General features: G+C 71.7%; 52 protein-coding genes (1 of these 52 only partly in view). 28 read left to right on the forward strand and 24 right to left on the reverse strand.

Annotated elements, in window-relative coordinates; translation table 11 throughout:
- Positions 1-43 precede the first annotated feature (43 nt).
- The 4 genes from ACFQ7Q_RS15315 to ACFQ7Q_RS15330 form a co-directional block, all read right to left on the reverse strand.
- A complete protein-coding gene (locus ACFQ7Q_RS15315; RefSeq protein WP_383554550.1) occupies positions 44-415 on the reverse strand; it encodes a peptidase inhibitor family I36 protein in 372 nt (123 codons plus the stop codon).
- Positions 415-1,113, reverse strand: a complete 699-nt coding sequence (locus ACFQ7Q_RS15320; RefSeq protein WP_383554553.1) for a hypothetical protein — start codon at positions 1,111-1,113, stop codon at positions 415-417. Before ACFQ7Q_RS15320 ends, ACFQ7Q_RS15315 begins: the two co-directional genes overlap by 1 nt.
- 387 nt (positions 1,114-1,500) lie before the next feature.
- A complete protein-coding gene (locus ACFQ7Q_RS15325) occupies positions 1,501-2,277 on the reverse strand; it encodes a polysaccharide deacetylase family protein (protein WP_383554556.1) in 777 nt (258 codons plus the stop codon).
- Between the two features lie 251 nt (positions 2,278-2,528).
- Entirely contained in the window at positions 2,529-2,939 is a 411-nt protein-coding gene (locus tag ACFQ7Q_RS15330) for a hypothetical protein (RefSeq protein WP_383554559.1), read from the reverse strand.
- Between the two features lie 157 nt (positions 2,940-3,096).
- On the opposite strand from ACFQ7Q_RS15330, the gene ACFQ7Q_RS15335 reads away from it, so the two are divergent.
- Positions 3,097-3,624: a DUF6328 family protein gene (locus ACFQ7Q_RS15335; protein ID WP_383554561.1), complete on the forward strand. Its 528-nt coding sequence runs from the start codon at positions 3,097-3,099 to the stop codon at positions 3,622-3,624.
- A 9-nt stretch (positions 3,625-3,633) separates the two neighbouring features.
- Here ACFQ7Q_RS15335 and ACFQ7Q_RS15340 read toward each other — a convergent pair whose 3' ends face one another.
- Both ACFQ7Q_RS15340 and ACFQ7Q_RS15345 read right to left on the reverse strand, forming a co-directional pair.
- Positions 3,634-5,181, reverse strand: coding sequence for an ATP-dependent DNA ligase (locus tag ACFQ7Q_RS15340; RefSeq protein ID WP_383554563.1), 1,548 nt, complete (start codon positions 5,179-5,181; stop codon positions 3,634-3,636).
- 100 nt (positions 5,182-5,281) lie between these two features.
- Positions 5,282-5,779 (reverse strand): MarR family winged helix-turn-helix transcriptional regulator, encoded by a 498-nt coding sequence (locus tag ACFQ7Q_RS15345; RefSeq protein WP_383554566.1) that lies wholly within the window; start codon positions 5,777-5,779, stop codon positions 5,282-5,284.
- A gap of 161 nt (positions 5,780-5,940) precedes the next feature.
- On the opposite strand from ACFQ7Q_RS15345, the gene ACFQ7Q_RS15350 reads away from it, so the two are divergent.
- On the forward strand, positions 5,941-7,551 hold the full coding sequence (locus ACFQ7Q_RS15350; protein WP_383554568.1) for a DHA2 family efflux MFS transporter permease subunit: 1,611 nt from the start codon (positions 5,941-5,943) through the stop codon (positions 7,549-7,551).
- Here ACFQ7Q_RS15350 and ACFQ7Q_RS15355 read toward each other — a convergent pair.
- Together ACFQ7Q_RS15355 and ACFQ7Q_RS15360 are read right to left on the reverse strand one after the other, a co-directional pair.
- Positions 7,487-8,518 carry a DUF6397 family protein gene (locus ACFQ7Q_RS15355; protein ID WP_383554570.1) on the reverse strand — a complete coding sequence of 344 codons (1,032 nt, stop codon included), beginning with the start codon at positions 8,516-8,518 and terminating at the stop codon, positions 7,487-7,489. The two genes, ACFQ7Q_RS15350 and ACFQ7Q_RS15355, sit on opposite strands and share 65 nt — an antisense overlap.
- Positions 8,519-8,648: 130 nt before the next feature.
- Entirely contained in the window at positions 8,649-9,062 is a 414-nt protein-coding gene (locus ACFQ7Q_RS15360; protein ID WP_383554573.1) for a roadblock/LC7 domain-containing protein, read from the reverse strand.
- A 138-nt stretch (positions 9,063-9,200) separates the two neighbouring features.
- Here ACFQ7Q_RS15360 and ACFQ7Q_RS15365 point away from each other — a divergent pair, with 138 nt between their 5' ends.
- Positions 9,201-9,626, forward strand: coding sequence for a PPOX class F420-dependent oxidoreductase (locus ACFQ7Q_RS15365; RefSeq protein WP_383554576.1), 426 nt, complete (start codon positions 9,201-9,203; stop codon positions 9,624-9,626).
- Positions 9,627-9,654: 28 nt separating this feature from the next.
- Here the strand turns inward: ACFQ7Q_RS15365 and ACFQ7Q_RS15370 are convergent, their stop codons facing one another.
- From ACFQ7Q_RS15370 to ACFQ7Q_RS15390, 5 genes are all read right to left on the reverse strand, one after another.
- Positions 9,655-10,275 (reverse strand): ATP/GTP-binding protein, encoded by a 621-nt coding sequence (locus ACFQ7Q_RS15370; protein WP_383554579.1) that lies wholly within the window; start codon positions 10,273-10,275, stop codon positions 9,655-9,657.
- Positions 10,256-10,672 (reverse strand): DUF742 domain-containing protein, encoded by a 417-nt coding sequence (locus tag ACFQ7Q_RS15375; protein ID WP_383554582.1) that lies wholly within the window; start codon positions 10,670-10,672, stop codon positions 10,256-10,258. The genes ACFQ7Q_RS15370 and ACFQ7Q_RS15375 overlap by 20 nt, the downstream gene beginning before the upstream one ends.
- Positions 10,673-10,685: 13 nt before the next feature.
- Complete coding sequence (locus tag ACFQ7Q_RS15380; protein WP_383554585.1) at positions 10,686-11,120, reverse strand: roadblock/LC7 domain-containing protein; 435 nt, start codon at positions 11,118-11,120, stop codon at positions 10,686-10,688.
- A complete protein-coding gene (locus tag ACFQ7Q_RS15385) occupies positions 11,117-14,029 on the reverse strand; it encodes a nitrate- and nitrite sensing domain-containing protein (RefSeq protein WP_383554588.1) in 2,913 nt (970 codons plus the stop codon). Before ACFQ7Q_RS15385 ends, ACFQ7Q_RS15380 begins: the two co-directional genes overlap by 4 nt.
- Positions 14,030-14,276: 247 nt before the next feature.
- Positions 14,277-15,167, reverse strand: coding sequence for an MHYT domain-containing protein (locus tag ACFQ7Q_RS15390; protein ID WP_383554591.1), 891 nt, complete (start codon positions 15,165-15,167; stop codon positions 14,277-14,279).
- 151 nt (positions 15,168-15,318) lie between these two features.
- Here ACFQ7Q_RS15390 and ACFQ7Q_RS15395 point away from each other — a divergent pair, with 151 nt between their 5' ends.
- The 4 genes from ACFQ7Q_RS15395 to ACFQ7Q_RS15410 all read left to right on the forward strand — a co-directional run bounded on the left by ACFQ7Q_RS15395 (position 15,319) and on the right by ACFQ7Q_RS15410 (position 18,903).
- A complete protein-coding gene (locus tag ACFQ7Q_RS15395) occupies positions 15,319-15,915 on the forward strand; it encodes a class I SAM-dependent methyltransferase (protein WP_383554593.1) in 597 nt (198 codons plus the stop codon).
- Positions 15,916-16,016: 101 nt separating this feature from the next.
- Positions 16,017-16,331, forward strand: a complete 315-nt coding sequence (locus tag ACFQ7Q_RS15400) for a hypothetical protein (protein ID WP_383554596.1) — start codon at positions 16,017-16,019, stop codon at positions 16,329-16,331.
- A gap of 99 nt (positions 16,332-16,430) precedes the next feature.
- The gene (locus ACFQ7Q_RS15405; RefSeq protein ID WP_383554599.1) at positions 16,431-17,390 is read left to right on the forward strand and encodes a hypothetical protein; all 960 of its coding nucleotides are present in this window, start codon (positions 16,431-16,433) and stop codon (positions 17,388-17,390) included.
- A gap of 133 nt (positions 17,391-17,523) precedes the next feature.
- Complete coding sequence (locus tag ACFQ7Q_RS15410; RefSeq protein ID WP_383554602.1) at positions 17,524-18,903, forward strand: tannase/feruloyl esterase family alpha/beta hydrolase; 1,380 nt, start codon at positions 17,524-17,526, stop codon at positions 18,901-18,903.
- A gap of 33 nt (positions 18,904-18,936) precedes the next feature.
- Here the strand turns inward: ACFQ7Q_RS15410 and ACFQ7Q_RS15415 are convergent, their stop codons facing one another.
- From ACFQ7Q_RS15415 to ACFQ7Q_RS15425, 3 genes are all read right to left on the reverse strand, one after another.
- Entirely contained in the window at positions 18,937-19,482 is a 546-nt protein-coding gene (locus tag ACFQ7Q_RS15415; RefSeq protein WP_383554604.1) for an MOSC domain-containing protein, read from the reverse strand.
- 138 nt (positions 19,483-19,620) lie between these two features.
- Complete coding sequence (locus ACFQ7Q_RS15420) at positions 19,621-19,803, reverse strand: hypothetical protein (RefSeq protein WP_383166141.1); 183 nt, start codon at positions 19,801-19,803, stop codon at positions 19,621-19,623.
- 16 nt (positions 19,804-19,819) lie between these two features.
- Positions 19,820-20,917 carry a fatty acid desaturase family protein gene (locus ACFQ7Q_RS15425; protein ID WP_383554607.1) on the reverse strand — a complete coding sequence of 366 codons (1,098 nt, stop codon included), beginning with the start codon at positions 20,915-20,917 and terminating at the stop codon, positions 19,820-19,822.
- A 276-nt stretch (positions 20,918-21,193) separates the two neighbouring features.
- Between ACFQ7Q_RS15425 and ACFQ7Q_RS15430 the strand changes: the two genes are divergently transcribed.
- Both ACFQ7Q_RS15430 and ACFQ7Q_RS15435 read left to right on the forward strand, forming a co-directional pair.
- A complete protein-coding gene (locus ACFQ7Q_RS15430; protein ID WP_383554609.1) occupies positions 21,194-24,085 on the forward strand; it encodes a DEAD/DEAH box helicase in 2,892 nt (963 codons plus the stop codon).
- Positions 24,082-25,374, forward strand: coding sequence for an SWF or SNF family helicase (locus ACFQ7Q_RS15435; protein WP_383554612.1), 1,293 nt, complete (start codon positions 24,082-24,084; stop codon positions 25,372-25,374). The genes ACFQ7Q_RS15430 and ACFQ7Q_RS15435 overlap by 4 nt, the downstream gene beginning before the upstream one ends.
- Positions 25,375-25,402: 28 nt before the next feature.
- Here ACFQ7Q_RS15435 and ACFQ7Q_RS15440 read toward each other — a convergent pair whose 3' ends face one another.
- Together ACFQ7Q_RS15440 and ACFQ7Q_RS15445 are read right to left on the reverse strand one after the other, a co-directional pair.
- Entirely contained in the window at positions 25,403-26,014 is a 612-nt protein-coding gene (locus ACFQ7Q_RS15440) for a hypothetical protein (RefSeq protein ID WP_383554615.1), read from the reverse strand.
- A gap of 122 nt (positions 26,015-26,136) precedes the next feature.
- Positions 26,137-26,991: a bifunctional 5,10-methylenetetrahydrofolate dehydrogenase/5,10-methenyltetrahydrofolate cyclohydrolase gene (locus tag ACFQ7Q_RS15445; RefSeq protein WP_383554618.1), complete on the reverse strand. Its 855-nt coding sequence runs from the start codon at positions 26,989-26,991 to the stop codon at positions 26,137-26,139.
- Between the two features lie 228 nt (positions 26,992-27,219).
- Between ACFQ7Q_RS15445 and ACFQ7Q_RS15450 the strand changes: the two genes are divergently transcribed.
- On the forward strand, positions 27,220-28,563 hold the full coding sequence (locus tag ACFQ7Q_RS15450; protein WP_383554725.1) for a GAF domain-containing protein: 1,344 nt from the start codon (positions 27,220-27,222) through the stop codon (positions 28,561-28,563).
- Between the two features lie 45 nt (positions 28,564-28,608).
- Entirely contained in the window at positions 28,609-30,132 is a 1,524-nt protein-coding gene (locus tag ACFQ7Q_RS15455) for an aldehyde dehydrogenase family protein (RefSeq protein WP_383554620.1), read from the forward strand.
- Positions 30,133-30,471: 339 nt separating this feature from the next.
- On the opposite strand, the gene ACFQ7Q_RS15460 is transcribed toward ACFQ7Q_RS15455, so the two are convergent.
- Both ACFQ7Q_RS15460 and ACFQ7Q_RS15465 read right to left on the reverse strand, forming a co-directional pair.
- Positions 30,472-31,362, reverse strand: a complete 891-nt coding sequence (locus ACFQ7Q_RS15460) for an RNA polymerase sigma-70 factor (RefSeq protein ID WP_383554623.1) — start codon at positions 31,360-31,362, stop codon at positions 30,472-30,474.
- A gap of 71 nt (positions 31,363-31,433) precedes the next feature.
- Positions 31,434-32,612, reverse strand: coding sequence for an NAD(P)/FAD-dependent oxidoreductase (locus ACFQ7Q_RS15465; protein ID WP_383554626.1), 1,179 nt, complete (start codon positions 32,610-32,612; stop codon positions 31,434-31,436).
- A 259-nt stretch (positions 32,613-32,871) separates the two neighbouring features.
- Here ACFQ7Q_RS15465 and ACFQ7Q_RS15470 point away from each other — a divergent pair, with 259 nt between their 5' ends.
- A complete protein-coding gene (locus tag ACFQ7Q_RS15470; protein WP_383554628.1) occupies positions 32,872-33,246 on the forward strand; it encodes a hypothetical protein in 375 nt (124 codons plus the stop codon).
- A gap of 844 nt (positions 33,247-34,090) precedes the next feature.
- Positions 34,091-34,798 (forward strand): response regulator transcription factor, encoded by a 708-nt coding sequence (locus ACFQ7Q_RS15475; RefSeq protein WP_383554631.1) that lies wholly within the window; start codon positions 34,091-34,093, stop codon positions 34,796-34,798.
- An 8-nt stretch (positions 34,799-34,806) separates the two neighbouring features.
- On the opposite strand, the gene ACFQ7Q_RS15480 is transcribed toward ACFQ7Q_RS15475, so the two are convergent.
- Positions 34,807-35,538 carry a CAP domain-containing protein gene (locus tag ACFQ7Q_RS15480; RefSeq protein WP_383554634.1) on the reverse strand — a complete coding sequence of 244 codons (732 nt, stop codon included), beginning with the start codon at positions 35,536-35,538 and terminating at the stop codon, positions 34,807-34,809.
- 392 nt (positions 35,539-35,930) lie between these two features.
- Positions 35,931-36,248 (reverse strand): hypothetical protein, encoded by a 318-nt coding sequence (locus ACFQ7Q_RS15485; protein ID WP_383554637.1) that lies wholly within the window; start codon positions 36,246-36,248, stop codon positions 35,931-35,933.
- Here ACFQ7Q_RS15485 and ACFQ7Q_RS15490 point away from each other — a divergent pair.
- The 6 genes from ACFQ7Q_RS15490 (at position 36,241) to ACFQ7Q_RS15515 (ending at position 41,249) form a co-directional block, all read left to right on the forward strand.
- Positions 36,241-36,462 carry a hypothetical protein gene (locus tag ACFQ7Q_RS15490; protein ID WP_383554640.1) on the forward strand — a complete coding sequence of 74 codons (222 nt, stop codon included), beginning with the start codon at positions 36,241-36,243 and terminating at the stop codon, positions 36,460-36,462. The genes ACFQ7Q_RS15485 and ACFQ7Q_RS15490 overlap by 8 nt on opposite strands.
- Before the next feature lie 261 nt (positions 36,463-36,723).
- Positions 36,724-37,509, forward strand: coding sequence for a thioredoxin family protein (locus ACFQ7Q_RS15495; protein ID WP_383554642.1), 786 nt, complete (start codon positions 36,724-36,726; stop codon positions 37,507-37,509).
- Positions 37,509-38,108, forward strand: a complete 600-nt coding sequence (locus tag ACFQ7Q_RS15500) for a TlpA family protein disulfide reductase (RefSeq protein ID WP_383554644.1) — start codon at positions 37,509-37,511, stop codon at positions 38,106-38,108. Before ACFQ7Q_RS15495 ends, ACFQ7Q_RS15500 begins: the two co-directional genes overlap by 1 nt.
- Positions 38,105-38,887, forward strand: a complete 783-nt coding sequence (locus tag ACFQ7Q_RS15505) for a cytochrome c biogenesis CcdA family protein (protein ID WP_383554646.1) — start codon at positions 38,105-38,107, stop codon at positions 38,885-38,887. The genes ACFQ7Q_RS15500 and ACFQ7Q_RS15505 overlap by 4 nt, the downstream gene beginning before the upstream one ends.
- Positions 38,888-39,053: 166 nt before the next feature.
- The gene (locus ACFQ7Q_RS15510; RefSeq protein WP_383554648.1) at positions 39,054-39,632 is read left to right on the forward strand and encodes a protein-disulfide reductase DsbD domain-containing protein; all 579 of its coding nucleotides are present in this window, start codon (positions 39,054-39,056) and stop codon (positions 39,630-39,632) included.
- 204 nt (positions 39,633-39,836) lie between these two features.
- Complete coding sequence (locus tag ACFQ7Q_RS15515) at positions 39,837-41,249, forward strand: ATP-binding protein (RefSeq protein WP_383554650.1); 1,413 nt, start codon at positions 39,837-39,839, stop codon at positions 41,247-41,249.
- 378 nt (positions 41,250-41,627) lie between these two features.
- On the opposite strand, the gene ACFQ7Q_RS15520 is transcribed toward ACFQ7Q_RS15515, so the two are convergent.
- On the reverse strand, positions 41,628-43,706 hold the full coding sequence (locus ACFQ7Q_RS15520; protein ID WP_383554653.1) for a SpoIIE family protein phosphatase: 2,079 nt from the start codon (positions 43,704-43,706) through the stop codon (positions 41,628-41,630).
- Positions 43,707-43,951: 245 nt separating this feature from the next.
- Between ACFQ7Q_RS15520 and ACFQ7Q_RS15525 the strand changes: the two genes are divergently transcribed.
- Both ACFQ7Q_RS15525 and ACFQ7Q_RS15530 read left to right on the forward strand, forming a co-directional pair.
- Positions 43,952-45,196: a PP2C family protein-serine/threonine phosphatase gene (locus tag ACFQ7Q_RS15525; RefSeq protein WP_383554655.1), complete on the forward strand. Its 1,245-nt coding sequence runs from the start codon at positions 43,952-43,954 to the stop codon at positions 45,194-45,196.
- A gap of 144 nt (positions 45,197-45,340) precedes the next feature.
- Complete coding sequence (locus ACFQ7Q_RS15530) at positions 45,341-45,715, forward strand: FKBP-type peptidyl-prolyl cis-trans isomerase (protein ID WP_383554657.1); 375 nt, start codon at positions 45,341-45,343, stop codon at positions 45,713-45,715.
- Between the two features lie 160 nt (positions 45,716-45,875).
- Here the strand turns inward: ACFQ7Q_RS15530 and ACFQ7Q_RS15535 are convergent, their stop codons facing one another.
- A complete protein-coding gene (locus tag ACFQ7Q_RS15535) occupies positions 45,876-46,289 on the reverse strand; it encodes a VOC family protein (protein ID WP_383554659.1) in 414 nt (137 codons plus the stop codon).
- 292 nt (positions 46,290-46,581) lie between these two features.
- Here ACFQ7Q_RS15535 and puuE point away from each other — a divergent pair, with 292 nt between their 5' ends.
- The 7 genes from puuE to ACFQ7Q_RS15570 form a co-directional block, all read left to right on the forward strand.
- On the forward strand, positions 46,582-47,490 hold the full coding sequence (gene puuE, locus ACFQ7Q_RS15540) for an allantoinase PuuE (RefSeq protein ID WP_383554662.1): 909 nt from the start codon (positions 46,582-46,584) through the stop codon (positions 47,488-47,490).
- A gap of 446 nt (positions 47,491-47,936) precedes the next feature.
- Complete coding sequence (locus tag ACFQ7Q_RS15545; protein ID WP_383554665.1) at positions 47,937-49,466, forward strand: gluconokinase, GntK/IdnK-type; 1,530 nt, start codon at positions 47,937-47,939, stop codon at positions 49,464-49,466.
- 32 nt (positions 49,467-49,498) lie between these two features.
- Complete coding sequence (locus ACFQ7Q_RS15550) at positions 49,499-50,419, forward strand: cyclase family protein (RefSeq protein ID WP_383554668.1); 921 nt, start codon at positions 49,499-49,501, stop codon at positions 50,417-50,419.
- A gap of 145 nt (positions 50,420-50,564) precedes the next feature.
- Positions 50,565-52,145: a GMC oxidoreductase gene (locus ACFQ7Q_RS15555; protein WP_383554670.1), complete on the forward strand. Its 1,581-nt coding sequence runs from the start codon at positions 50,565-50,567 to the stop codon at positions 52,143-52,145.
- Positions 52,146-52,309: 164 nt separating this feature from the next.
- Positions 52,310-53,152, forward strand: a complete 843-nt coding sequence (locus ACFQ7Q_RS15560; protein WP_383554673.1) for an SDR family oxidoreductase — start codon at positions 52,310-52,312, stop codon at positions 53,150-53,152.
- 36 nt (positions 53,153-53,188) lie between these two features.
- The gene (locus tag ACFQ7Q_RS15565) at positions 53,189-54,664 is read left to right on the forward strand and encodes a cytochrome ubiquinol oxidase subunit I (RefSeq protein ID WP_383554676.1); all 1,476 of its coding nucleotides are present in this window, start codon (positions 53,189-53,191) and stop codon (positions 54,662-54,664) included.
- Positions 54,661-55,506, forward strand: partial view of a cytochrome d ubiquinol oxidase subunit II gene (locus tag ACFQ7Q_RS15570; protein WP_383554678.1) — the 5' portion only. The gene runs 213 nt beyond the window's last position; the window shows 846 of its 1,059 coding nt (coding positions 1-846); its start codon is at positions 54,661-54,663; its stop codon lies beyond the right edge, outside the window. The genes ACFQ7Q_RS15565 and ACFQ7Q_RS15570 overlap by 4 nt, the downstream gene beginning before the upstream one ends.

A 55,506-nucleotide genomic window follows, 5' to 3' on the forward strand; every position in this document is an offset into this window, starting at 1 on the left:
GCACCGTCGACGGTGCGGGGCCGGCCGGGCGACCGGGCTCGGTTCAGCAGCTCATCGCCCAGGTGTGGGAGTCCCCGCGGTCGTTGGCGACACCGTTGTAGCCGACCTCCTGGCCGGGCGCCAGGCAGATCGTCATCGAGCCGCCCTGGTGGGCGCTCTCGTACACCTTGACGTGGTCCTTGACTCCCGGTCCGGAGATGCCGTGGTTGGCCCAGGAGGAGTCGGTGTCGGCGATCCAGCTCTCCCACCAGCCGTCGTCGCCGCTCCAGTTGGCACGCTGGCCGCCGAAGTTGGCCTCCTGCCAGGTACAGAACTCTCCGCTCGGACATTCGGCCGCCTGGACCGGCGCGGTCAGGGCGAGTCCGCCCGCGAGGGCGAGCATTGCCGCGGCGGCGGTGGTCAGAATGCGCTTCATCAGGTGTCGGTGCCTTTCCCTGTGGTGGTGCCCGCGGACAGTTCGGCTGCCCGCTGCAGCGCGCGTTCGCGCAACTGCCGGTAGGTGGTGAGCTGATCGGCGCGCAGGACGCGCACCGCCGCCAGCTCGGCGGGTTCCAGCCGGGCGCGTACGTCCGCGAGTCCGCTCTCGTGGTCGCACCGGGCGACGACGGCGGCGTCCGGACGCCCGGGGCGCGGGGCGCCGGTCGGGGCGGCGCACCGGTTCCACCGCTCCAGTGCGGCCCGGTGGGCGGGGTCGTCCTTGATGCGTGCCTGGGCCTCGGCGCGCAGGTTGCCGACGGTCACCTGGGCGCGGAACCAGCGAGTCTGATCGCCGTAGAGGGTCTGTCGGGCGCCGGCCAGACAGCCGTCGGTGTGGGCGGTGACGGTGTGGCCGGTGGCGAGTGTGAGGGACAGCTCGCGGGGGCCGGCGCCGAAGAGGGCCGCCTGGAGGCGGCGGTCGGCCTCGGGTGTGCGCGGCCTGGCGGCGAGGGTGAGTCCCCTGGCGTCGAGGCAGCGGTCGACGAGGGTGCGCTCGACGGTCCTGAGGAGCTCGTCCTGTGCCCGGGGCGTCGGCGGGACGGTCGGTCCGGGCGCGGTGGCGCCACAGCCCGTGAGGATCAGCGCGGCGACCGCGGTCCCGACCGTACGGCGGATGTGCGCGGCCCTGCGGAGCATGGCGATCCCCCTCGCGAAGTTCCTGGTCAGCGGGGAGTCGTGGTGATCATCCCGGCCCGGAACGATCACTGCCCGAGGGGAAGCGGGCCATGCGGGAGGTCACCCGAAGGGGTCCAACGCGCCGGAGTGTGCGCCGCTCGGGAGCCGCCCGCGCCTGCGGGAGGGCCCGAGGAATCCGAGAACGACACAGCCCCGGTTGGACGGGGGATTCCAACCGGGGCCGTTTGCCGTGACACGAAGAGCGGTCACCTCAAGGGGGGACTTGGGGACCGGACCTCTTCACTGTCACATATGCATGAACGATAAATCTTCATGCGGTGTTCCTCGGTGTCCGAGGTGACCGCTGTGAGACACCTCACCCCGTTTTCGCCGACCTCTTGTCTCGCCCTACGGACGGTAGACCTCGCCGGGCTCGGCCTTGCCCGGCGCCAGCAGCTGCGGCACGGTCACGAAGGTGAAGCCGCGCTTCTGCAGTTCGTCGATGATCCCGGGGACGGCGGGGACGGTGCCGTCGTAGATGTCGTGCAGCAGGATGATCCCGTCGCCGTCGGCGGCGTCGAGTATGCGCTGCCGTATGAGCGCGGAATCGGTCGTGGAGTAGTCCTTGGCCGTGGCGCTCCACAGGATCTGCGCGAGACCGAGCTCGCGGCTCACATCGGACACCGTGCCGTCGGTGCGCCCCTGCGGAGGCCGCATCAGGGTGGGCTTGCGACCGGTGATCTTCTCGATCGCGTCCTGGGTGCGGGAGAGCTCGTCGCGCACCTCATCGGCCTCCAGGTCGGTCAGGATGCGGTGCGTCCAGGTGTGGTTGGCGACCTCGTGCCCCTCGTCGGCGATGCGCTTGACCACCTCGGGATAGCGGTCCACATGCTTCTTGCCGAGCAGGAAGAAGGTGGCCGGGACCTGCTTCTCCTTGAGGATGTCGAGAAGGCGCGGCGTGTCCTTTCCGGGGCCGGCGTCGAAGGTCAGCGCGATGCACTTCGCCTTGGCGCAGTCGACCGCAGCGCTCGCGCCCGGCTTGTCGTCCGAGCCGGCGGCCTCGCCCCTGGCGTCACCCGGGGTGATCGGGTCGACCCCGCATCCACTGAGCCCCAGCATCAGAGAGGCCGCCGCCAGAAGGGCGACGGCCGGTCCCCGGCGTTTCCCCGGTTCGGTTCGGAACATGCTGCTGCAACCCACTTCCCCGTCGACGACTCAGAAAAGCCACTCGCGCCTGGTCAGGGCGGCTACGAGTGGCGACGTCGAGCACTCTACACATGGTGTATACATGCCATGCATAGGGGGGTCGGGCAGTGATCCATCGCTGAATCGCGGCCCAGTGGGCGCACATGTGCCCCGGGCGGCGCCCGTCCGCTCCGCCCGGGGCGTCCTATGTGCCGGCGAGACCTGTCAGGGGGCTTGGTGCTCGCCACCCGTCAGCGGGACGCGAGCAGCAGTCGTGCCTCGGTCTCCTGGTCGCCGGAGACCGACTGCAGCGACTGGATGTCGAAGGTGGCGGCGAGCGTCTTCTCCATCTCGTCGACCGCGTGGTACCCGCCGGTGAGCAGCGCTCCGACCATTCCGTCCAGATGAACGGGGGCGGGCTCCTCGCGGCGGCCCGCGGCCGTGTCGAAGGTGGCCATCCAGACGTTGGCCGCCGGCGCCGTGGCCGCCCGCGGTCCCGGCGCCGTCATGTCCTCGAGCTCGTAGTAGTGGTCGAGGACGTCGAAGACGGCCTGGGCGTCCTCCCGGTTGCAGTCGCTCAGCTGCACCGTGACGTCGGTGTCGATGTGCGTGTCGTACACGTCGCTCATCTCCTCGCGGCCAGGCAGGCCGGTCGATTTCACGCTTCCAGCATCCCTCGCGGGCGAGCGTCCCGCGAGATCCGGACCGGCGTGCCCGGGTCCCAGACGACGCGCGCCGATCCCGCCGTTCCGAGAACATCGGGATTGAGGTGACCCTGAGCGGTTACCCGCCACAACGGGGGATACGTCGGGAGGTTCCGTGACCACTCAGCCGGGCAGGGAGCAGCAGGCGGAGGGCGGCGGACGCTCCCGAGGCCGCAGCGAGACGACGGAGGAGCGGGCGGACCGGCGGTGGGGCGAGCTGATGCAGGAGATCAGGGTCGCCCAGACGGGCGTGCAGATCCTGTTCGGCTTTCTGCTCACGGTCGTGTTCACCACTCGCTTCCCGGAGCTGAGCGCGACCGACCGGACGATCTACATCGTCACCGTGTCACTGGGCGCGGCTGCGACGGGCGCCCTGATCGGACCCGTCTCCTTCCACCGGCTGGTGGCAGGGCGGCATGTCAAACCACACGCCGTGGTCTGGGCCTCACGGCTCACGTTCATCGGGCTTCTGCTGCTGCTCGCGACGCTCGCGTCGGCGCTGCTGCTGGTTCTGCGGGTGGCGACAGAGGACTCGTACGTGCCCTGGCTGGTCGGCGGACTCGTCGCCTGGTACGTGATCTGCTGGTACGCGCTGCCGCTCTGGGTACGGAGCCGCTACACCCACGGCGGGGACAGGGAGTGAGCGTCCGGTTCACGCCTGACCGGTGATCTGCTCCACGGTGTCGGCCTCGGCGGCGGCCTTGTCGGGGCGGTGGCGTACGACGCGGGCGAAGCGAAGGGTGACGCCCGCCGGATAGCGGGTGGAGCGCTGGAGGCCGTCGTAGGCGATCTCGACGACGAGCTCGGGACGTACACGTACCGTGAACCCGTCGTCGTTCACGGCCAGTTCGCCGAGCTTCTCGGTCTGCCAGCGCAGCATCTCGTCGGTGAGGCCCTTGAACGTCTTGCCGAGCATCACGAACGTGCCGTCGGCGGCGCGGGCGCCGAGGTGGAGGTTGGAGAGCAGCCCCGTGCGACGGCCGTGGCCCCACTCCGCGGCGAGGACGACGAGGTCGAGAGTGTGCACGGGTTTGACCTTGAGCCAGGTGCGGCCGCGCCGGCCCGCCACATAGGGCGCATCCAGCGCCTTGACGAGGACGCCTTCGTGACCGCGGGCCAGGGTGTCGGCGAAGAACCGCTCCGCCGCCTCGACCTGGGCCGGGGAGCCGGGGTCGTCGACGACGAACCGCCGCACCCGCAGGGCCTCGGGGAGCAGCCGGGCCAGGACCGCATGACGTTCCTGGCCGGGGTGATCGATGAGCGCCTCGCCCTCCGCAGCGAGGACGTCGAAGTAGACGGGTGAGAGGGGCAGCGCGGCGCTGGCCGTCTCGACGTCGACCCGTGAACCGACCCGCGAGGCGATGTCCTGGAACGCCATCGGCCGCCGGGTGGCCGGGTCCAGGGCGATGACCTCGCCGTCGAGGATGAACGACTCGGCCGTCATCTCCCGGGCGCGGGCGACGACTTCGGGCAGCCGCCCGGTGATGTCGTCCAGGGATCGGGTGAACGCCCGGACCTGGTCTCCGTCACGATGCACCTGGATGCGGATGCCGTCGAGCTTCTCCTCGACGACGCAGGGGCCGAGGCCGGCGACCGCCTCGGTGACCGAGCCCGCGGTGTGGGCGAGCATGGGCAGGACGGGGGTGCCGACCCGCAGGGCGAAGGTGCCCAGCGCGGCCGGTCCGTCGGCGAGCACGGCCTGGGCGACGCGGGGCAGGGACCCTTCGAGCATCACGGCGCGGCGGAGCTCGGCGGAAGGCACGGTGGCGGCGCGCGCGACACCCTCCAGCGCGATGGCGTCCAGGGCGCCCTGCCGCACGTCGCCCGAGAGCAGCCTGAGCAGGAACTCCTGCTCAGGCCGGGTGGCGCCGGCCATCAGCTCGTGCACGAGCCGGGCCCGCTCCGCCTGCGAACCGGCACCGGACACGGCCGCGAGCGCGGTCATTGCGGCGTCGGCGCCGGCGAGCGTGAGGGTCGGGTGTTCGGCGGGCGGCACGGCCGGTGGGATCGCGTTCTTGAGCACGCTCCAGCCGACGCCGATGCGCCCCTGCGGCAGCCGGCCGGCGAGGTACGCGATCACCAGCGGACTCTCCTCGGGAGCTGCCTCCGCGAACAGCTCGGCCAGCACGGCAATCTTCCGCGAGCGGGCGGAGGTGGCGGCGACCTGTTGGGAAGCGTCCGCGACACGGGCCAGAAGCATGGACCCATCCTCCCCCGCGCCCACGCCCACCCGCCATCGGGCAAGGCGCCGGATCCGGGTACGGTCCCGGCCACGCCCGCGGCCCGCGTTCACTCGACGGTCAGGTGTCTCCTCGTGCGGAACGGGCGCCCGGGCGGTGTTCTCGGTACTCGTTCTCGAGCAGCGAGTCCATGGTCCCGCGCAGATGCTCGACGAAGTTCTCGAACTGTCGTAGCTGCTCCTGGGAGTACTGCGCCATCTCCGTGGCCATGCGCTCGGTGTAGGGACCGAAGAACTCCTCGGCCCGCGGCCTGATGGCGGGGCTGCTGCGCAGCGTGACGACTCTGCCGTCGGTGTGCTCACGGGTACGGACGACATGCCCGGCCAGTTCGAGGCGGTTCAGCAGGATGGTCGTCGCGCCTGACGAGAGGGAGATGCGCTCGCTCAGGCGGGCGGGAGACAGCGGAGAACCCTTGTCCTCGGCATACAGGATCTCGGCAAGGGCCGCGGCGTCGGTGGAGTGCAGCCCCAGCCAGGTCGCGAAGCGCCGAGTGAGCTCGGTGTAGTTGGCGCCGACCCCTCGCACCCGGTCCATGAGGCGGTTGCGTTGAACCTCCATGTCGCCCGACTCCGCTTTCTCCACTGACCTGCTCCCCTTCTCGAACCACACAGACCGACGGGCGTGCCCGACTGCTCCGTTGACAACTTACCCCGAGCAAAACTAGCTTTGCCGCAAAGGTAACTACCTTTACGGCAAAGCAATCCAAGAGTGGAGCCATCGTGGACGTCACAACAGAACCTCCCTCCCCACAACGCTGGTTAGGGCTCATCGCCGTCTCCCTGGGTGTGGCCCTGATCGTCGTCGACCTCACCATCGTCAACGTGATCCTCGCGCCGGTCATCCAGGACCTCGCGCTCGACTCGATCGAGGCCCAGTGGGTTCAGGAGTCCTACGCGATCGTCTTCGCCGGACTGCTGCTCGTCGCCGGACGCCTCTGTGACCTGCACGGCGCTCGCCGCATCTTCCTCATCGGGCTCGTCGTGTTCGGCGTGACGAGTGTGTTGGCCGCGATCGCGCCCAACGCCGGCCTGCTGATCCTGGCGCGGTTCCTCCAGGGCATCGGCGGCGCCCTGATCCTGCCGACGTCTCTGGCCCTGGTCAACGCGACGTTCACCGGGAAGGCGCGCGGCCAGGCATTCGCGATCTGGGGCTCGACCATCGGGGCGACCGCGGCCGTCGGCCCGCTGCTGGGCGGCTGGCTCGCGGACTTCTCGTGGCGTTGGGCCTTCGGGATCAACATCCCGCTCGTGGCGTTGATCATCATCGGCGCTCTGCTCCACCTGCCCGCCTCGCCCCGCACCCGAGGGCGTGTCGACATCCTCGGCGGCATCCTCTCCGCGGTCGGGCTCGGGCTCCTGGCTTTCGCACTGATCGAAGGCCGTACGTACGGCTGGTTCATGACGCGGGAGCCACTGGACATCGGCGGCCTGTCATGGAGTGGTGGTCCCTCCCCGGTCTTCGTCGCTCTGGTCGTGTCCGCCCTGGTCCTGTGCGCGTTCTGGCGCCGGCAGGCAGTGCTCAGCCGCGAGGACCGCGAGCCGCTGATGGACGTGCGGCTCTTCTCCGTCCCCTCCTTCCGCAACGGCAACGTCGTCACCTTGGTCGTCGGCCTCGGCGAGTTCGGCATCATCGCGGTGATCCCGCTCTGGCTGCAGTTCGCCCTGGGCTACACCGCCTTCCAGGCGGGCCTCGCGCTCGTCGCCCTCGCCGTGGGCAGTTTCTGCGCGAGCGGCGCGAGCTTCTCGATGACCACCTCGCCGCTCGCCCACGTGCGCACCGGTCTGTTCCTGGAGGCCGCCGGTCTGGTGATGCTGGGGCTGTTCGCCACCACCGACAGCAGCTGGTGGCTGATCGCGAGTGCGCTCTTCCTCTACGGCATCGGCGTCGGCTTCGCCACCGCACAGGTCACCAACATCGTTCTCGCGGACGTGCCGCCCGAGAGCGCCGGACAGGGCTCGGGCATCCAGAGCGCGGCACGCGAACTGGGCTCCGCGCTGGGCATCGCGGTGCTCACCACCCTGTTCTTCAGCACGCTCACGTCCAGGCTTCGTGACCGCCTCACAGGTACCGAACTCACCGGCCCGGACGCGGAACAGCTGAGTGGAACCGTGACGGAGAGCGCCGGGTCGGTGATCCCTGCGTTGTCGTCCGACCCGCGGACGGCAGCGGCCGCGGACGCCGCCCGCGAGGCAATGACCGAAGGACTTCAGGTGTCCGCCTTCGTATGCGCGGGGCTGCTGATGCTGGCGCTCGTGGCCACGCTGTTCATCGCGCCCAGGACCGCGACCGCCGTGCGCGAGCGGCCGAAGCAGGAGGCGAAACCTCACTAGCCCTGCCCCGGCCCGGCGCCCGCACGTCCCTGCCTTCGGCCGTCGCCATCGCCGGCTTCCTGCGGCGGAGGCGGTCGAGGAGGCTGCGGCGGGTGCGGTGGGTGGAGGGGCGCGGGAGGGTTGTCGGGCGGGGCGGGCGGGCGAAGGTCGCCCCGACTCCTCCGTCCGGGCGCGGGGCCTGGCGGTCCGCGCGGGCCTCGTCCAGGGCGAGGGCCAGGCTCATGCGATGCCAGAGGATCTCGTCCGGGTCGTCCGCCAGCGTCATTCGGTCGGCGATCTCGCGGGAGGGCGCCGACTGCGGCCGCCCGGACGGCGGTTCCGGACGAAGCCGGTCCAGATGGGTGCGCTCGTAGGGGTCGTCGACGATCTCGGCCAGCTGGACCGGGTCCAGGAGCGAGGCGATCGCCGCCGCCCGCACCCATGGATCCTCGCTCGCGCGGAGCAGCAGCCCCAGCCGCCGGGCACGCCAGTTCCGGGGCCGCCGGTCCTCGCCCCCGTCGATCCTCTCGCGGATCTCCCGCGGCAGCCTGCCGGTCAGCAGGGTCTGCCGCGTCAGGGCGAACTCGCCCAGCTCACCGGCGAGATAGAGCCACACCACCGCTCGATAGCGGTTCAGATAGAACCGGACGGGGCTGAAGTGCCCTGTCCTCGCCAGTTTGGTGAAGCGGTCCGGCGTCACGGAGAGCAACTCGGCCGCCTCCGTCGTACCGACCGCGCGCACGCGGTCGCGCAGTCCGTCCGGGAAGTCCGGCGCGGCCCTGAGCCGGTCGATCTCGGCCTGCTCCACCCGCCGCCGCCCGCCCGGTGCGCCGGCGGCCCCCGGCCCCCTCGGCGCACCGGGCGCGACGCCCGGCACCGTCCTCACCAGCCCCAACTGGACGGCGAGCTGGAACTCGTCGCGCCTCAGTTCCAGTTCCTGCGCTGCCCGCGTCGGTGCCACTGCCCGCGTGCCTTCTTCCACCGTCATGACGGTCTCCCCCGTGAGCGACGAATACTCTCGGTGACGACCGTAGCCCCCAGCGCCCCGTTCCCGCTGAGCCTGTGGACAACCGTGGAGAGAGCGGTCGACCACCCCTACCCGGCGCCTGTGGACAAGCTCAGAGCTCGGTGACGCCCGCCCTGCCCGGCTGCCGCGCCGCCACACCGAGGTGCTCACCGACCCGGTTCACCAGCAGCGTCATCTCGTACGCGACCTGGCCCACATCGGCCTCCGCCGCGCTCAGCACGCACAGGCAACTGCCCTCGCCCGCCGCCGTCACGAAGAGCAGAGCCTCGTCGAACTCGACCATCGTCTGCCGCGCTCGGCCCGCCTGGAAGTGCCGGCCCGAGCCACGGGCCAGGCTGTGCAGTCCCGAGGACACCGCGGCCAGATGCTCGGCGTCCTCCCGCTCCAGACCACTGCTCGCGCCCGTCACCAGCCCGTCGTTCGACAGCACCAGCGCGTGCCGTATGTACTCGACCCGCTGGGTCAAGTCGTCCAGGAGCCAGTCCAGTCCCTTGTCCAGCGCCATGTTGTCGGTCCTTCCCCCTGTGTGTGGCGTCCCCGTCGACCCGAAGTCCCCGCGGTCCGCGTGTCGTGGCAAGCCTTACGCACTGTCGTGGACAGAGCAAGCACCCCTGGGAGCCTCGCGTGGCTCACCATGGGAGGCATGGCAAAGATGACCGAGGAACAGTGGCGGGCCTTCGTCTCCGAGGGAACCCGCACCGGCAAGCTGGCGACCGTGCGCGAGGACGGAAGTCCGCACCTCGCCCCGATCTGGTTCCTGCTCGACGGCGACGACTTCGTCTTCAACACCGGCAAGGACACCGTGAAGGGGCGCAATCTGGCCCGCGACGGACGGGTGGTCCTCTGCGTCGACGACGACCGGCCGCCTTTCGCCTTCGTCACGCTCAGGGGCCGTGCCGAGATCAGCGAGGATCCGGTCGAGCTGCGCCGCTGGGCCGCCCGGATCGGCGGCCGCTACATGGGCGAGGACCGCGCCGAGGAGTTCGGCGAGCGCAACGGAGTCCCCGGCGAACTGCTGGTCCGTGTACGGATCGACAAGGTGAACGCCCAGGGCGGTGTCGCCGACTGACGCCGAGGGCGCGTATCACCCGCTCGCCTCACCCGACGGAGTCGAGCAGCCGGGCCGTATGCATGCGCCCCGCGTACTCGACGAGCCGGATCAGCACCTCCTTGCCCGAGTCCCGGTCCCGCGCGTCGCACAGCACCACGGGCGTGCCGCGGTCCAGGTCCAGCGCGCGCGAGACCTCGTGCGCGCCGTAGTTCCGGGCGCCTGCGAAGCAGTTGACCGCGACGACGAAGGGGATCTTGCGGTGCTCGAAGTAGTCCACCGCGGGGAAGCAGTCCTCCAGTCGTCGCGTGTCGGCCAGGACGACGGCTCCGAGCGCACCCTGGGACAGCTCGTCCCAGAGGAACCAGAACCGGTCCTGCCCCGGTGTGCCGAAGAGGTAGAGCGAGAGACCGGAGCGGATGGTGATGCGGCCGAAGTCCATCGCCACGGTCGTGGTCGTCTTCTGGGCGACACCTCCGGTGTCGTCGACCGTCTCCCCGGCCCGGCTGAGCTGTTCCTCGGTGCGCAGCGGACGGATCTCGCTGACCGCGCCCACCAAGGTGGTCTTTCCGACGCCGAAACCGCCGGCGACCAGGATCTTCAGGGCGAGGGCCGTGGTGTCCGCACCGCCGCCCTCACCGGTGCTGCTGTCAGAGCGCTCGTAGGCCATCGATGACTTCCCTCAGGATCCGTTCGTCGGGCAGCTGCGCGGGCGGTACGGGTCGGCTGACCTTGACGAAGCCCGCTTCGAGGAGGTCGCCGAGGAGCACACGGACGACCCCGACGGGCAGGTCGGCGTCGGCGGCCAGCTCGGCCACCGACTGCGTCTCCGCCCGGCACAGGGTGAGCAGGGCCCGGTGCTCCGGTCCGAGGAGCGACTCCTCGGACCGGCCGGGCGGGTTGTCGTCGACGACGACGAGTGCGATGAGGTCGAACCGTACGTTGCTGGGTCCCGGCTTCGTACGGCCGCCGGTCATGGCGTACGGGCGGACGAGCGGCCCCGCGTCCGCGTCGTACCACTGACTGCCCGGCACGGCCTGGCCGTCGCCGGGGCTGTCCTGGTTCATGGGGTGTCTCCGGTCAGCCGGCGGCCGGCGGAGTCGTGGTGAGCCGCGGCGGGGTGTGCAGGTGCTCGCCCACGCGCTTCACGAGGCGGGCCATCTCGTAGGCGATCAGGCCGATGTCGGCGCTCACCGAGCTGAGGACGGCCAGACAGGAACCGTCTCCCGCCGCGGCGACGAAGAGGAAGCCGTCGTCCATCTCCACCATCGTCTGGCGCACGCCCCCGGTGTGGAACTGGCGGCCGGCGCCCTTGGCGAGGCTGTTGAATCCGGAGGCGATGGCCGCCAGGTGCTCGGCGTCCTCCCGGCTGAGGCCGCTGGAGGAGCCGACGGCCAGCCCGTCGTTGGACAGCACGACCGTGTGCCGCACATCGCGGACCCGGACGACGAGGTCGTCGAGGAGCCAGTCGAGTTCGCCGGAGCGGTGATGGGAAATCCTCTCGTGGTCGATCATGCGTGGTCTCCTTCACTGCCGAAGTCGCGGCCGCGGTCACGGTCGTGGTCACGGTCGAGGTCGCTGCCCGGGCCGGTGCCGGGGGTGTTGCCGAGGTGGCGGCCGGGGTCGTTGCCGTGGGCACCGTCCGGGGAGTCGCCGAGGTGACGGCTCGGGTCTCCGGCGAAGTCGCGGCCCTGGACGTTGCCGAACGCTCCGCCGGGCTCTTGGCCGAAGTCGGGCTCCTGCCCGAAGCCGGGTTCTTCGCCGATGCCGCGGCCGGAGCCCGTGCCGAGGGGGCGCCGGGGGCCGGGGGCCGCTCCGCCTCCTCGCGTCCAGCCGTCGCGGTAGGCGGTCATACGGTCCCTGACCTGTTCGGGGGTGCGTTCGTCCGCCCCCTGGACGGCCGGGGTGGGCGGGGGGTCGGCCGGTGGTGCCTCGCGCAGCTGCGGTACGAGGCTGGCCTGGCGTACGCGGCGGGGCAGATCACCCGAGTCGTCGACGGGGGCCTCCGAGGGGCCGGGGTCCGCCGGGGCCGGCGGTGTCTGCGGGGGCGGAGCCGAGCGACCGCGCTGACGGAGGGTGGTGACTCCGGCGGGCGGCTGTTCGGTCGAGCCTGCTCCCGGGCCTTCCGGCTGTCCCGCCAGGGCGGGGATGCGCGGCGGACGGGGCAGGGGCTGTGCCTGGGGCGGTGCGGGGGCCACGGCGACCGGCTTCTGGTGCCGGGGGCGGGGGAAGGGCGTCCCGGGCCCGGCCTCGGCACGCCCACGCTCGCCGTGGGTGCCGGGCGGCATGTAGCCGTGCGCCGCGTCCGTACGGGAGCCCTCCGCCGTTCGCGGGTCCGGAGCGCTCCTCCCGGGCGGAAGCGCGCTCTGCAGCACGTCGTTGGGGAGCAGGACGACCGCTGTCGTGCCGCCGTAGGGCGAGGTGCGCAGATGGACCTTGATGTCGTGCCGGGAGGAGAGCCGGCTGACCACGAACAGGCCGAGCCTGTCGCTGTCGAAGAGGTCGAGGGCCTCGGACTGTTCGATCCTCGTGTTGGCCTCGGCGAGGCTCTCCTTGCCCATGCCGAGCCCCCGGTCCTCGATCTCCAGGGCGTAGCCGTTGCCGACCGGTTCACCGCTGATCCGCACCTTGGTGTGCGGCGGGGAGAACTGGGCGGCGTTCTCGATGAGCTCGGCCAGCAGGTGGGTGAGGTCGGCGACCGCTCCGCCGACGACGGCCGTCTCGGGGAGCTGCCGCATCTCCACGCGCGCGTAGTCCTCGATCTCGGAGACGGCGGCCCGTACGACGTTGGTCAGCGGGACCGGCATCCGCCAGGCGCGGCCGGGGGCGGCACCGGAGAGGATGATCAGGCTCTCGGCGTGGCGGCGCATCCGGGTCGTGAGGTGGTCGAGCCTGAAGAGGTCGCCGAGTTCGTTCGGGTCGTCGGCCCGGCGCTCCATGCTGTCCAGCAGGTTGAGCTGACGGTGGACCAGGACCTGGCTGCGGCGGGCGAGGTTGACGAAGACGCCGGAGATGCCGCTGGCGAGTTCGGCGCGTTCGACCGCGGCGGAGAGCGCGGCCCGGTGGACGATGGTGAGCGCCTCTCCCACCTGGCCGATCTCGTCCTGGGGTGCGGGTCCCGGCGGGGCCTCGGCGTGGACGTCGATCTCCTCGCCTGCCCGCAGCCGTGTCATGGCGGCGGGGAGTTTACGGCGGGCGATCGCCAGAGCGGTGTTGCGGAGGCTGATCAGTTCGATGACCAGGCCACGTCCGATGCGTACGGAGATGACGAGCGAGGCGGCGACGGCGGCGAGGCCGAGGAGCACCGCGGCGCCTCCGGCGGTCAGCACGCCTCCCGCGAACGGGTCCGCGCGGTCGGCCGCGGCGTGCCTGGCGTCCGTCTCGATGGTGCTGAGCCCGCCGCGTACGACTGCCATGGCGTCGTCCCAGGTGGCGGCGGGCACGGCCTGGGCGGCCTTGCGGCCGGGGGCTGCGGCGCGTACCCGGTCCTCCGCGGCCGTGAGCTGCTGGTAGCCGCGCTGGGCGGCGAGCTTCTCCCAGGCGACGCGCTCGGATCCGCGCAGGTCGGCGGTGGCGGACTCGGTGAGGGTACGGCGCGTCTCGACGGCACCCGTGAACTGCCGAAGCCTTTCTGCAGCGAACTCTCCGCCGAGATGGGCCGAGGTGAGGAGGGCGTCCTCCCGGGCGAGCATCTCGCCGGCGCGACCGAATTCCAGCAGCACGCGCGCGTCGGAGCCGATCTCCGCGTGCTGGATGCCGCTCAGTGCGCCGTCGACGGCGAAGGCGGCGGTGATCGCGGCGGTGTACTCCTTGTACACCTGATCCCAGTCGGCGCTGCCGGAGGCCGCGGCGGCACGGAGTCGGTCGAGGCCCTCGGCCTTGGTGACGAACTGTCCGATCCGGTCGGCGACGTTCCGGGGCACGTCCCCGGTGTCTCCGACGGTGTGCCCGCCGTCCAGCCGGAGCCGCGCGACGGCGGCGTCCGTGCGCCGCATCTGATCCTTGAGCTCGGTGACGCGTCCGGCGCCGGGCACGGCGACCTGGCGCACGGCGGCACGACGTTCGGCCTGCAGGGCGGTGACGGCCGCGGCGACGGGTTCACGGATCTCCGCGTCGACCTTCTGCAGCTCGCGAAGCCGGGCGATGTCCTGAGCGGTGGTGACGGTGGCGAATCCCCACAGGGCCAGCAGCGACACGACGGGGACCATCAGCAGCGAGACGATCTTCGCCCGGACGGTCCTGGGGCGCAGGCCGCGGCGTCGGGGCGGGGCGGGGATCCCGGCATCCCTGCCGCCCGGCTCGGCCTGCGCCGCGGGGGCGCGCTCCAGCGGTTCGTCCGCGGGCGGCCCTGCGTGCGCGCGCCGTCCGCGCGCCGCCTGCGGCGCCGGGGTGTCGGCGTCCTTGGTCTTGCGGGGAGTTCGCATGGCCTCCTCGTTCCGGCTGCGTCTGTCCAGGTGCTGTGTGCGTCTCGCGGGTGCCGCGGTGCGGCGTTCGGCGAGGGGGCGTTCTCGGTGCGTCCCAGGTCGGGCCGGGGTGCGCCCGGGTCCGGCTCAGGTCTCACCGGGTGCGGCCCGGCTCTGTCCTCGGCCGGCCTTGGTGGCCCGGCGGTGGCGGCCGGCGGATGGTGTGGGCCGGCTGCCTCTCCTTCGGCGCGGCCTCGGCCGGCCGTGCCTACGTGTGGTCCCGTCCGCCGTCCACGGGGCCGGCCGGGTAGGCGTAGGAGGCCGCTGCCCGCCTGGTGTGGGCGGCGGCCGGTTCCGGCCGGTAGCCGGGGGGTGCCACGTCGACAGCCCGGTCGTCGGGCTCCGTGAGGCGCTCGGCGGAGGCGTAGGCGGCGCGTTCCCTGGCCGTCGGGGAGAGGGCGACGAAGGCGGAGGTGATGAAGAGATAGGAGCCGAGGCCCACGGCGAGGGGGAAGATGAACTGCATGGCCGTGGCACCCGGCAGCGCTGCCGTCGAGGGAGCGACCTCGACGCGGACGGCGAACATGCCCGTGTAGTGCATGGAGCTGACGGCCGCCCCCATGACCAGCGAGGCGACCGCCACGGCGGCCGGCGCGTGGATGTTGAGCGCCGCCCACAGCGCCGCCGTCGCGGCGACGACCGCGATGACGACGGAGAGCGCGACGAGCATCGGGTCGTACGTCACCCGCCCGTGCAGCCGCAGGGCGGCCATGCCCATGTAGTGCATGCTCGCGACGCCGACACCGGTCGTGAGTCCGCCGATCAGGAGGGAGCGGACCCGGTCGCGTCCATGGCCGACGGCGAAGACGCCGACTCCGACGACGGCCATGGCGATGAGCAGACTGAGAATGGTCAGCGGTACGTCGTAGCGGATGTCGGTCCCGGTCACGCCGAAGCCGAGCATCGCGACGAAGTGCATCGTCCAGATGCCGGTGCCGATGGCGGACGCGGCGGTGAGCAGCCAGTTGCGTCGCGATCGGCCGGTCGCGTCAAGCGCTCGTACGGTGCAGCGCAGCCCCAGGGCGGCGCCTATGCAGGCCATCGCGTACGACAGCGCAGGTGTCAGCCAGCCGAAAGTGGCGTGGTCCAGGTGTCCCATGACTCAGGGACGCTAGTCCGCACCAAGGGGCGCATCAGGGGCGCATTTCGAAACCTGATGGAATATGACATAGAGATGTTCCAGAACGATCGTGCCGCGCTCGAACGTGCGCACAGGACGTTCACCCCTGAGGCTGAGGCATCATGCACGCATGAGCGATGACCCCACCCATGTCCAGGAGTTCTTCGGCCCCCGCGCCGCCGACTGGGACACCCGCTTCCCCGACGACGGCCCCGCCTACGCCGCGGCCGTCGCCGCTCTCGGACTGCGTCCCGGTGACGCCGTGCTCGACGCGGGGTGCGGCACCGGCCGCGCCCTGCCCGCACTGCGTGCGGCCGTGGGTCCGACGGGGACCGTCGTCGGCGCCGATCTGACCCCGGAGATGCTGGCCCAGGCGGTGCGCGCCGGGCGGGACGAGTCCGCCGAACTCCTCCTCACGGACGTCTCCCGGCTGCCGCTGCGCGACGAGGCGCTCGACGCGGTGTTCGGGGCCGGTCTCATCTCCCATCTGGCGGACCCCGCCGAGAACCTGCGCGAACTGGCCCGCGCCGTCCGCCCCGGCGGACAGCTCGCCCTTTTCCATCCCATCGGCCGGGCCGCCCTCGCCGCCCGCCACGGTCGGCAGATCACCGACGACGACCTGCGTGCGGAGCCCAACCTTCGTCCGCTTCTCACCGGTTCCGGATGGCGGATGGCCAGTTACGTGGACGAGGACGACCGTTACCTGGTGCTCGCGGTCCGCGACTGAGCCACTTCGTCGTTTCGCGGCCCAACGCGCCCTTCTGTCCCGGCACTTCCCTGTCTACGGTGGGAGTGCCGGGCAGCCGTGTCCGGGGAAGGCGGCAGGTCATGGCCCGAATGCGAGCACTCCTCAATGCCCTCCTGCCGACCGCGCGACGAGCGCCGGACGGCCCTCCCGAGCCTCCCCGGGCGCGACGGCAGCACAACATCTTCGAGGCGGCCGCGACGTACGTGGTCGGCTGTGTGGAGGAGGACCAGGACCAGATCGAAGAGGCCGCCGGCTGGGTCTCCCCCGAAGCCCTCTCCTTCGGCATCAACGAGCTCGCCTGCCGCGCCGTGATCGCGCTCGCCCGTGAGCGCGGCGAGTCGCCGCAGACGGTCGCCCGCTCGCTCCTGGGACTGCCCGGGCTGCCGACCGCCTGAGCCGTACGGAATCGGCCGTGCCAGATTCCTTCCGGAGACTCTCGACGCGCGGGTTACCCACTGGTTAAGGTGCGCCGACGACCAGATGGGGAGGCTGACGTGGCTACCGCCGACGACGACGCGCTGTACGTGCTGACCGCGGTGCTGCTCACGCCCGCGCAGTTCCCGAGCGCCTTGGGCGACGACTATCCGGCCGCCTGCGCGGCGCTGGATCTCGAGCCGTACGCCGAGGGGTACGGGCTCGTTCTCGGCCAGGACGGCGAGGGCGCCCGGTGGACCGTGGCCATCGACGACGTGTCGCTGGTCGCCGTGGCCATCGCCTCGTGGGACTGCGGGATGGAGTACGACCTCTCCCCCGACGAGCGCTCGGTCGTGGCCGCGCTCCCGGGATGGCCGCTCGCGGTGGCCACGGCCTCCCCGGACCTCCCGGCCCCGCACGACCCGGAGCCTGAGGAGGGCGTCCGTACGCCCCTCGCGCCGCCGGACGACGCCGTCTGGGGACCGGCGCAGCGCAGGCTCGGCGCCGACGAAGTGGCGCTGCAGTGGGCGTCCTGGCGGGCGCGGATGGACGACGACGAGGCAGCCGAGGACGCGGGGGCGGACGCCGCGAGCGGGTCCTCGCGACCCGAGGCCGACGCCGGGGCGCACGCCGCGAGCGGGTCCGTACCGAACGAATCGCGGCCCGAGGCCGACGCCGGGGCGGGCGACTCGGGCGACACGCCGGCCGACGCGGACACCGGCGACGGCGACGGCGACGGCGACGGCGACCCGGGCGACCTCTCACGCGATCCCTACGACGGTGTCCGTCGCGCGATCGCCGAGCTGCGCGGCTATCTGGAGGACGCGCCGCCGGTGGGCCGGGTGCGGTCGAGCTTCGCCACCGGCGGGGCGCGGATGCTGCGCGCCGACGGACCCGGCTGGTCGCTCGTCGCCCGGACCGACGACATGGCCTTCGTCCTCCTGGACGACGAGCCCCGCGAAGTCCTCCCGGTGGCGCGCGGCCCCAAGCTGCCGGATCTTCTGAAGGCCCTGGACGCGATGGCGGTACGCCCCTCCTGAGCCCTGGCCCGGCACCCGCGGTCCACATGGGCCGACGGCCCGAGGTGTGGTCCAGAACCATGGCCGCGCGGGAAGGGCGCGCCGCACGATGTGGCGGCGCACCCCGTTCCCGTCGTCCCACCGGAGGCCGTCCATGCGCCTGAACCGAGGCGTCCCGTTGCTCGTCGCGCTCCTGACCGGGCTGACCGTCGCCGGTCCCGCCGCGCCCGCCGGAGCCCGGTCCGGCCCGCCACCCGAGTGCGCGGGGCAGCACCGGATCCACGTGCCCGGCGCCGAGCACCAGGAGACGGCCTGCCTCGGGGATCTGACGACGGCGGCTCTGGCCGGGACGCCGTACACCGACATGGCCGACCAGGCCGGCCTGGCCGCGAAGGGCACCGCGAACCCCTCCGGCGTCCCCGGGATCCAGATCGACGGCTACTTCCCCGACGACTCCCGGCTCAACGCGACCCACGGCTGGGGCCACGACTCCCAGTTCGTGATCAGGCTCCCCGAGAACTGGAACGGCGGCCTGGTCGTCACCGGCGCGCCCGGCACCCGGCGCCAGTACTCCACCGACGCGCTCATCTCCGACCACGTGCTGGCCCAGGGCTTCGCCTACGCCGCCACCGACAAGGGCAACACCGGGCCGGACTTCTTCACCGACGGACGGCGGCCGGGCGACGCGGTCGCCGAGTGGAACCGCCGGGTGACCGAGCTGACGAAGGCGGCGAAGAAGGCCGTACGGCAGCGGTACGGCAGCGCGCCCCGGCGCACGTACATGACGGGCATCTCCAACGCCGGCTATCTGACCCGCTGGCAGCTGGAGAACCGTCCGGAGCTGTACGACGGCGGGGTGGACTGGGAGGGGGTGCTCTGGACGACCCGTGGGCCCAACCTGCTGACGAGCCTCCCCGTCACCGTCGCCCGCTCCCTCGGCCGGGCCTCGGACGAGGATCTGATCGACGCCGGGTTCGCGCCGGGCTCGCGCTTCCTGTGGCCGTACCACGAGAAGGCGTACTGGGGGCTGACCCAGAAGATCTTCCGGGCCGAGTTCGATCCGTCGTACGACTCCGAGTGCCCGGGCTCCACGGCCGGTTCGACGATCGAGCAGATCCTCGCTCCCTGCGCCTCCGACGCGTCGTACGACTACGCCTCCCGCCCCGCGTCCGTGCACCGGGCCGTCGCCGAGGTCGCGCTGACCGGGCGGATCGGGAAGCCGCTGATCACCCTCCACGGCGATCTGGACACCCTGCTGCCCATCGCGACCGACTCCGATGTGTACGCGCGGATGATCGACGACCGGGGCCGGGGCGGGACGCACCGGTACTACACCGTCCAGGACGGCACCCACACCGACGGTCTGTACGACACCCATCCCGACCGGCTTCGTCCGATCCTGCCCTGCTACCGCTCGGCGTTCGCGGCGCTCCGCACGTGGGTCGAGGAGGGAACGGCGCCGCCCGCGGACCGTACGATCGCACGGCCGGCGGGCGGTGACGTGGTCAACTCCTGCGCGCTGAAGACCCCGTAGGGCCCTGGCGTCAGCGGGCCGGGGGGCCGGGACTCAGACCATCTCCAGGGAGCGGTGCGGCTCGGCCGGCAGCTCGATCCGAATCGGGTCGCCGGGCCGCACCTCTCCACCGGTCAGCACGATGCTCATGATCCCGGCCTTGCGGACGATCTCCCCGCTCTCGTCCCGGCCGAGGACCCGCTTCAGCAGCCCGTGCCGGTAGGTGTCGATCTGGGCGCAGGGGTTGCGCAGGCCCGTGACCTCGACGACGGCCTCGGCACCGAGGTGCAGCCGGGTGCCGGTCGGAAGGCCGAGGAGGTCGATGCCACGGGTGGTGACGTTCTCCCCGAGCGCGCCCGGGGTGACCTCGAACCCGGCGGACGCGACCTCGTCGAAGAGTTCCGCGTGGATGAGGTGCACCTGCCGCAGGTTCGGAACGGTCGGGTCCTTGGCCACGCGTGAACGGTGCTTGACCGTGACGCCGGCGTGGACGTCGCCCTCCACACCGAGACCGGCGAGCAGCGTGATGCTGTCCCGGTTCGGCTTGGTGAACGAGTAGACGCCGTTGCTGCTGACCGTGGTGACGGTGGCGCTGCTCATGAGGTGGAGCTCCCCTTCTCCGTTCCGATGATCACCTACGGGTGATCGCATTCGAGCGTACGCCAGGCGTTCTCCGAGGTCAGCGGTGGTCATGCGGCGTCCGCTGAGCGCTGCGGCGTCAGCGGAGCCCAGGGCTGATCAGCGGTTCAGCTCCTTGCGGGAGATCCTGCGCAGTCGGCGCCGCTGGCTCGGGTCGAGGGCCAGGTAGGCGACGGCCGGTACGCCGAGTACCACCAGCAGGGACATCCAGAATCCGATGAGGGGCATCAGGAGGAGGCCGACGGCCACTCCCCCGATCACGATCTTCGTCCGTGTCGACATGTCCGACGCCTCCTTGTCACGCTGCCGAGCGCAGCGGCTCCCCGACCTCGTGCAGATGTCCGAGCGCCTGTCGGTAGGACTCGACGAAACCGGTCTCTGTGTAGGGGATACCCACCGTACGGCAGTGCGCACGCACGGCGGGCTGGGCGAGCCGAAGATGCGGCCGGGGCATGTTCGGGAAGAGGTGGTGCTCGATCTGGTAGTTCAGTCCGCCGAGGAACCAGTCGGTCAGGATCCCGCCCCGGATGTTGCGCGAGGTGAGCACCTGCCGGCGCAGATGGCCCCAGCTGTCGCCGTCCGGGTGGGCGTCGGGCATCTCCATGCCCTTGTGGTTGGGGGCGAAGGCCATGCCCAGGTGCAGCCCGAGGAGCATCTGATGGATCAGGGCGAAGACGAGGGCCTGACCGACGGTGAGGGTGGTCAGCAGGAGGGTGGCGTAGCCGACGACGTGGGCGAGGAGCAGGGCGCCTTCGACGAGACGCTCGCGCCGCGTCTTGTAGGGACCGTCCTTGGAGAACAGTGCCTGGAATCCGTACACCTTGAGCGCGATGCCCTCCAGCGTGGTGAGCGGGAAGAAGAGCCAGGCCTGATGCCGGGTGAGCCAGCCCCGGAAGCCTGCTCGCCCGGTGGTCTGGTGCTGGGCGAAGACGAGGATGTCGGCCGCGACGTCCGGGTCCTTGTCGAGGTGGTTGGGGTTGGCGTGGTGGCGGTTGTGCTTGTCGTTCCACCACTCCTGGCTCATGCCGAGCAGGAGGTTGGCGTGGACGAGCTGGATGATCCGGTTGCGCCGCCGGTCCCCGGAGATCTGGGAGTGTCCGGCGTCGTGTCCGACGAAGGCGACCCGGGCGGAGAGCAGCGCGAGCGGGACGGCGAGCGGCAGGGCCCACCAGGAGGGGCCGAGCAGGGCCAGACCCACGACGACCGCGGCGAGGCCGAGGAGGTTGACCGCGATCCCGCGGGCGTACCAGCCGGACCTGCGCTCCAGCAGCCCCTGCTCCTTCACGGTGCGCAGCAACGGCGCGAACTCGCTGCCGCCCCTCCTGGTGGCGCTGTTCTCGTCGGGCGCCGGAAGGTTCCGGTCGGGCGCCGTGAGCGTTGCGGTGGCCTGGGGCATGGCGGTCTCCGGTGTCCGTCGTCGGGGTCCGGGCGCTGGCCGTCCGGACTCCCTCGAACGTACGGATCGGTGATCGTCCGGAGCCATGGCGTCATCCCCCGGGATTCCGGGGGGCTTGCCCGGGGGCGGGGGTGGGGCTGGCTCCAGCACGGGCGCCGTGGTCTCCGATCCCGACGGCCGGGACGTGAGCCAGGTCACGTCGATTGCGCTCACGGGAAGGCGGTCGGTTCAGGTACCCTCGGCCGCTCGGCCCAGTAGTCAAATTTGAGGAATGCGTTGCCGTCGTCCCTGAGACTCGATGAACTCGCCCGCTGCACCGCCGTCTTCCTGCCCGCCGATCCGCCACGCGACGGCCGGATCGCCTTCTGTTCCCCGGACGGGGTCCCGACCGCCGAACGTCCGCCGGAGCTCGCCGACGAACTGACCGTGGTCACAGCCGTCGCCGACGACTTCCGTCCGCACACCGTTCCCGCGCTCCTCCTCCCGGTACGGGACGCCCTGCCGGTCCTCACCCGCGCCCGCTTCTCCGACGCGTCCTCGCCCGCGGCCGCCTTCTGGGGTGCCGCCGCCCTGTTCGCCCTCCATCTCGGGGCCAAGGGGCTCTTCCTGCCCGGCCTCACGGCCACCGACCGGGACGCGTGGCGGGCCGGGCCGCTCGGCCCCGAGGAGCTCGCCGACCTGCGGGCGCTCGCCGCCTCGATGCCTCCCTCCGCCCATGCCGCACCGCTGTCCGATGCCGGCCCTCTGCTCCTTCCCGAGCCCGAGAGGCTCCTGCGCTCCTTCGTGGACGCGGTCGCGGACACGCTGCCGCGCACACCGGCGGCGCCGCACGCCGCCGGCGGGCCGGTGTTCGCGGCCGACGAACCGCAGGAGGTGCCGGCGCAGCGGGCGTGGGCGGCGGACGTGGCGGCCGGTCACGACGCCGGCGTACGTCTCTCCCTGCGCCTCGAACTACCGGGTCTCGGTGAGCAGAAGGCTCCGGCCTTCCGGGCCGTTCTGCAGATGCACAGCGTCGCCGACCCGACGCTGGTCGCGGACGCGGCGGACGTCTGGGCCGGATCGGGGCCCACCGGCGGGGCGTTCGAGCCCCGGGCCCGGATGGACGCCCTTCTCGCGCTGCGCCGTGCCGCCCGTGCCTGGCCGCCGCTCGCCCCGCTGCTCTCGGCCGCCGTCCCGGACGCCGTCGAGCTGGCGGACGAGGAGGTCACCGACCTGCTCGGCCCCGCGGCACGGGCTCTCGCCGCGACGGGCGTCCAGATCCACTGGCCGCGCGACCTGGCTCACCGGCTCACGGTCCGCGCGGTGATCGGCCCGTCGGACGGTGATTCCACCTCGCCGGACGCGCCGTACCCCGGGGAGGCCGCCGACTCCCCGTCCGCTCCCGCGGACCACCGCTCCTCCGCGCTCCCCTCCTTCCTGTCCGCAGATGCGCTCCTCGCCTTCAACTGGCGTTTCGCGATCGGCGACCAGGAGCTCACCCGCGCCGAACTGGACCAGCTCGCCGAGGCCGGCCGCCCGGTGGTCCGGCTGCGCGACCAGTGGGTGCTGGTCGACCCGGCCGAGGTGCGCCGCGCCCGCGCCTCGCACGACCGCAAGATCACGCCCGTGGACGCACTCGGCGCCGTCCTCACCGGGACGGCGGAGGCCGACGGACGACGGGTCGAGGTGCATGCGACCGGCTGGCTGGAGCAGCTGCGAGCCCGCCTCGCCGACCCCGAGGGCGGCCCGCAGGAGGTGGCACAGCCCGCGGCGCTCGCCGCGACGCTCCGCGACTACCAGCTGCGCGGCCTCGACTGGCTGCACCGGATGACCTCCCTCGGCCTCGGCGGCTGTCTCGCCGACGACATGGGTCTGGGCAAGACGATCACGCTCATCGCGCTCCATCTGCACCGGCAGAGCGAGCCGGACGCGGCGGGTCCCACCCTCGTCGTCTGTCCGACCTCGCTGATGGGCAACTGGCAGCGGGAGATCGAGAAGTTCGCTCCCGGCACGCCCGTGCGCCGCTTCCACGGCCCGGCCCGGAGCCTGGAGGGCGTGGCGGACGGCGAGTTCGTCCTCACCACCTACGGGACCATGCGGCTGGACACCGAGCAGCTCGCCGGACAGCCGTGGGGGATGGTCGTCGCCGACGAGGCCCAGCACGTCAAGAACCCCTACTCGGCCACCGCCAGGCAGCTGCGCACCATCGGAGCCAAGGCGCGCGTCGCCCTGTCCGGCACTCCGGTCGAGAACAACCTCTCCGAGCTGTGGGCGATCCTCGACTGGACGACACCCGGCCTCCTCGGTCGGCTCGGCACCTTCCGCTCCCGCTACGCGTCGGCCGTCGAGGGCGGTGAGGACCCGGCCGCCGCCGAGCGGCTCGCCGCGCTGGTCCGCCCGTTCCTGCTGCGCCGCCGAAAGTCGGACCCGGGCATCGCGCCCGAACTTCCGCCGAAGACGGAGACCGACCGGGCCGTCTCCCTGACGAAGGAACAGGCGGGGCTCTACGAAGCGGTGGTGCGGGAGACCCTCGCGGCCATCGCCGAGGCCGACGGCATGGAGCGGCGCGGGCTGGTGGTGAAGCTGCTGACGGGGCTCAAGCAGATCTGCAACCACCCTGCGCAGTACCTGAAGGAGGACAGGCCGCGCATCGAGGGCCGTTCCGGAAAGCTGGAACTGCTCGACGAACTGCTCGACACGATCCTCGCCGAGGACGCGAGCGTCCTGGTCTTCACCCAGTACGTACAGATGGCGCGGCTGCTCGAACGGCATCTGGCGGCGCGGGGCGTACGGACGCAGTTCCTGCACGGCGGCACTCCCGTCGCCGAGCGCGAGGCGATGGTCGCCCGCTTCCAGGACGGTGAGGTCCCCGTCTTCCTGCTGTCGTTGAAGGCGGCGGGCACGGGGCTCAACCTGACCCGGGCCGGGCATGTCGTGCACTACGACCGCTGGTGGAATCCGGCCGTCGAGGCCCAGGCCACCGACCGCGCGTACCGCATCGGGCAGACCCAGCCGGTGCAGGTGCACCGGCTGATCGCCGAAGGGACGATCGAGGACCGGATCGCGGACATGCTGCTGCGCAAGCGGGCGCTGGCCGACTCGGTGCTGGGCGCGGGCGAGGCGGCGCTGACGGAACTGACGGATGCCGAGCTGGCGGATCTGGTCCAGCTGCGAGGGGACGGACGATGAGCGGATACGCACACGAGGACGAGCGGACCTTCGCGGCGCTGCCGCCGGCCGGCGGTTCCGGTTTCGCCCGCACATGGTGGGGCCGGGCCTGGTTGAAGACGCTCGAGGACACGGCTCTCGACGGCCGGCAGCTGAAGGAGGGGCGCAAGCACGCCCGTGAGGGCGCGGTGGGCGCGGTCTCGGTCCGGCCGGGACGGATCACGGCGGTCGTACGGGACCGCGACGGCTCCTCGTACCGCAGCGATGTGCTGCTGCAGGAGCTGTCGGCGGACGAGTGGGACCGGCTGCTCGACCTCGCGGTGGAGAGCGCGGGCCACATCGCGGCCCTTCTCGACCACGAGATGCCGCCGCATCTGGTGGAGGACGCGGCGGCGGCCGGGCTCGAACTGCTGCCGGGCATCGGCGATCTGGACCCGGAGTGCGGCTGCGAGGCGTGGGACCACTGCCCGCACACGGCGGCCCTCTGCTACCAGGTGGCGCGATTGCTCGACGAGGACCCGTTCGTGCTCCTGCTGATGCGGGGGCGCGGGGAGCGGGCGCTCCTGGACGAACTGCAGGAGCGCAGCGTCGCGCGGGCGGCTCCGGACGCCACGGACTCGGCCGCGCAGGAGGCAGGGGCCGGGAACGGCGGTGTGTCGGCCGTGGAGGCCTTCGCCGCGCGGGACATCCTGCCACCGCTGCCGGCGCCTCCGGTGCTCCCTTCCACGCCGGGCGTGCCACCGTCCCTGGACACCGAGACGGACCCGGCGCCCGGTCTCGACCCGTCGGCGCTGGAGTTCCTGGCGGCGGACGCGGCCGGTCGGGCGCACCGGCTGCTTGCCGAGGCGCTCGCCCCGGGGCATGAGCGGACCGCGGTGGAGGCGTCCCTGACGGTCGGGCAGGACGCGGTGCGGCTGGCGGCCGCCGGGTCCGTGCCGTCGGGGATCGTGTCCCGTCTCGCCGCCGGATCCGGACGACGGCGGGCGGAGCTGGACCTGGCCACGCGCGCGTGGCGGTACGGGGGCGCCGCCGCCCTGTCCGTACTGGAGGAACAGTGGACTCCCGACGCCGAGGCGTCGGCACGGGCGAGGACGCTGCTCGCGGAGGCGTGGGAGGACGCCGACCGGCCGGTGCTGAGGCCGGCGGGGGCGGCGCGCTGGACGGTGGTCGGAGCGGACGCGCAGCTACGGCTCGGCGAGGACGGCCGCTGGTGGCCCTATCGCAAGGAGCGCGGGCAGTGGGTCCCGGCGGGTCCGGCGGACCAGGATCCGGCCGCCGCGCTCGCGGTCGTGGCGGCGGGCGAGGACTGAGGCGGCGCTGTCGCTGCCCTTGCCCCTGTCACCGGAGTGGCGCGGTGAGCTGGCGGGCCGCGCCGCCCGTGGCGGAGTTCGGGGTGTGCGCGGCGAGGCTGCAGGCCACGGTGTCGGAGCCGAGGAGGTAGCTGCTGCGGTACGGGTACTGGACGAAGGTGGTCCAGCGCGTGCCGTACGGCTGCTCCGCGGCCTTGCGGCGCAGCGGCTCGCGGCAGAGGGCCGCTGCGCCGTCGCGTACGTCCCGGTCGGTGCCGTGGTCGCCGGTCAGCCTGAGCACGACGACGAGTTGGGCGTCGTGCGGCTGCTCGCAGCCGCGCCGCACGACGGTGCCCGGCGCCTCCCGGTCGATGTCGAAGCACTCCCCCGGCGCGAGCCGCTCGTACGGCACGGGCGACCTCGCTCCGGACGGGCCGGACCAGGGGCGGGGCGTCGCGGCCCCGCCCTGGGGTGCGAGCTCACGGCTCGCGGCCTGCGCTGTCGCGGAGCGCAGATCCCCCCGGTCCCCCGGGTCCGCCGTGAACCGGCTCGCGCCCCGGCCACCGTGACAGCTCACGACCACGAGACCCGCCACCAGGAGAACGACGGGCACGAGGAGGAGCCGCAGCGGCGACAGCAGGTCGACGGGGAGCCGGGACATGGCGACCAGAGTCGCTCACGAACCGTCAGTTTCCTTTACCTGAAGGAAAGTTGAAGCACACCGCGTACAGAACGGTGACAAAGTCCGTTCACCCAGGGGTCGCGCGACACCCCCGCCTCGTGCTAGAGGCCGAGCTGCCGCTCCGCCCCTTCGACGGTCTGCGCGAGGAGCACGGCGATGGTCATCGGGCCCACGCCACCGGGGACGGGCGTGATGAGCGAGGCCCGCTCGGCCGCGGTCTCGAAGTCGACGTCGCCGATGTTGCCGGGGTTGTAGCCCGCGTCGATCACGACCGCGCCGGGCTTGATGTCCTCGCCCTTGATGAAGCGGGGCTTGCCCACGGCGGCCACGAGGATGTCGGCCTCGCGGACGATCGAGGAGAGCTCGGTGGTGCGCGAGTGGCAGTACGTGACGGTGGCGTCGCGGCCGAGGAGCAGCAGGCCGGCCGGCTTGCCGAGGATCGCGGAGCGGCCGACGACGACGGCCCGCTTGCCGCTGAGCTCGACGTCGTACGCATCGAGCAGGCGCATGATGCCGCCGGGCGTGCAGGAGACGAAGCCCGGGAGGCCGAAGCCCATGGCGGCGAAGGAGGCCATGGTGACGCCGTCGACGTCCTTCTCCGGCGCGATCGCCTCGAAGGCGGCGCGCTCGTCGATGTGCGGTCCGACCGGGTGCTGGAGCAGGATGCCGTGGACCTCGGGGTCCTCGGAGAGCGCGGTGATCGCGGCGACGAGTTCCCCGGTCGTCGTCGAGGCGGGCAGCTCGACGTGCTTGGAGCGGATTCCGGCCTTCGCGCAGCGGTTCTGCTTCATCTTCACGTACGTGACGGAGGCCGGGTCCTCGCCGACGAGGACCGTGGCGAGACAGGGCGTGACGCCGGTGCGGCGGGTGATCTCGGCGGCGCGGGCGGCGGTCTCCTCGACCGTGCGGCGGGCGAGCGCGGTGCCGTCCATGAGGGAGGCGGTGCTGGTGGACATGGGCCACTCCTGGGCGTCGTCGATGACAGGTGATCGCCCAGGCGCACGGCAGCGACGGATCCGCGCGGGTGCGCGGGGTCCGGCGGGGCCGCTCCCCGGTGGTGATCCACCTCAAGCGCCAGTCACGGCCCGAGCCCCACTCTACGTGAGGGCCCGGCGGCGGTGTCAGGACAGGGTGCATATGCCGCGGTGTCCGGACGCTTGTGGGCGGCCCCCGCGCGCACGACGATGACCACGAAGGGAACGGTGGACCTCGACGTGGAGGCCGAGTTGAGCGATGCGTGGGTGGCGTCGGAGGATGCGTGGGTGGCGTCGGAGCCGGACGCGGGGGCGCTGCGGCGGGCGCACGACGCGTTCACCAGCGGCGGCCGGGTGCAGCTCCCTCCGGTACGGCCCCTGGTCGCCGATTCCTGGCGGCGCTCGGCGCGGGCGCGGGTGAGCCCGGACGGCGCGGCCTGTGTGGAGCTGGCCGACGAGGAGCTCGCCGGGCACCGGGAGGAGCATCCGCTGTCCGCCGCGATGCCGGTGATCCGTGAGCTGATGGGCGCGTACGCGACGGACGGGGAGCATCTGCTCGCGGTCTGCGACGCGGCCGGGCGGATGCTGTGGGTGGAGGGGCATCCCGGGACGCTGCGTCGGGCCCGCGCGATGAACTTCGTCGCCGGCGCGCGTTGGTCGGAGTCGGTGGCAGGGACGAACGCGCCGGGGACCGCGATCGCCGTGGACCGGCCGGTGCAGGTGTTCAGCGCCGAGCACTTCCGGCGGCCCGTGCAGGCGTGGACCTGCGCCGCCGCTCCCGTACACGATCCACGGACCGGGCGGCTGCTCGGCGCGGTCGACATCACGGGCGGGGACCGGCTCGCCCATCCGCACAGCCTCGCGTTCGTGCAGGCCGTGGCGCGGGCGGCCGAGTCCCAGCTCGCCCTGCTCGCTCCCGCGCCGGCCGCGGACCGGGTGCGACTGACCGCCCTGGGCCGGGACGAGGCGCTGCTGAGCGTGGGCGGGCGCCGGCTGCGGCTGAGCCGGCGGCACAGCGAGATCCTGGTCGTCCTCGCGCACCGTCCCGACGGGGTCGGCGGCGACGAACTGCTGACGCTCCTGTACGAGGACGAGTCGGTCACCCCGGTCACGCTGCGGGCGGAGCTGTCACGGCTGCGCGGGCTGCTCGGCGCGGAGCTGTTGCGCTCCCGTCCGTACCGGCTCGACGCGGTGGTGGACGCCGACTTCGGCGCGGTCGACCGGCGGCTCGGTTCGGGCGCGGTCTCGGCGGCGCTCGGCGAGTACGCGGGGCCGCTGCTGCCCGCATCGCGCGCCCCCGGGGTCGTACGGCTGCGCGAGCGGCTCGCGGACCGGCTGCGGGCGGCGCTGGTGGACCGGGGCGATCCGGGTCTGCTCGCGGACTGGACGTACAGCGCCTGGGGCGAGGACGACGTGGAGATGTGGCGGGCGCTGTCGGAGGTCGTACCGGATACCGGGCTGGCGCCCGTGTTGGCCCGGTTGCGGGCGCTGGACGAGGAACTGTCGGCGGGCGCAACGGTGTTGCAACGTCGGGCGGCGCACTCTCGGCGGTGAGCGCCGGCCAGGGTCGGTCGGCGCGGTCCGAGGGAGGCCATGTCCATGACCCGTTACGCCGCACCCGGTACCAAGGGCGCGATCATGTCGTACCAGGCCCGCTACGACCACTGGATCGGCGGTGAGTACGTCGCCCCGGCCCGGGGGCAGTACTTCGAGAACCCGAGCCCGGTCGACGGCCGTCCTTTCACCGAGGTCGCCCGCGGCACGGCGGAGGACGTGGAGCGCGCCCTGGACGCGGCGCATGCGGCGGCTCCGGCCTGGGGCCGTACGGCGCCGACCGAGCGGTCGAACGTCCTCCTCCGGATCGCCGACAGGATGGAGGCGAACCTGGAGCGGCTGGCGGTCGCGGAGAGCTGGGAGAACGGCAAGCCGGTCCGCGAGACCCTGGCCGCCGACATCCCGCTGGCGATCGACCACTTCCGCTACTTCGCGGGCGCGCTGCGCGGCCAGGAGGGCGGGCTGAGCGAGATCGACGACGACACCGTCGCGTACCACTTCCACGAGCCGCTGGGCGTGGTCGCGCAGATCATCCCGTGGAACTTCCCGATCCTGATGGCGGTCTGGAAGCTGGCGCCGGCGCTCGCGGCGGGCAACGCGGTGGTCCTGAAGCCCGCCGAACAGACCCCGGCCTCCGTGCACTTCTGGATGAGTCTGATCGCCGACCTGCTGCCGCCGGGCGTGGTGAACATCGTGAACGGCTTCGGGGCGGAGGCGGGCAAGCCGCTCGCCTCCTCCCCGCGCGTCGCGAAGATCGCCTTCACGGGCGAGACGACGACGGGCCGGCTGATCATGCAGTACGCCTCCGAGAACATCAAGCCGGTCACGCTGGAGCTGGGCGGCAAGTCGCCGAACATCTTCTTCGACGACGTATGGGCGGCGGACGACGACTTCCGCGACAAGGCGCTCGAGGGCTTCACGATGTTCGCGCTGAACCAGGGCGAGGTCTGCACGTGCCCGTCGAGGGCTCTGATCCAGCGGGGCCACTACAGCGAGTTCCTGGAGGCGGCGATCGCCCGCACGGAGAAGATCCTCCCGGGCCATCCGCTGGACACGGACACGATGATCGGCGCCCAGGCGTCCAACGACCAGCTCCAGAAGATCCTTTCGTATCTGGACATCGGCCAGCAGGAGGGAGCGAAGGTCCTGACGGGCGGTCAGCGGATCGAGTACGACGGCGAACTGGCGGGCGGCTACTACGTCCAGCCGACGATCTTCGAGGGCGACAACCGCATGCGGATCTTCCAGGAGGAGATCTTCGGCCCGGTCGTCGCGGTCACCTCCTTCACCGACTTCGACGACGCGATCCGCACGGCGAACGACACCCTCTACGGCCTCGGCGCGGGCGTCTGGACCCGCGACGGCAACACGGCCTACCGCGCCGGCCGCGCGATCCAGGCGGGCCGCGTCTGGACGAACTGCTACCACGCCTACCCGGCACACGCGGCCTTCGGCGGCTACAAGCAGTCGGGCATCGGCCGCGAGACCCACAAGATGATGCTGGACCACTACCAGCAGACGAAGAACCTGCTGGTGAGCTACTCCCCGAAGAGGCTCGGATTCTTCTAGAGGCACCAAGAAGGGCGCCTGAACTGGGCTTTTGCCCGTCAGGCGCCGCTGGCGCCACCCGCTCGACGCGGACATCGGATTCTCCTGTTCCTCCCACCGAAGCGCTCGTCGCCCGACCGATGGCTTCAGTCCCCGTTGTGCAGGGTGAGCTGGCGGTGGTGGAAGTCGAAGTGCTGGGTGGAGTAGCGGTAGACGTCGGGCGTGCCGTCCCCTTTGCGCGTATCCCCGGACCAAGATCCGGACCACTTCTTGCCGGGCCTCCCGCGAACGGCAGCACAGCGACGAAGTCGTCGAAGAAGAAGCCGTCTCCTTCTCCGAATGGTTCCGAGCTTGGACGGTTCAGGGTGCCAGGCTGTTGTCGAGGGTGAGTCCGCCGAGCTTGTCGGGGTTGACCTGGAAGCGCAGGTTGTGGATGCGGCCGTCACCGATGTCAAAGGAGAGGGCACCGATGGTGCGCCCGTCGAGCGTGGCGAGGATGCCGAGTTCGCCGTTGAATACGGCAGGTTCCATGGTCAGGGCGGTCAGTTCGGGTTTGGCAAGGAATCCCAGGAGCCAGCGGGCCACGTGGTCGATGCCGTGGAGCGGGCGGCGGGCAGCCGTGACCTTGCCGCCACCGTCGGACCACGCCGACACGTCGGGTGCGAGCAGTTCCATCATGGCGTTCAGGTCGCCGCCCGCGCAGGCATCAAGGAACTGTGCGGTGATCTGCCGGCGCCGCTCTGGGTCGGCGTCGAAGCGGGGGCGGCGAGCCCGGACGTGCGTGCGAGCACGGTGGGCGATCTGGCGGACCGTCGGCTCGGGGCGCTCGAGGGTCTCGGCGATCTCGCTGTGCGAGTAGCCGAAGACCTCGCGGAGCAGGAAGACGGCGCGCTCGATGGGGCTGAGCGTTTCCAGGACAACCAGCATGGCAGTGGAGACGGAGTCGGCCAATTCGGCCTCCGAAGCGATGTCCGGGGAGGTGAGCAGGGGTTCGGGGAGCCACGGGCCGACGTAGGTCTCGCGGGTGGCCCGCGCGGAGGTGAGGCGGTTCAGCGAGAGGTTGGTGACGGTGCGCACCAGATACGCCTTGGGGTGGCTGATCGCGTCACGGTCCGCAGTGCTCCACTTCAGCCAGGCATCCTGCAGGACGTCCTCCGCGTCGGTGACGCTGCCCAGCATGCGGTAGGCGGTGGCGAACAGCAGCCTGCGGTGTTCGAGGTACGGGTCCTGCCCGGCGCCGGTGTCGATCACCGGTTCATCCTGCCGACGCCGCGAAGCAGACGGCAAGGCATGGATCACGGCGCCGGGAGCGGGTGTGCCGGTCATGCCACGGGCTTCAAGGTAGCGCGGCCGCCCTTGGAGACGAGGGTGGTGACGTTCATGCGCTTGCTGTAGCGGTACGTCATCAGCGGGCTGCCACTGACCAGTTCCTTGTACCAGGCCGCGCTGCGACCGGTGAGGCGCATGCCGGCCGGGGTGAAGTCGGCCTTGGTGAACTGGATGACCGCGTCCTTGCGGCCGAGGCTCACCGGCTGGTGGAAATAGCCGAAGCGGAACGGCTTCACGGTCTTGCCGCGGACCAGTCGCGCGATGGTGTCGGCGGTGTACTGGGCAGTGGGCAGCCCGCTCTGGCACGAGCCGTGGAGCGGACCGAAGTCCATACGGACGGCAGCGGCGTCGCCGACGGCATGGATCTCCGGGTGGGACACCGACCTCAGCGTGGCGTCGGTCAGGATCAGGCCGTGGTCGTCGGTGGCGATCCCGGATTCGGTGGCGAGCGGCGGTACCTTGACGCCGGCGGTCCACAGGCAGGCGTCGGAACGGAGGATCCGCCCGTCGGCGAGATCGACGGCCTCGGGCAGCACCTTCGCGACGCGGACGCCGGTCTCCAGGGTGATGCCGAGGCGGACCAGCGTCCGGTGGAGGTACGCGCGGGCCTTGTCGCCCATCATGGAACCGGGCTCCTCCGTGCTGATCAGGGTGACGTTCAGCCCCGGGTGGGCCTCGGCGAGCTCCGTTGCCGCCTCGATGCCGGTCAGGCCGCCGCCGCAGACGGTGACGGTGCCGCCGGCGGCGGCGAGCTCGGCGGTCCGTGCGGCGAACCGGCCGGCGGCCTCGGGGCTGTTGAGGGTGAAGGCGTGGGCCTCGGCGCCGGGGACGTTGCTGGTGTCGGTGGAGCTGCCCAGCGCGTAGACGAGCGTGTCGTACCCGAGGGGCATCGAGTCGTCGACGGTGATGCGCCGGGCCTCGGGGTCGATCGCGGTGGCCGCGCCCTGGAGGAAGGTGACGTCGGTGCCGGTGAGCAGCTCGGGAATCCGGCGGACGGCCAGTTGCTGGCCGGCGGCGATCTGGTGCATCCGCAACCGCTCGACGAACCGACCCGAGGGATTGACTAGGGTGATCTTCACACCGGTGCGGCGGGTGCGGTGGGCCAGCCGGATCGCGGTGAACATGCCCGTGTAACCAGCGCCGAGAACGACGACGTTGTGGTCGTTGGTCATAGCGAACTCCCAGGTCAGGCACCGGCTTCGGTACCGGTGACACCAATGGGACAGGTGACCGCTCTGGAACGTGACAGGACGCAGATATGACCTGCATCACACCACGGTGAGGTGCTCTCTCCGCACCGGCCGGGATCGACCATGGCTACGATCCCCCGGGGGGGGCATGGACACACGAAGCCGATCGACCGACACGCACTCGGATCGCAGCCGCCCTCGCGCCCGAGCGGGCCTCCTCATCATTGTCGGAGTACTTGTCATGGCAGTCGGCTCCTACTTCCTGGCCTCGACGATCCGGGAGACGAGGGACCTCAAAGGCGGGGTGCGTGCAACCGCCGTACTCATGGACGAGCCATCGGACTGCTTCGACGGATGTCGGGTGACGTTCGACGTCGCCGACGGCCCTGTGGTGGCGAACTTGCCAGCTGACGAGCTCATCAAGAAGTTCCACAAAGGCAGCGATCTGAGCATTGTTTACGCATCTCGGGACCCGCAACGGATCGCACTCGCCGACGGCATCGGGCCCGGCCCGATCGCCCTGGCATCCCTCATCCCCGTCATGGGACTCACCCTGGTCATCAGCTCCTCGGCCACCTGGATTCGCTCCCGTCTGCGGCGGTCCCGGACGCGGTAGCAGGTCGGTGGGCGTGCACTCGACGCCCCGTCCGGTCCACACGCGTCGGGCGGACCGTTTCCGGACCAGCCCACTCCAAGGGGCCCTACTGGCTGCCGTTTTACCTGGTCAGCACGGGTACAACTGCTGTACCACCAGGAGTCGAAGAATCTCCTCGTCTCCTACTCGCCGAAGAAGCTGGGCTTCTTGTAGGGGGACGAAGAAGGGCGCCTGAACTGGACGTTTGCCCGGCAGCGCCTACTAGCCGCGCCAACCAGCGTGAGAAGGGTTATGCGGTGCAACTCCCGTGTTCCTCCCACTGCTATCCCACTCCTGACAGCTCTTCCGGTCCATTTCCGGTCCAAGTCCGGTCCGGCTGAGGAGGTAACACCCCGACTGACGCGGTCCCGTTCCTCCATGGACTGCTCGATGAGACGGTTCGCCTGCTCTCGAACGCCGTCCAGGAACTCGGCGTAGAAGCGGAAGAGGACCTCGATGCTCTGACCGGCTCTGCGAGCGCATTCGGTTGAGAGGATCAGCGGGCCGCTGACATCCGGTGCCGGCTCGACCAAGGCAGGCGGTCCAGTCGGGCCGGTACGGCTGTGGTCACGGTTCCTGTGACTGCGGGTACGGACGCGCCCCGCCTCATGACTTCGGTCATGACTCCTTCTTTTTCGGCGCCTTGCCGCGGGCGCCCCGCTCCGGAGGGGTCATGCCTGCGGGATCGAGACGCCTTCTCCGGTACTGGGGACGCGCGGGGGCAGCGGTCCACTGGATCACCCGTGATCCGGGAGGCCCCGCGCCCGGAATCGGGCCCTGGTGAGGGCTGTCCGGATGACGGACGGCCGGTTGTAGGGTGTCCGCCATGCCCCGCGTACTCGTGGTCGAAGACGACCCCAGCATCCGTGCCTCGCTGATGGAGATCCTCGCGGAGCACGGTCATGCGGTGCGCAGCACGGGCGATGGGTTCGGCGCGCTGCGAGAGGTCGCGCAGGGTTCGGTGGACGCGGTGGTGCTGGACCTCGGCCTGCCCGATCTCGACGGCGGCGACGCGCTCCGCATGATCCGCGGGATATCGAACGTGCCCGTGGTGGTCGCGACCGCCCGCGACGACGAGAGCGAGATCGTCAAGCTCCTGAACGCGGGCGCCGACGACTACCTCGTCAAGCCGTTCTCCGGGGCGCAGCTCCTGGCCCGGCTCTCGGCGGTGCTGCGGCGCACCGCGGTCCCCGCCGCGCTCGCCGGGCAGGCCCCACCCGCCGATGCGTCGAGTCCGGTGACGGTCGGTGAGCTGACCGTGGATCCGCCGGCGCGTTCGGCCTATCTGGCGGGGCGAGAACTGGTCCTCACGCGCCGGGAGTTCGACCTGCTGGCCTTTCTCGCCCGGCACGCCGGGACGGTGGTGTCCCGGCACCGGCTGCTAGCGGAGGTCTGGCAGGAGGCCTACATCGAGGACCAGACTATCGACGTGCACGTGTCGGCGCTGCGCCGCAAGCTCGGCGAGCGGGCCTCGGCACCGCGCTATCTGCGCACCGTTCGCGGGGTGGGCATCAAGCTGGTGTCGCCGCACTGAGGAGGGGCTCAGGAGGGAGTGCCGAAGTCCTGGGTCCACCAGGGGCCGCCGTCGGTGCTGACGCCGACGCCGATCTCGGTGAAGCCGCAGTTGAGGATGTTGGCCCGGTGGCCGGGGCTGTGCATCCAGGCGTCCATGACGGCGGCCGCGTCGGCCTGTCCCTTGGCTATGTTCTCGCCGGATCGTGACCAGGTGTATCCAGCCGCCTCGATGCGATCCTGCGGCTGGGAGCCGTCGGTTCCCGTATGGGAGAAGTTGCCGGTGGCGGCCATGTCGTCGGTGTAGTCCTGAGCCGCCTGGGTGAGGTCCGCGTCGACCGTCAGAGCCTTGCAGCCCGCCGCTGCGCGCTCGACGTTCACGAGGCGTACGACCTCCTCGGCCTCGCCGCCGCCCGCCGGGCGCGTACCGCTGTCGGGCTCGGTGGCCGGCGGCTTCGCGGCGGCCGAGGGCGCGGACCTGGGCTTCTGCGCGCCCGGGGACGCGGAAGGTCTCGCCGCCCTGGCGGTGGCCGAGGACGACGGTGGGGTGGCCGAGGGGGCCGTCGGCGTGGTGGGGAGGGTCGCCCGGGTGTGCGGGGCGGCCGACGGGGACATCGGTGCGGTCGGCGGTCCGGTGGTCGGCGTCGGGTCGGGCGGGCCGCCGCCCAGGGCGGCGGATTCGGCCTTGTCGTGCGCGGAGCCGGCGAGCTCGGCGCCTGCCAGGCAGACGACGGCGACGGCCAGGGTACTGAGTCCCGCCACGGCGGCTGTGACGCGCGGGCGACGCGGGGCGCGGTGTCCACGACGTCTGTGGGCGGCTCGGGGACTCATCTCGGTTTCCTCCAGGGGGTGTACGGGTGCGGTGACGGGGCCGGCCCAGGTCCGCGTCGGCTCGGGCGGGTTTCGTGCGGCGGAGAGGGTCCGCCGGCGCCGAGACGGGAGCGTAGGCATGCCGAAGCTGCGAGAACGCCGTCTGAGGGATGCGCTCAGGAGGACCTAAGCAACAGCTCAGGTTCGGGACCGGCTCGGGGCGATCGCCAGGTCGGGCCGCCGGTCGCGTCGGCCGTACGGGACACGTGCGCCTCCGTGAGCGAGGGCGGGGTGGGTGGTGCGGTGGGCGTCGGCCACACTGATGCGGTGCCACGCCTCCTGCGCTATCTCCTCATATGGCTGTCGTGCACCGCGGCCAGCGTCACCGCGGTGATGCTCACGGTGTACTTCGTCATCGGCCTGACCCGACCGACCCCGCCCGCCGCGCGGTCGGTCCAGGCGGTGTACCCCTCCCCGTCCGTCCTCGTCGGGGTGCCGGCCTCGTCCGTCGCGACCCCGAAGGCGCCCACCCCCACGCCCGCGTCCCCCTCTTCACCGCCGCCGACCACCCGTACGCCCTCGCCCTCGGTCACGCGGGCGCCCGTCCCGTCCACGCCCCGGCCGTCGGTCTCGAAGTGCAGCGGCGGACCCGGGTTGCACACGGTTCCCTCCGAGGGGGGCAAGGTCACCGTCCAGTACGGCCGCGACAGCGTGTGCTTCGTCTCGGCCGTTCCCGATCCGGGGTTCCGCACGAGCACCGCTCAGAGCGATCCCGGCACGCTGGTGGTCGTCTTCACCAGCGACGACCACCGTTCGCAGATCACGGCGACCGTCGTGCCGACGGCGAAGGCCAGCGTGCGCGAGACCCAGGTGTGAGCCCTCGGGCAGACGCCGCGGACGGCCCGAGAACCCCTGGTGGAAGGCTCGCGGTCGCGAACCTGAGCAGTTCCTTAAGCGTGCCTGATGGGTGGCATCAGGACGGTCCAGGACGCGTGTTCGGCACCTAGGCTCACGGTCGGTCAGGACGATCGCTCCGGCCCCGGCGGACAGGACGCCGCGGCCGCGTCCTGCGCCCGCTCCGGCATCGGCCGCCTCCAGGCCCCGGAGAGCTCACCGAACACAAGGGGTTGATCCGTCATGGCCGCACATCGGCGCAGACAACGCACCGCCGGCATCCAGGGCCTAGCCCGCTTCTCAGCCGTCTCCCTCACGGTCGCCTCCGCCGCCGTCGCCACGGCCTTCGGAGTGGGCGGCTCGAAGAACGACGCGGCGCAGAACGTGTCGGTGGCGGCGGCCCCGGACGCACCCGCCGACCAGGGCACCGGCACCCCGGCGCCCCTGGAGGCGGCGACGGCATCCGCCTCCCCCACCGCCGCCGCGACGTCGGTCACCCCGACCCCTTCCGCCTCCTCGCCCGTGGCCAAGCATCCCGCAGCGACGGCCAAGGCCGCCCCCCGCCCCGCCGGCACTGCTGCCGCTCCCGCCCCGGCCAAGCCCGCCTCGAAGAAGAGCGCTCCCGCCTCCGGCTCCTCCGGTTTCACCAGCGGCTACCCGACCGGTGCGGACGCCCGTGGGGCCGTCAAGGCCGCGGTCGCCGCCGCGAAGGCCGACGGCAAGAGGGTGCTGATCGACTTCGGCGCCAACTGGTGCGGCAACTGCAAGGCCGCCGACCGGGTGTTCGCCACGAGCGGCGTGGGGGCTCTCCTGGACGCCTCGTACCACGTGGTCAAGGTCGACATCGGAAGCCAGGACTCCTCGGCCTTCGACCTCCTGCGCGACTACTGCTCCGGCGAGGGCGCGTACAAGATGCCCGTCCTGGTCGTTCTCGACGGCAACGGCAAGGTGGTGACCGAGACGCACTCGACCGGCAACCCCGAGCTGACCGAGACGGGCCTCGGCGCGTTCCTGCGGAAGTGGGCCTGATGACGGCCCGCGGCCACAGACGCGGCGCGTCGGCGACGGTCGCCCTGTTCCTCCTCGCCCTCGCGGCCACCGGCTGCGGCGGGGGCGCCGTGGCGGGGGCGGACGGCGCCGCGCCGGGAGCGGGCACCGTCGAGACCGCGGCGGTGCTGCCGGTCGCCGAACGCCCTTCCGCGCCCGACACCTCCGGCCGGGACCTCACGGGTGGGGACCTGGCGCTGCGCTCGTACCGCGGCAAAGTCGTCGTCCTGAACGTGTGGGGCTCCTGGTGCGCCCCCTGTCGCGCCGAGGCCGCCGACCTGGAGGCGCTGCGCGGTGCGGCGGCGCCGCGCGGCGTGGAGCTCCTGGGCGTCAACGTCCGCGACCGTTCCACCGGGCCGGCCCGGGAGTTCGAGAGGACCTACGGTCTGCGGTACCCGAGCATTCACGATCCCGACGGAAAGCTGCTGCTGGCCTTCCCGCCCACGCTGATCAACCCGCAGGCCATCCCTTCCACACTGGTCATCGACCGGCAGGGCCGGATCGCCGTCGCCATCTCCGGTCCGGTCACCCGCGCGCGTCTGGAGCCCCTCGTGGACCGGGTCGCCGGGGAGGACGCATGACCGGCCCCACGTGGGCGGCGCTCGCCACCGGGCCGACCGCCGGCGCGGTGTCGGGCACCCTGCTCCTCGCCGTGCCGGTGGCCGTGGCCGCGGGCCTGGTGTCCTTCCTCTCCCCGTGCGTCCTGCCGCTCGTGCCGGGCTACCTGAGCTACGTCACCAGTCTGTCGGTCTCCGACCTCGCCGAGGCGGACGGCGGACGGCGCGGGCGGATGGTCGCCGGAGCGGCGCTGTTCGTTCTGGGTTTCAGCGGCGTCCTGGTGTCCGGGGGCGCCCTGTTCGGCTTCGTCGGGCGCAACCTGCTCGCCTACCAGGACGGCATCACGCTGGTCCTCGGCCTGTTCACCATCGTCATGGGCCTCGCATTCGCGGGCTGGCTGCCCGGCTTCACCCAGCGCGAGCTGCGCAGCAGCCGCCGGCCCTCCTTCGGCCTGGCCGGCGCGCCCCTGCTGGGCGTCGTCTTCGGCGTGGGCTGGACCCCTTGCATCGGGCCGACCCTGGCCGCCGTGCAGGCCCTGGCCTGGAACGAGGCCAGCGCCGGGCGCGGCGCCCTCCTCATGGTCTGCTACTGCGTGGGTCTTGGCGCGCCCTTCCTGCTCACCGCACTCGCCTTCCAGCGGGCCCTGCGCGCCTTCCGCTGGATCAGGAACCACCACGGGACCGTCATGCGGGCCGGCGGGGCACTTCTGGTCCTCGTCGGCATCCTGCTGGTCACCGGTCTGTGGACCGACCTGGTGTACGCCCTGCAGGTGCGGCTGCAGGGAACGACCGCGCCCCTGTGAGCGCCGGTACCCGAGTACCAACGCCACGCGCCCGGAAGGGCTCGACTTCCCCTGTGCACCGGACGGCTCCACTCCCCCGTGCCCACGAAGGCCGGTCGCGCCCCCGGCGTGCGGCCCACCTCCCCGAAACACGAGAAAGACCCGGAAAGGCGACATGAGACACCCCATGACCTCTCCCCACCCGGCCCCCTGCCTCCCCCGCGCCGCGCGCAAGCGCCTCGCCTGGGCCGCGGCCGCCCTGTTGGCCACCGTCTCGCTGACCGGCTGCGGCCAGGAGTCCGCGCCGTCGCACGCCGTCGCCGTGACGGAGTTCAACGAGAACGGCGTCACCGTCCGGCTGAGCGTGGCCGACTGGAAGTCCGACGCGGGGACCCTGGTCGCCACGTTCACGCCCGACGAAGCCGGCTTCCACCTCTACAGCACCGCGCTCCCCGCCGAGGGCGTCGAAGGGGTGGGGCGGCCGACCGAGGTCCGTCCCGCCGGTTCGGTCGCCACCACCGGTGAGATGACGGTGGACAAGCCGGTCAAGAGCATCACGGTGCCGGGCGTGCGCGCCGCCGTACCGGTCTACCCCGACGGCCCCGTCACGCTGACGCTGCCGATCCGGGCGACCGCTCCGGGCGAGGCGAAGGTGCTGATCGGCTATGCGAGCTGCAGTTCGACCAAGGGGTGTACGATCCCGGTGGCCGACCGGGCGGTGTCCCTGCGCACCGGCGAGCACGGCCTGTCGTTCGGCACCTCCTGACGGCCCGTCGTCCCGGATCACGGGGCCGGTGACGGCATACGCCCCTCCCGAAGGACGTGGTACCGGGAGACCCCCCGGCGGCCCGTCGCCCGGACCCCGGACCCGAATCCCCGACCGTGGCGCTGGGCACACGGCTACCCGTTGGAGCGCTGCACCCGTGAACCGAGGGCCCCGAAGACGCCGCGCCGAGCCTGGGGCCCCGCGGTGAGGCGCTCCCTGGCGGGGGTGGCCCTGGCCGTCACCTCCATGGTGGCGCTGTCGTTCCTGATCCCGCTGGGTCTGCTCGTGATGTCGCTCGCCCGCGAGCAGAGCATCACGGCGGCCGAACAGAGCGCGGCGGCGATGGCGCCGATCCTGGCCCTCACCACGGACGCGGCCGAGCTGCGCGAGGCCGGGGCGGGGCTGCGCGCGGCCGAGCACATGGTCATCCATCTGCCGGACCACAGAACGGTCGGCGGCGCGGGCCACGCTCCGCCGGAGCTGCTGGGCCGGGCCGAGGAGGAACGCGAGTCCATCTCCCGGGACGTGCCCGGCGGCTGGATCTACCTGCAGCCGGTGATCCTGCCCCAGGACCGGGTCGCGGTGGTGGAGAACTTCGTGCCCGACGACGACCTGGCCCGGGGGGTCGTCCTGTCGTGGAGCGTCATGGCGGGTCTGGCGGTCGTCCTGCTCGGCGGCTCCGTCCTGGTCGCCGACCGCCTCGGCGCCGCCGTCGTCACGGCGGCGAAGCGGCTGGCCGAGGCGTCACGCCGGCTCGGCACGGGCAACCTCGACACCCGCGTCCAGCCGAAGGGGCCGCCGGAACTGAAGGAGGCGGGCACGGCCTTCAACACCATGGCCGACCGAATGACGGACCTGCTCGCCGTCGAACGGGAACTGGTCGCGGACCTGTCCCACCGGCTCCGCACCCCCCTGACCGCCCTGCACCTGGCGGTCGAGCGGATCACGCCGAGCGCCGAGACCGGACGCATCCAGACGGCCGTCGCCGAACTGGAGCGGGAGCTCAACGCGATCATCGCCGAGGCTCGCACGCCGCTCGCCGTCGGCCCGATGGGCCGGGCCCTGCGGGGCGAGGAATCGCCCGACGGACCGCGGGAGGGCGGGGACCACTGCGAGGTCGCCGACGTCGTCCGTCGACGCGCGGCCTTCTGGGCCGTGCTCGCGGGTCAGCAGGACCGTCCCTGCACACTGCAGATCACGGACGAGACGACCCCCGTCTGCCTCCCCGAAGCGGACATCACGGCCGTCGTGGACGCGCTCGTGGGCAACGTCTTCCGGTACACCTCCCGAGGCACCGCCCTGGAAGTCTCCGTGTGCCGCACCGCCCACACCGTGGAACTGACCGTTCACGATGCCGGCCCCGGCATCGCCGACCCGGACGGTGCCCTCGCCCGCGGCGGGAGTACGGGCTCCACCGGCCTCGGGCTCGACATCGCCCGTCGCGCGGCCCTCGCCGCCCGGGGCGCCGTCCACATCACGCGTGGCCCCCTGGGCGGTGCACGCGTGGCGGTCACCTTCCAGCTGTCGACGGGCACGGCGCCGGGGCGTCCGCGCTCACGCCGCAGGGGTCGGAGGGCGGCCGCGGCTCGTACGGCGCCGAGTGCGGCGGGCGACTGACACCAAGCGGGCAGACGAAGACGCGTTCCAGGAGGGCGTACAGGGAATCCCGGTCCTCGCCACGGAGTTCGTCCAGGCCATCGGGGCTGTCCGTAAAGTCGCCGGCTCGACGGCCAACGGCCGTAGCCGACAGGGTAAGCCTCACCCATGGGAAGCACCCTCCCCGCTTCCGGTCATTTCCACGACCTCCCACTCCTGCCCGATCCCTGTCGCCCACCAGCGCACTCCAAGATCCGGACCAGTCCCGGACCAACCCCCGTCAGGAGGAGTCGCGTTCACGCCGAAGCTCCCAGTTCACCCCACCGGTGACCCACTGGACTCCAGAGACATCACGGCCGGAGCAGCGCAGGACTCGGGCCCTTTGCGGTTCGGCCCCGGTCACGCCTCGGCAGGGGGGTGACCGGGGGCCGGAGCCGTTGCGAGGGTCCGTGCCGCCCAGAGCGTCTTGCCTCGTCCTGAGGGCCTCACGCCCCAGCGCTGGGTGAGGTGGGCGGTGATGAACAGGCCCCGGCCGTTCTCGTCCGTGTCCAGGGCGCGGCGAAGGTGCGGACTGGCGCTGCTGTCGTCGGTGACCTCGCACGCGAGCGTGCCGTCGTGGATGAGGCGCACCTGGATCGGCCCCTTCGCGTAGCGCACGGAGTTGGTGACCAGTTCGCTGACGACGAGGGCGGTGTCGTCGATGACGTCCTGGGCCAGTCCCCATTCCGTGAGCTGGTCCACGGCTCTCCTGCGCGCCTGCCCGGCGCTCTCCGGGCTGTTGGGAAAGGTCCACGCTTTCGTCTGGGAGTCGCCCAGCGTGCGGGTGCGGGCCAGCAGCAGGTAGGCGTCGCGAAGCGGCTGTTCGGGCGCGAGGGCCTCGGCACACCTGTCGCACGCGGCCTGAAGAGAGGGCTGCGGTTCGGCGAACAGGTCGGTCAACCGACTCAGCAGCGACTCCCGGCCGTCGGCCGCGGTCAGCAGAGCGGTATTGCAGATCAGCAGGGTGCTCCCTTCGGGCAGGACGCGTTCCGTGAGCGCGTACTCCGCGAGACCCTGCCCGAGAGGTGGTCCGGCCGCGACATCCAGCGGTTCGACGGCGCCGCCCGGATGCACCAGAATCGGTGACGGGTGTCCCGCGCTCGCCGCGGTGCACAGGCGGGTGACCGGATCGTAGACGAGGCAGAGGCAGGTGGCGGGCGTTCCGTCACCCGCATCGGGTGTGGCCGTGTCCGGCGGGGTGCTCGGACGACTGGCGAGGTCGTGAAGACGCTGGAGGATGTCGTCCGGCGGCAGGTCGAGGTCGGCCAGCGCCTCGATCGCCGCGCGAAGCTCGCTCGTCGCCGCCGGACGCGAAGTCCCGGAAGTGGTGTCCCCGGCCACGAGGGCGACCCTGGATCCGGAGAGGGAGATGGCGTCGGACCAGCCACCGCCCGTGCCGGCCGGCAGGTGGGTGCGGGCGAGTTCGACGGCCGTCACGACGGATGCCTGCGCCTGTGCGAAACCACCGGACAGAATGCGGGCGGCCGAGCGCTCACGCCCGTAGAGGCGAGCGTTGTCCAGGCACTGGCCCGCGAGCGTGGTGAGCTGCTGCGCGAGCCTCAGGTGCCGGTGGTCGAACGGGGCCGGTTCGCGCCAGCGGTAGAAACAGGCCAGGCCGAGCACCACACCCCGCGCTCGGATCGGAACCAGCAGCATGGAATGCGCCCGCGCGCTCAGGATCCGGGCATACCGCCGTCGTCGGGGATCGAGCCAGGGGGCGTCCGGGCGCAGTCGTCGGATCAGCTTGGGGGCCAGGGTGTCCAGGACGGTTCGGTAGGGCGTGCCGGGCGGGTACACGTCCACCTCGCCGACGGCGGGGACGCCCTGCTCGTCCGGGCCTGCGACCGAGCGGTATCCCACGCGTCGAACGGTCTGATCCCGGTCGAGAGCGTCCGCGATGGGAGCCCGGCCGCCCAGGACCACGTCGTAGACGTCGACGGTCACGGTGTCGGCCAGAGCCGGGGAGACGACCTCGCAGAACTCGGCCGCCGTACGGAAGATGTCGAGCGTGGTTCCGATCCGCGCGGCCGCCTCGTTCTGCAGGCGCACCTCCGCTTCGGCCCGCATCCGGGCGGTGATGTCCGTCAGCGCGGCGGCCAGCCCCAGCACGGTGCCGTCGGCGCGCTGCAGGCGGAACGCAGACGCCGAGGAGACGGTTTCCACCGGAGGGACACGGCGGTCGCGGAACCGGATGGTCATGTCGAGCTCGGGCACGCCGGTCTCCAGCACCCGGCGGGCGGCCCGTTCCACGGCCGCGGGGTCGGTGATGTCGAAGGACTGCAGGATCTCCGGCAGCGTACGGCCGAGCAACCGGTTGACCGGGAACTCCCGCATCAGCCGGGCCGCCGTGTTCATCCGTACCAGACGCAGCTCCTGGTCGTACACGTGCAGGCCCATGGGCGACTGGGAGAAGAGCGCGTCCAGTACGGCGTCCTCCAACCCCTCGGGGACGGACCTGCTGTCCGGATGATCTTCACCAACCACTGTGTGAACGCCCATTCGACGAGACAGGTGGACCGCGCTGCCTCCCATGCAACGCCCACCCCACCCACCCGGCCACCGCAGTGGAGTGGCCGGGTGACTGCGGCCGGTCCCGCCGGACGGGCCTGCTGAGGCGCGGTCGGCCGGAGCGCTGCGTACGCTGGTCGGAGGGGGCTCCTCTCGGGACGAGGATCGGAACGTCTGTGAGGCCGGAGATCGACCACGGTGCGTTGTTCGCCGCGACGCCCAGCCCGTATTTGGTGCTGGCACCGGATCTGGTGATCGTGGATGTCAACGACGCGTACCTGCGGGCGACCGGCCGCACCCGGGAGGATCTGCTCGGGCAGCACGTGTTCGACGCGTTCCCCGACAATCCCGCCGACCCGGGCGCGGACGGGGTGAAGAACCTCGGGGCGTCGCTGGGACGGGTGCTGGCCACCGGTGAGGCCGACACCATGGCGGTGCAGAAGTACGACATCCCCGTCGTCTCGCAGCCCGGTGTGTTCGAGGAACGCTGGTGGTCCCCGGTGAACACCCCGGTCAAGAACGCGGACGGGCGCGTCGCGTGGATCATCCACCGCGTCGAGGACGTGACGGCATTCATGCGGTTCCGCCGGTTCCGTGGCCGCAACGAGGGGCGGCGGATGACCGAGCGAGAGGAGGGGATGGAGGCCGAGCTGTACGCCCGCGCGCGGGAGCTGCAGCGGCTGAACGAGGAGCTGCGGGCGGCGCACGCCCGGGAGCGGGAGGTCGCCGTCACCTTGCAGGAGGCGATGCTGCACTCCCCGGACCTGGCCCGGCACAGTGACGTGGCGGTGCGCTATCTACCCGCGATCGGTTCGCTGAACGTGTGCGGCGACTGGTACGACACCGTCGACCTGGCCGAGGGGCGGTTCACCGTCGCCGTGGGCGACGTCGTCGGGCACGGGCTGGAGGCGGCCACCGTCATGGGCATGCTCCGCAGCGCGCTGTCCGCGGCCAGTCGGGCGGTGGCCGGGCCGGCCGGGGCCCTGGAAGTGCTGGGCATGTACGCCCGCTCCGTGGACGGCGCGCTCGCCGCGACCGCGGTCAGCGTGCTCGTGGACACCCGCTCCCACCTGCTCGTCTACTCCAGCGCGGGGCACCCGCCGCCGGTGCTGCTGCACGCGGACGGCACGTTCGAGCTGTTGGACCAGGCCACCGACCCACCGCTGGGAGCCAGACCCGAGCACGTTCCCCGGCCGCAGGCCGGCACCCCTTACCACCCGGGTGACACCCTCGTCCTCTACACCGACGGACTGATCGAACGCCGCGACGAGGACATCGACACCGGCCTGGACCGGCTCACCACCACCCTGGGTGACCTCGCCGGCCTTGACCCGGATCAGCTGGCCGACGCGCTGCTCGCGCGACTCGGCGTCGCCAGCGGAGCCCGCGACGACATCGCCCTCGTCGTCGTCCGCGTCTGAGCCCGCGGAACGCCCGGCACCGGACGCGTACGGCAACCACACCGGGGATCGCCGTTCTCGGTAGCGTGACCCTCTGCCGCATGGAGTGTCCATGCGTCCGGCTGGTCCGTGCGAGGGCTTCCGGCGGAGAGTGATGAGGATGCGATGAGTGAACTGACGAAGCCCGAGGTCGAGGTTCCGGAGGGTGACGCTCCCACCGAGCTGACCATCCGGGACCTGGTCGTCGGGGACGGGCCCGAGGCGAAGCCGGGCATGGTTGTCAGGGTTCACTACGTCGGGGTCACCTTCGAGTCCGGGAAGGAGTTCGATGCCTCCTGGGACCGGGGCCAGCCGTTCAAGTTCGCCGTGGGCGGCGGCAGGGTCATCAAGGGCTGGGACCGGGGGGTGAGGGGGATGAGGGTCGGCGGTCGGCGCGAGATCATCGTTCCCCCGCGTCTCGGCTACGGCAAGCAGTCGCCCTCGCCGTTGATCCCGGCCGGTTCGACCCTGGTCTTCGTGGTGGACCTGCTCTCCGTCTGAGACGGGCCTACGGCTCACCGGCCCCGGCAGGGCGGGAGGTCGGGCCGGAACGGGAGCGCGGGATCGGCCGGCTCGCGCGGCAGGTGGCGCACCACGGGATCGGCCGCCCCGCAGTGGCTGGGGCGGCCGAGTCTTGCGTTCTCACCGAGCTGGGACGCGGTCAGGCCTGCTCGCTGATGTTGACCATCCATGTGATGCCGAACTTGTCCGTACACATTCCGAACACGTCGCCCCACATCTGCTTCTCCAGGGGTACGGAGACCGTGCCTTCGGCGGACAGCTTCTCCCAATAGCCCTTGAGCTCGTCCGCGTCGTCGCCGCTCAGGCTCACCGCGAAGTTGGTCCCGGCCCTGTGCTCCATGCCCGGCGGCACGTCGGCGCCCATCAGCGTCAATCCGCCGGACGTCTCGAGCATGCCGTGCATGATCTTGTCGTCGTATCCGGGCGGCACCTCCGAGCCGAACTCGCCGTAACCGCTGAGCCTGAGATCGCCGCCCAGGACACTCTTGTAGAACTCCATGGCCTGCCGCGCATCGCCGGAGAAGCTGATGTACGGGTTCAAGCGAGATGCCACGAGATACTCCTTCAGGACGAGGGGATGGCACGGGCATCATAGGGGCGTAACGGTCTAAATCGGACGAACCGTGGGTTCCAGTCGCACGTCCGGTCGGCAAAGGCGTGCCACCCGACCGAGCACGGTCTCGCGGGCACGGAGCCTCCGAGAGGCGTAGGCGCGGCTGTGCCCGGCAGGGTGGGCTGTCGTCGGCCGGCGGGCGGAACGGTGCGGAGCGACCGGATGCGTGGGTCCCGGAGTGGCGGCGCGGCACGTCGTCCGGACGGTCGTCGATCACCGGTAGGGTGCCGCCGTGTCCGAGCACCAGCGCGACCTCGTCGGCTATGGCGCCGAGCCGCCTCATGCCGCCTGGCCCGGTGGCGCCCGCGTCGCCGTCAGTCTCGTCCTCAACTACGAGGAGGGCGGCGAGCACAACGTCCTTGACGGCGACCGTGCCTCGGAGGGGTTCCTGCACGAGGTCGTCGGTGCGCCGCCCGTGGTCGGCGGACGTGATCTGAACGTCGAGGCGATGTTCGCCTACGGCTCGCGCGCCGGTTTCTGGCGCATTCATCGCACGCTCGGTACGTACCGTGTGCCCCTCACCGTCTTCGCCGTCGGACAGGCCCTGGAGCGCAACCCGGACGCCGCGCGCGCGATGGCCGCCGCCGGCTGGGAGGTGGCAGGGCACGGCTGGCGCTGGATCGACCACCGCACCGTTCCCGAGGACGTCGAGCGCGCCGATATCGCGCGCACGACCGCCACGATCGAGCGACTCGTCGGCCGCAGGCCCGTCGGCTGGTACACCGGCCGCACGAGTTCCGCGACACGGCGCCTCGTCGTCGAGGAAGGCGGCTTTCTCTACGACTCCGACGACTACTCGGACGATCTGCCCTTCTACGTCGAGGCAACCGACCGGCCGCACCTCGTGGTGCCGTACAGCCTCGACGCGAACGACTTCAAGTTCCTGATCGTCCATGGGTTCACGACCGCGGACGACATGCTCACGTACCTCGTCGACTCGTTCGACGTTCTGCACGCGGAGGGCGCCGAACGCCCCCGCATGATGAGTGTCGGCTTGCACTGCCGCATCATCGGCCGCCCCGGCCGCATTCGCGCGCTCGACGGCTTCTTGCGGTACGTCACGCAACACGGCGGAGCGTGGATCGCGACGCGGGAACAGATCGCCCGGCACTGGCTGACCGCACACCCTCCGCCGCCCTGAGCCCGTGCCTGCATCCATGTCGTGAGCACCCACGACCGCCATCACACCCGGACATACCACCCATGGGACACGCGCGGCCGCGCGAGCGAACACGTGGAGCAACAACAGCCGCGGCAGCGCTCACACGATGCTTGCCGGCGGTGCGCAGGCATCCATGAGGCGAGCCCGGTCGCGGCCCTCCCCGCGGCTCTGGAGGGCTGCACGGGCCTTCTCTTTCGGCCGACGTGCGGCGGGGGCCTGTGGGGGTCAGATTGGAGGTATCCGACCGACCGGACGGAGGCCCCTCGGCGGGCACACGACATGGAGGACCTGTCATGACGACCCACACGGGTGCGCCCGGTCGGCGGGAGGGAACGGACAGGAGTGATCGGCCGGGGTTCGGCGCCGTCGGGGGGTCGCGCGTCACGCCCCGGCCGGTGAGGGACTGACGATCGGGGTCGCCACCCGTGGAACACGGAACAGCTGCCGGGGGGCTGCCGCAACTGGTGCTCGTCGTCGGCGTCGCCGGATCGGGCAAGTCGACGGTGGGGCGTCTCCTCGCCGACCGTCTGGGCTGGGAGTACCGGGACGCAGACGACTTCCACCCCGAGACCAACCGCGCCAAGATGGCCGCCGGTCATGCCCTCACGGACAGCGACCGGATGCCGTGGCTCGCCGCGATCGCGGCATGGATGGACGGGGCGATCGCGGCCCGACGGCAGGCCGTCGTGACCTGCTCCGCGCTCAAGCGCGCATACCGTGACGCGCTGCTCGCGGATCGCCCCGGAGTCCTTCTGGTGTATCTGCACGGCTCGCGCGAGCTCCTGCGTTCCCGGATGGCCTCGCGGCACGGTCACTTCTTCCCGGTGGAGCTGTTGAACAGCCAGCTCGCGATTCTCCAGGAGCCGGCGCCCGACGAGCACCCGTTGGTAGTGGAGATCGACCAGCCTCCGGAGGCCGTCGTCACGGCGGTGCTCTCGCTGATGCGCCGGGAACCCGCCGACTGGAAGCGGCCGTCCGGGGCGGACACGGAGCGGACCGTCCACGCCGTCGCGCGTGACGGCGTGAACGAGTCCCCCGGCCCGACGGGCGAGTCGTGGCGCCTGGTCCGCGGGGAACAGAGTGCGGTGGTGCTCCAGCTGGGCGGCGCCCTGCGCGACTACGTCGTCAACGGCCGACCGGTGCTCGACGCCGACTCCGCCGGGTCCGCCATCACGGGCGGAAGAGGACAACTGCTCATCCCCTGGCCGAACCGCGTGAGAGACGGACGCTACGACTTCGGCGGCAGGAGTCTCCAACTCCCCGTGACCGAGGTCGAGAAGAACAACGCGATCCACGGACTGCTCCGCTGGACCCTGTGGAAGCTCCTCGCGCGCACCGACGACGCGGTGATGCTCGGCACGACGCTCTGTCCCCAGCCGGGATATCGGTTCCTCCTCGATGTCAGTGTCGAGTACCGGCTGAGCCCTGAAGGGCTCGTCACCGCGGTTCACGCCACCAACACCGGTCGGCAGCCAGCGCCTTACGGAGTGGGCCAGCATCCCTATCTGGCGGTCGGCACCGACCTCGTCGACAGCGCACTGCTTACCGTTCCCGCCCGGTATCTGCTGCGGACCGACGACAGGGGCCTGCCCGTCGGGCAGGAGCCCGTGGACGGCACCCCGTACGACTTCCGCGCCGCCCGTCCCATCGGCGATCTGCGACTGGACACCGCCTTCACCGGACTCGACCGCGGCCCTGACGGGCGGGCGACCGTGCGGCTGGCGCACCCCTCCGGACTGCGGGGCGTGGATCTCTGGCTCGGCGAGGGAACCCACTACGTCCAGGTGTACACGGGCGACACCCTGGCCGACGCCGAACGGCGGCGGCGCGGCGTCGCCGTGGAGGCCATGTCCTGTCCACCGGACGCCTTTCGCAGCGGCACCAACCTCGCCGTCCTGGAGCCGGGGGCGACACACGTGTTCCGGTGGGGCCTGAGCCCCTGGGGGTATGCGTGACGTCGCCCATGGAGCCGCCAGTGGCGGCCGATATGACCGCACACGCATTCCGGGCGCTCTACGATCGCCTCCGGAGCCGGGCGGCGGCGCAGCCGGCGGTGGACGGCCGGTGCGGCGCACTCGGCCGTCTGACCCCCGAGCGGGTGGCAGCGGCCGCCGCGGAGGTCCGCCTCGGACGTACGGTGTCGCTGGCCGCTCCGGTCGAGACCGTGCCCGGCCCCGACGACCCCGAGCCCGCGGTGCACCGGATGACCGGGCCCGCTCCGGACGACCTCGACGCGGGCGGGCTGCACTTCGCCACCGACCGCTTCGCCATGAACGTGCACGGGGACGCGGACAGCCATCTCGACGCGCTCTGCCACGTGGTGCTCGACGGGGAGCTGTACGGCGGGGTGCCCGCGAGCACCGTGACGCCCGAGGGTGCCCGTGCGCTCTCCGTGGACCTGGTCGCGGACGGGATCGTCGGCCGGGGCGTCCTGCTGGACATCCCACGGCTGCGTGGCGTGCCCTGGCTGGAACCGGGCGACCATGTGACCGCGGCCGACCTGATGGCAGCCGAGGCCGCGCAGGGGGTCCGCGTCGGACCGGGAGACCTGCTGTTCGTCAGGACGGGACATCGCCTTCGGCGCACCGAACTCGGGCCGTGGAACGCGGCCACGGCGCGGACCGGCCTGCACCCGACCGCCGTGGAGTTCCTGGCCGAGCGCGAGGTCTCGGTCCTGGGCGGAGACGGCAACAACGACACCGCGCCCAGCGCGGTGCAGGGCGTCTCCTTCCCCGTGCATGTCCTGGCCATCCATGCCATGGGCATCCATCTGATGGACTACCTGCAGTTCGAGGACCTGGTCCCCGTCTGCGTGCGGGCGGGGCGATGGAGTTTCCTGTGTGCGGTCGCCCCACTGCGGCTGCCGGGAGCCACTGGCTCGCCGGTGAATCCGATCGCGGTGCTGTGACCGCCGGGGCCGTTCGGCGACCGCTCCTCCGGTCGCCGTCCAGGCGGAGGGCGGATACGTTCGAACGAATGGGACGCTCGGCCCCGCACAGCGGGGGAGAAGCCCGACGCCGGTTCAGGGCCATGATCACAAGGACGGTGGTCTCGTGGGCGACGCCCCTCATTACGACGTCGTCATCATCGGTACGGGCGCCGGCGGCGGCACCCTCGCGCATCGGCTCGCCCCGTCCGGCAAACGTGTCCTTCTCGTCGAACGCGGCGGCTACCTGCCGCGCGAGCGGGACAACTGGGACTCGACGGCCGTCTTCGTCAAGGGCAAGTACCGGGCCCCGGAGTTCTGGCTGGACAAGAACGGCGACGAGTTCCCGCCCGAGGTCAACTACTACGTCGGCGGGAACACGAAGTTCTACGGCGCCGCCCTGTTCCGACTGCGGCCCGAGGACTTCGGCGAGCTCCGCCACCACGGCGGCCTCTCCCCCGCCTGGCCGATCCGCTACGAGGACCTGGAGCCGTACTACACACAGGCCGAACACCTCTACCTCGTCCACGGACGGCACGGCGAGGACCCCGGCGAGGGGCCGGTGAGCGCGCAGTACGCCCATCCGCCCGTGGAGCACGAGCCGCGCATCCAGCGGCTGAGCGACGACCTGGAGAGGCGTGGCCTGCACCCGTTCCACCTGCCGATCGGCGTCGATCTGAGCCAGGAGAACGGGGGTCGGCCCACCCACTCCAGCGTCTGCATCCGGTGCGACCGGGTCGACGGCTTTCCGTGCCTGGTCCGCGGCAAGTCCGACGCCGAGGTGATCTGCGTCGAGCCGGCTCTGGCACACCCCAACGTCGAGATGGTCACGCACACGAAGGTGGTGCGCCTGGAAACCGATGGCCGTGGGCGCAGTGTCAGCGCGGTCGTCGGTCGGCTTCCCGACGGCTCGGAGGTCCGCTACACGGCGGATGTGGTGGTCGTGTCCTGTGGGGCCGTCAACTCCGCGGCGCTGTTGCTGGCCTCGGCGAACGAGCACCATCCCCACGGTCTCGCGAACAGCTCCGGCGTGGTCGGGCGGTTCTACATGCGACACAACAACCTGGCGCTGATGGCGGTGTCGAAGGAACCCAACGACACCCGGTTCCAGAAGACCCTGGCCCTGCACGACTGGTACCTCGGCGCGGACGACTGGGACTTCCCGCTGGGCGGCATCCAGATGCTGGGCAAGTCGGACGCCGAGCAGATCCACGGCGAGGCGCCGCGGTGGGCGGGTGCGGTCACACCGGACATGCCGTTCGAGGTCCTTGCCCACCATGCCGTCGACTTCTGGTTGTGCGGTGAGGATCTGCCGCTGCCCGACAACCGGGTCACCCTCGACGGCGACGGCCGCATCCACCTCGCTCTCGACGAGAAGAACAACGTCGAATCCCTGAAGCGGCTGAGGCGCAAGCTGCAGGGGATGCTCGGTCATCTGGGCATGCACGAGGACCACCTGCTGTCCCGCAGCATCTATCTGCACAAGGGCATGCCGATCGGTGCGACCGCTCACCAGGCGGGCACCGTACGCTTCGGCGCGGACCCGGCCGCGTCCGCGCTGGACGTCGATTGCAAGGCCCACGACCTCGACAACCTCTACGTCGTCGACACGAGCTTCTTCCCGAGCATCGGCGCGGTCAATCCGTCGTTGACGGCCATCGCCAACGCCCTGCGGGTCGGCGACCACCTTCTGGAGCGGCTGGGCTGAGCCCCGGGCGCACTGGACCGATCGGACGAAGATGTTCGGCCCAACGGCTCAACAGCCGTTCTCCCTGCGTGCCGACCACCACGGCCGGTGATTGCGTGACCTCCGTCGCCCGCCCGGGCAACAGCCCGGCGGGACACGGCCACGCAGCGAGGAGGCAGGGCGTCATGGGTTCGACCATGGAGGAAGCACCGCGAGGTGTGATCCCCGCACGTCTGCTGCAGGGCCAGAAGGCACTCGTCACCGGCGCGAATTCGGGCATCGGCAAGGCCACGGCGATCGGCCTGGGCCGCGCCGGCGCCGACGTGGTCGTCAACTACGTCGCGGACCGCGAGGCCGCCGAGAGGGTCGTCGAGGAGATCGCCTCGTTCGGGGTGCGCGCGGCGGCCATCGAGGCCGACGTGTCCGAGGAGAGCCAGGTCACGGCGATGACGGACCGGATGGTCGAGGAGTTCGGGACCATCGACATCCTGGTCGCCAACGCGGGGTTGCAGCGGGACGCCGGGTTCACCGACATGACCCTCGCCCAGTGGCAGAAGGTCATCGACGTCAATCTCACCGGACAGTTCCTGTGCGCCAGGGAGGCGGTCAAGGAGTTCCGGCGCCGTGGCGTGGTCCCCGAGGTGTCCCGCGCCGCGGGGAAGATCGTCTGCATGAGTTCGGTGCACCAGATCATCCCCTGGGCGGGCCACGTCAACTACGCGTCCTCCAAGGGCGGTGTGCAGATGATGATGCAGACCCTGGCCCAAGAGCTCGCACCGGAGAAGATCCGGGTGAACGCGGTCGCCCCGGGGGCGATCAAGACTCCGATCAACCGCGACGCCTGGGAGACGCCCGAGGCGCGGGAGGACCTCCTGAAGCTCATCCCGTACGACCGGATCGGCGACCCCGAGGACATCGCCCACGCCGTGGTCGCACTCGCCTCCGACCTCATGGACTACGTGGTGGGAACCACCCTGTACGTCGACGGCGGCATGACGCTCTTCCCGGGATTCGCCACCGGCGGGTGATCCTCTCCCGGACGGCCACGACCAGCGAAGGCGGGTATGTCCACCTCGTTCCACCTGCTGACGGATACCCCGGCCCAACTCCTGCCGGCCCGGGAACTCATGGCCTTCACGCTGGCGTCCCACATCATCCTGGTTCCCCTCGGCGTGGCTTTCCCCTTCATCACGTTGGTCATGCACTACCGCGGCCTGCGCCGCAAGGACGACGTCGCCCTGCTCCTGGCGCGGCGCTGGTCGGCCGTCATGGCGGTGCAGTTCGCGCTCGGCATCGTCACCGGCACGGTGCTCTCCTTCGAGTTCGGCCTGCTCTGGCCGGGACTGATGGGCAGATGGGGTGACGTCTTCGGCATCGGATTCGGTGTCGAGGCCTGGGCGTTCTTCCTGGAGGCCGTGCTCATCGCCATCTATCTGTACGGATGGCGGCGGTTGAAGCCCCGGACGCACTTCCTGCTCGGGCTTCCCCTGCCGGCCGCCGCGCTCCTCGGGGCGTTCGGCATCCTGGCCGCCAACTCCTGGATGAACACACCGCAGGGCTTCACCCTGGACTCCGACGGCGACCCGGTCGACGTGAACGTCTGGAAAGCGATCTTCACCCCGATGTTCGGGCCCCAGTACTGGCACTTCGTCGTGGCGATGATCATCACCGCGGGTTTCGTGGTGGCGGGCGTCTACGCCGTGGGCTGGCTGCGCGGCCGCCGGGACCACTACCACCGGCTCGGATTCGCCGTTCCGTTCACCATCGCCGCGGTGGCCACGCCGGTGCAGTTCGTCCTGGGCGACTCCATCGCCCGCTCGGTGTTCCACAAGCAGCCGGTGAAGTTCGCGGCGCTGGAGATCGTCTGGGAGACCGACACCCGGGTGCCGGAGTACCTCTTCGGACGCCTGCAGGAGGACGGGACCGTCAAGGGCGGCATCAAGATCCCCCTGCTCGACTCCGTCCTGGCCGGCTTCAGTCCGGACACCAAGGTGGTGGGACTGACCTCCGTCCCGGCGGACCAGCGCCCCACGGCCACCCAGGCGACCATCGCCCACTGGGCCTTCGACCTCATGGTCGTGATCGGCTCCGTACTGGTGCTGCTCGCCCTCTGGTACGGGCTGGTCTGGCTGCGGCACCGCCGGCTTCCCGCCTCGAAGTGGTTCTACCGCTCGGCGGCCTGCGCGGGCGTCGCCTCCGTCGTGGCCGTCGAGTGCGGCTGGATCGCCACCGAGGTGGGACGCCAGCCCTGGATCGTCTACCAGAACATGCGGGTCGCCGAGGCGGTGACCTCGACCCGCTCCACCACCCTGTGGATCATGCTCGCCGTGGTGATGGCGGTGTACGTGTTCCTCTTCGGCTCGTTCCTCGTCATCCTGCTCAAGATGCGCACGCGCTGGCGGCTCGCCGACGAGCAGCGGTCCGCGGGAGGTGCGATCCACGCGCCGGAGGCCGACACCCCCTACGGGCCACGGGAGCCCCTCCCCGCGGGCGACGCCCCCGCCGGCGGAGGAGACCGAGCAGGGGACGGTCGCCCATGACCGCCGACCTCATCGCCGTGGTGCTGCTGCTCGCCGTGGCCGCGTACGCCTGCGGGGGCGGCACGGACTACGGGGCCGGCTTCTGGGATCTGACCGCCGGGGGCACGGAACGCGGCAGGCGGCCCCGATGGCTCATCGACCATGCCATGGCGCCCGTCTGGGAGGTCAACAACGTCTGGCTGATCTTCGTCCTCGTCATCATGTGGACCGGCTTCCCCATCGTGTTCCAGACGGTCTTCTCCGCGCTGTGGCTCCCGCTGGCGCTGGCCGCCATGGGCATGGTCCTGCGTGGCGCAGGCTTCGCGTTCCGAAAGCCCTCCCGGCGGCTCGCAGGCCGGCGGCTGTACGGTGCCGTGTTCGCCGTGGCCTCGGTCGTCACGCCGTTCTTCCTCGGGGCCGCCGTCGGCGGCGTCGCGTCGGGTCGGGCGTCGCCCGGCACGAAGGCTTCGGCGGACGCCTGGGCCAACCCCACCTCCGTGGTGTTCGGGCTGGTCGCCATCGCGACCACGGCCTTCCTCGGCGCGGTGTTCCTCACGGGGGACGCCCGTCGGTTCGACGCCCCCGATCTGGTCGGCTACTTCCGGCTGCGGGCGCTGAGTGCCCTCGCCGTGCTCACCGTCCTGGCCGTGATCACCGGGTTCGTCACCCATGAGGACTCCCCGCACATCTGGCAGGGACTCACCCACGGCCTGGGGCTGCTCTTCGTCGTCCTGGCCGGGGTGGCCGCGCTCGCGACGGCCTGGCTGCTCCTGCGGACGCCGAGTGCGTGGCTGCGCGTCGCGGCGGTGGGGGTCGTCGCCTCCGCCGTCATCGCCTGGGGCATGGCCCAGCGCCCCTACCTG

Source organism: Streptomyces sp. NPDC056527 (assembly GCF_042794475.1).
Classification (GTDB): Bacteria; Actinomycetota; Actinomycetes; order Streptomycetales; family Streptomycetaceae; genus Streptomyces.

Excerpts from the sequence above, each read along its gene's own strand:
- ACFQ7Q_RS15450 (WP_383554725.1), top strand. The coding sequence starts at position 27,220 with ATGACCACGAAGGGAACGGTGGACCTCGACGTGGAGGCCGAGTTGAGC.
- ACFQ7Q_RS15340 (WP_383554563.1), bottom strand. The coding sequence starts at position 5,181 with ATGCTTCTGGCCCGTGTCGCGGACGCTTCCCAACAGGTCGCCGCCACC.
- ACFQ7Q_RS15375 (WP_383554582.1), bottom strand. The coding sequence starts at position 10,672 with ATGAACCAGGACAGCCCCGGCGACGGCCAGGCCGTGCCGGGCAGTCAG.
- ACFQ7Q_RS15495 (WP_383554642.1), top strand. The coding sequence starts at position 36,724 with ATGGCCGCACATCGGCGCAGACAACGCACCGCCGGCATCCAGGGCCTA.
- ACFQ7Q_RS15510 (WP_383554648.1), top strand. The coding sequence starts at position 39,054 with ATGACCTCTCCCCACCCGGCCCCCTGCCTCCCCCGCGCCGCGCGCAAG.
- ACFQ7Q_RS15355 (WP_383554570.1), bottom strand. The coding sequence starts at position 8,518 with ATGACGGTGGAAGAAGGCACGCGGGCAGTGGCACCGACGCGGGCAGCG.
- ACFQ7Q_RS15385 (WP_383554588.1), bottom strand. The coding sequence starts at position 14,029 with ATGCGAACTCCCCGCAAGACCAAGGACGCCGACACCCCGGCGCCGCAG.
- ACFQ7Q_RS15345 (WP_383554566.1), bottom strand. The coding sequence starts at position 5,779 with ATGGAGGTTCAACGCAACCGCCTCATGGACCGGGTGCGAGGGGTCGGC.
- ACFQ7Q_RS15550 (WP_383554668.1), top strand. The coding sequence starts at position 49,499 with ATGACCGCACACGCATTCCGGGCGCTCTACGATCGCCTCCGGAGCCGG.
- ACFQ7Q_RS15390 (WP_383554591.1), bottom strand. The coding sequence starts at position 15,167 with ATGGGACACCTGGACCACGCCACTTTCGGCTGGCTGACACCTGCGCTG.
- ACFQ7Q_RS15470 (WP_383554628.1), top strand. The coding sequence starts at position 32,872 with ATGGCAGTCGGCTCCTACTTCCTGGCCTCGACGATCCGGGAGACGAGG.
- ACFQ7Q_RS15395 (WP_383554593.1), top strand. The coding sequence starts at position 15,319 with ATGAGCGATGACCCCACCCATGTCCAGGAGTTCTTCGGCCCCCGCGCC.
- ACFQ7Q_RS15565 (WP_383554676.1), top strand. The coding sequence starts at position 53,189 with ATGTCCACCTCGTTCCACCTGCTGACGGATACCCCGGCCCAACTCCTG.
- ACFQ7Q_RS15410 (WP_383554602.1), top strand. The coding sequence starts at position 17,524 with ATGCGCCTGAACCGAGGCGTCCCGTTGCTCGTCGCGCTCCTGACCGGG.
- ACFQ7Q_RS15505 (WP_383554646.1), top strand. The coding sequence starts at position 38,105 with ATGACCGGCCCCACGTGGGCGGCGCTCGCCACCGGGCCGACCGCCGGC.
- ACFQ7Q_RS15465 (WP_383554626.1), bottom strand. The coding sequence starts at position 32,612 with ATGACCAACGACCACAACGTCGTCGTTCTCGGCGCTGGTTACACGGGC.
- ACFQ7Q_RS15455 (WP_383554620.1), top strand. The coding sequence starts at position 28,609 with ATGACCCGTTACGCCGCACCCGGTACCAAGGGCGCGATCATGTCGTAC.
- ACFQ7Q_RS15415 (WP_383554604.1), bottom strand. The coding sequence starts at position 19,482 with ATGAGCAGCGCCACCGTCACCACGGTCAGCAGCAACGGCGTCTACTCG.
- ACFQ7Q_RS15360 (WP_383554573.1), bottom strand. The coding sequence starts at position 9,062 with ATGGCGCTGGACAAGGGACTGGACTGGCTCCTGGACGACTTGACCCAG.
- ACFQ7Q_RS15445 (WP_383554618.1), bottom strand. The coding sequence starts at position 26,991 with ATGTCCACCAGCACCGCCTCCCTCATGGACGGCACCGCGCTCGCCCGC.
- ACFQ7Q_RS15440 (WP_383554615.1), bottom strand. The coding sequence starts at position 26,014 with ATGTCCCGGCTCCCCGTCGACCTGCTGTCGCCGCTGCGGCTCCTCCTC.
- ACFQ7Q_RS15435 (WP_383554612.1), top strand. The coding sequence starts at position 24,082 with ATGAGCGGATACGCACACGAGGACGAGCGGACCTTCGCGGCGCTGCCG.
- ACFQ7Q_RS15560 (WP_383554673.1), top strand. The coding sequence starts at position 52,310 with ATGGGTTCGACCATGGAGGAAGCACCGCGAGGTGTGATCCCCGCACGT.
- ACFQ7Q_RS15425 (WP_383554607.1), bottom strand. The coding sequence starts at position 20,917 with ATGCCCCAGGCCACCGCAACGCTCACGGCGCCCGACCGGAACCTTCCG.
- ACFQ7Q_RS15325 (WP_383554556.1), bottom strand. The coding sequence starts at position 2,277 with ATGTTCCGAACCGAACCGGGGAAACGCCGGGGACCGGCCGTCGCCCTT.
- ACFQ7Q_RS15320 (WP_383554553.1), bottom strand. The coding sequence starts at position 1,113 with ATGCTCCGCAGGGCCGCGCACATCCGCCGTACGGTCGGGACCGCGGTC.
- ACFQ7Q_RS15365 (WP_383554576.1), top strand. The coding sequence starts at position 9,201 with ATGGCAAAGATGACCGAGGAACAGTGGCGGGCCTTCGTCTCCGAGGGA.
- ACFQ7Q_RS15400 (WP_383554596.1), top strand. The coding sequence starts at position 16,017 with ATGGCCCGAATGCGAGCACTCCTCAATGCCCTCCTGCCGACCGCGCGA.
- ACFQ7Q_RS15475 (WP_383554631.1), top strand. The coding sequence starts at position 34,091 with ATGCCCCGCGTACTCGTGGTCGAAGACGACCCCAGCATCCGTGCCTCG.
- ACFQ7Q_RS15380 (WP_383554585.1), bottom strand. The coding sequence starts at position 11,120 with ATGATCGACCACGAGAGGATTTCCCATCACCGCTCCGGCGAACTCGAC.
- ACFQ7Q_RS15315 (WP_383554550.1), bottom strand. The coding sequence starts at position 415 with ATGAAGCGCATTCTGACCACCGCCGCCGCGGCAATGCTCGCCCTCGCG.
- ACFQ7Q_RS15370 (WP_383554579.1), bottom strand. The coding sequence starts at position 10,275 with ATGGCCTACGAGCGCTCTGACAGCAGCACCGGTGAGGGCGGCGGTGCG.
- ACFQ7Q_RS15420 (WP_383166141.1), bottom strand. The coding sequence starts at position 19,803 with ATGTCGACACGGACGAAGATCGTGATCGGGGGAGTGGCCGTCGGCCTC.
- ACFQ7Q_RS15500 (WP_383554644.1), top strand. The coding sequence starts at position 37,509 with ATGACGGCCCGCGGCCACAGACGCGGCGCGTCGGCGACGGTCGCCCTG.
- ACFQ7Q_RS15530 (WP_383554657.1), top strand. The coding sequence starts at position 45,341 with ATGAGTGAACTGACGAAGCCCGAGGTCGAGGTTCCGGAGGGTGACGCT.